The organism is Streptomyces sp. NPDC001787, assembly GCF_040297465.1.
Taxonomy (GTDB): Bacteria; Actinomycetota; Actinomycetes; order Streptomycetales; family Streptomycetaceae; genus Streptomyces.
Genome location: NZ_JBEOZE010000004.1, coordinates 1 through 57,239, shown reverse-complemented (window position 1 = coordinate 57,239; position 57,239 = coordinate 1). Strand labels below are relative to the sequence as shown.

The following is a 57,239-nucleotide window of genomic DNA, read 5'->3' as shown; positions in this document are numbered from 1 at the left end:
AGCTGCGTACGAAGCGGCCGATGAGCCAGTTCACCGCGGCGATGATGAGCAGGAGGGCGAGCATCGCCCAGGCCACTGCGGCGGCCGGGCCCAGATGCCCGAGATTCCAGCCGTAGTTGTAGAGGTAGACGCTGAGCGTCTCGTACTGATTCTCGTTGCCTCCGGTGGCTCCGAGCGCGCCGCCCTCCAGGAGCAGGGGCTCCCCGAACAACTGCATCGAACCGATGGTGGAGATGACGATCGTGAAGAGGATCGTCGGCCGCAGCGAGGGGATGGTCACCTTGCGGAACTGCTGCCAGCGCGACGCGCCGTCGAGCGAGGCCGCCTCGTACAGTTCGTTCGGCACCGCCTGCATCGCGGCCAGGTAGATCAGGGCGTTGTACCCCGTCCAGCGCCAGATCACGATGACGGAGATGGCGATCTTCGACGTCCAGTGCCCGTTCGCCCAGTTGGTGTCGCCGAATCCGACGAACTGGAGGGCCCAGTTCAGCAGGCCGCCGTCCGCACGGAAGACCAGCGCGAAGACCAGGGCCGCCGAGGCCACCGACGTGGCGTACGGCGTCAGGATGACGGTGCGCCAGAACGTGCTGGCCCGCAGCTTGTAGTTCAGCAGATGTGCCAGGCCCAGCGCGACCAGCAGTTGCGGAACGGTCGAGATGACCCCGATCAGGAAGGTGTTGCTGACCGCCGTCCAGAACTCGGAGTCGTGCAGGATCCGGTCGAAGTTCCCCCAGCCGACCCACTCCATCCGGTCCAGGCCGGTCATCTCCACCCGGTGCAGGGCGATCCAGCCCGTGTAGATGAGCGGGTAGAGCCCGAAGGCGGCGAAGACGAGGAAGAACGGCGCTATGTACGCGTACGGGGACGCCTTGTCGTCGAATCGCCACAGCCGGCTCCGCCACAACTGGCGTCGGGCGTCGCGGTGTTCGCGCCCGGGATCACCGGGTGGCGGGGCGTGCGTGTCCCGGGTGGGGGTCGAGGTTGCCACGGGCGGGAGTCCTTCCCAGGGGTGCGCCGGCAGGACGACGCGAGGAACGGTCGGACCGGAGAGAGGGAGACGGGGACAGGGTCGGGGTCGGGGTCGGGGTCGGGGTCGGGGTCGACAACGCGGATGCGGATGCGGATGGAGGTGGATGGAGGTGGAGGTGAAGATAGAGGTGGAGGCCGCGCGTGGAAGCCATGCGGGCGGCTGCGCAAGCCCGCCGGTGCGGGCAGCCCTCCGTGGGCCGCCCGCACCGGCGGCGGTTCAGCCGATCGCCTTGTCGATCGCCTTCGTCGCCGCGTCCCAGGCGTCGTCCGGGTCCGTGCCGCGCTGCTCCATGTTGTTGATCTGCGTGGAGATGGAGTCCTTGATCACGCCGTCCTTCGGGCCGAGGACCGCCTCGGGGATGGACGTCGCCTCATCCGCGTAGATCTGGCCGATCGGGGCGTTGTTGAAGTACGGGAGGGTGGCGTTCTTCACGTCCGGCAGCTCGTACGCGCCCTTGTTGGACGGGAACACACCGATCGCCTTGAAGACGGCCGCCTGCTGCTCGGGGGCGGTCAGCCACTTGACGAGCTTCATCGCCTCGTCCACGTTCTTCCCCGACTTCGGCACGGAGAGGAAGGAGCCGCCCCAGTTGGCGGCGGTCGCACCGGGAGCGCTGGTGATGTCCCACTTGCCCTTGTTGGCCTCACCGGCGTACGTCGAGATCTGACCGGCCATCCACGCCGGGCACACCACGGTCGCGATCGTGCCCTTGCGCAGGGCCGCCTGCCACGGGTCCTCGAACTGGGCGAGGCCCTGGGTCAGCTTCTTCGACGCCGCCTCGGCGGCCAGGTCCCAGCCCTGCTGGACGCTGGGGCTGTCCTGGTAGATGGGCTTGCCGCCCTCGTCGTAGTACTGCTTCGCGTTCGAGCTGACCACGGCGTTGAACATCGCGCTCGCGGAGTCCATGAAGTACGTGCCCTTGGGTGCCTTCTTCTTGAACTCCTCGCCGAGCGCGAGGAAGTCCTCCCAGCCCCCGGCGGTCCGCTTCGCGATCTCGGTGCGGTCGGTCGGCAGCCCGGCCTTCGCGAACAGCTCGGTGTTGTAGCAGAGCGACATCGGGCCGATGTCGGTCCCCGCGCCGATCACCGCGCCGCCGGGGGCCGTCGCCTGCTTCTCCTTCCACGACACCCACTCGTCGACGTCGATCACCTTGCCGAGATCGGCGAACGCGTCCGCCTTGGTGTCGACGATCTCCTTGATCCGGCCGACCTCGATGCCTTGGACGTCCGCGAGCCCACTGCCCGAGTTCAGCTGCTGAAGCAGCTTGGGGTAGTAGTTCTTCTCCTCGGCGGTGGTGTCCTCCTTGACCGTGATCTTCGGGTTGAGCTCGTGGTACTTCTCGAAGAGCCCGGCCTCCTTGTACCCGAACTGCCCGAAGTCGGCGACGGTCAGCGTGATGTTCCCGTCGGCGTCGGCACTGTCGCCGGAATCCGACGAGTCGCTGCACGCGGTGAGCAGCAGGGCGGTGACCGTCAGGCCCGTGGTGGCCACGATCGCGGTTCTGCGGCGTCCGCCGGCAACGCTGCGGGTGATGCGCATTCCACTACTCCTTGTTCCAGGGTGGGACTGGCGGTGCTCCGCGAGGCCGGTGCGGCGGCGCGGACGACGCCAGGTGGTACTGGGGGAGGCACGGGCAGTGCCATGCGCACGGGATCCCCGTGCGTTGTGGGAGCGCTCCCATGCGCCGATGCCGGAAGGTTCCTTCCTCGGAGGGGTGGGTGTCAAGACTTGAAGACGTTTCCGTTGCGCGAGCATGTCCATCGCGTCACGCGGCCACGCCCGCCCGGCACCCCCGGCCGATGCCGTCGGCACCCGGCTCCGGCCCCGCCGCACCGTGAATGCCCGCAGGCCACAAGCCCGTCGGCCACGCCCGCCCCCTTCCCGGCGGGAACGGGGGCCCGCGCGCACCCGGACCGCCCGCCGTCCGGAAACAGCCCCTCGCGACAAGTCCGCGACGGCGGCACGACCACCGGAAGGTGAACGAACCACCTCGCGGGGCGCCGCACCCGGACGGTTTCCGCACTCCCCCTCACGCACCCTCCGGGAGGGAAGGGCCCACCCGCGGGGAAAGCGGGCGGACATGGGGCCGTCGCGGTGAAGTGCCCGCGCACCCAACCCCTGCTAATTTCACCCTTATGTCCCTTTTGATCACCAACTCCCTGATCGGTGAGTGAGGCGGGATGGGCGTTCTCCGCGACCATCCCGAACTGGCACTCTTCCTCTGTCTTGCCGCCGGATATCTGGTGGGCAAGCTCCGCGTCGGACCGATCACGCTCGGCGGTATCTGCGGCACGCTGATCGTCTCGCTGCTGCTCGGCACCCGGCACATCAGCGTCGACGACGACGTCAAGACCGTCTTCTTCGCGCTGTTCATCTTCTCGCTCGGCTACATGGCGGGTCCTCAGTTCTTCGCCAACCTCAACCGCAAGAGCCTGCGCTTCTTCACGCTCTGTCTGATCGAACTGGTCTGCGTACTCGGTATCGCCTACGGGCTGGCCAAGGCCTTCGACCTGGACGTGGGCACCGCCGCCGGCATCCTGGCGGGCGCGGCCACCGAGTCCGCCGTCGTGGGTACGGCCACCGAGGCCATCGGCAAGCTCAACGATCTGACCGCCGACCAGATCTCCCAGTACCAGGGACATGTCGCCACCGCGTACACGGTCTGCTACCTGTTCGGTCTGATCACCATCGTGCTCTACACCAGTCAGATCATGCCGATGCTGCTGCGCATCAACCTGGCGGACGCCTCGCGCGAACTCTGGGAGAAGATGCGCGGCGGCACGGCGGGGCTGGAGTCCGACGAGCGCGAGGCCCTGCCCGGCACGGTCGGGCGCACCTACCTGGTCACACTGGCCGACGGACGCACCATCGGTGAGCTGGAGACCGCGCTCGGCGGTCATGTGACGGTCGAGGGCGTCAAGCGCGGCAGCAAGCTGCTGCCCCCCGCGCCCGACCTGGAGCTGACGCTCAGCGATCTGATCCAGGTCGTCGGGCGGCGCTCGGCCATCATCGCGGCGGGCCGGGAGATCGGCCCCGAGACGCCCGCGATTCCGGGCCTCGACACCCCGCTGGCCACCAAGCAGGTCGCCGTCACCGAGAAGTCCACCCACGGCTCGACCATCGACCAGCTGGAGAAGACCCATCCCGAGTTCCGCGAGGACGGGGTCTACATCACCGAGGTGGTGCGCAACGACCAGCAGCTGCCCGCCTCGGGCCGCACCACGCTCTACCGCGGCGACGTCCTGACCCTGGTCGGTGCGCGCGGCGGGCTGAACAAGCTGGTCGCGAAGATCGGCGCCGTGGTCAAGAACGACACGACCGACTTCATCTACATCGGGTTCGGCATCGTGGCGGGCTCACTGCTCGGCCAGATCGTCGTCGACGCCGGAGACATCCCCATGTCGCTCGGCACCGGCGGCGGCTGTCTGATCTCCGGGCTGATCTTCGGCTGGTTCCGCTCCCGCAGGCAGACCTTCGGCGCGTTCCCGCCGCAGGCCGCGACCACCCTCAAGGACCTGGGCCTGGCGGTCTTCATCGCCTGCACGGGGCTGACCGCCGGGCCGCAGGCCTGGCCGCTGCTCAAGGAGTACGGGGCGCTGCTCCCCTTCGCGGGCATCGCCATGGTGCTGGTCCCCGCGACCGTCTCGCTGATCGTCGGACGCAAGCTGCTGAAGATCGACAAGCCGCTGCTGATCGGTGCCATCGCCGGACAGCAGTGCTCGACCCCGGCGATCACCTCCATCACCCAGGTGGCCCAGAGCTCCGTTCCCCTGCTCGGCTACACGATCACATACACGCTCTCGAACTTCCTGCTGCCGCTCACCGGGCCGATCCTCGTCGGCGTCCTAGGAGCCTGATGTGATCGATTTCCTCAACCGCAACGTCTTCCATCCCCACCCCGAACTGCTCGTCTTCCTCGTCATCGCCCTGGGCTTCCTGCTCGGGAAGATCCGCTACAAGGCGATCGCGCTCGGCGCGGTGACGGGCTGTCTGGTCGCCGGGCTCGTGCTCGGCGCCCAGTTCAAGGTCCAGATCGACGACACGGTCAAGAACCTCTTCTTCATCATGTTCCTGTTCGCCCTCGGCTACCGGGTCGGCCCGCAGTTCTTCCGCGGCCTCAGGAAGGACGGCCTGCCCCAGGTCGTCAACGCGGTCGTCGTCTGTGTCACCGGGCTGCTGGTGTCCTGGCTGTTCGCCGCCATGCTCGGATACGGCCCCGGGCTCGGCGCCGGCCTGATGAGCGGCGCGCTCACCCAGTCGGCGGCCATCGGTGTCGCCCAGGACGCCATCGGTACGCTGCCCGGCCTCTCCTCCTCCGAGGTGAAGACCCAGGAGAACCTGGTCGCGGTCGGGTACGCGGTGACGTATCCGCTCGGCACGATCCTGTGCGCGATGCTGCTGGCCAACGTCCTGCCCCGGCTGTACCGCAAGAACCTCGCCAAGGAGAGCGCCGAGCTCGCCGCGGAGCTGGACGCCCCCAACGAGAGCCCCGACGAGGGCGAGGGCTACTACGAGGTGGTGCTGCGCGCCTACACGGTCCAGCGTCCCGATCTCGTGGGCCGCACGGTCGAGGACTTCGAGAACCAGCAGAAGTCGCTCGGCCGGCGGGTCTACATCACCGGCGTCCGCCGCGGCGGGACGGTGCTGGAGCACGACCAGTCACGGGCCCTGGCGCTCGGCGACACCGTCGCCGTCAGCGCGCTGCGCCACGACCTGGTCGACTTCGACGCCCGTACGCACATCGGCGCCGAGGCCGACGATGTCGAACTGCTCGGCTACCGCACCGAGACGCTCCATGTCGTGGCCTCGGAGAAGGCCCAGCTCGGCCGGACCATCGAGGAGCTGCGCCGCGAGCCGTTCATGGTCGGTGTCTACATCGACAAGCTCTACCGGGCCGGGGCCGAGTTCCCCTACCGGCTCTCCACGGAGCTGGAGCGCGGTGACACGCTGATCCTCACCGGGCCCGAGCGGCTCGTCGGCCCGGCGGGCAAGGAGCTCGGCAAGCCCGTGCCGACGAGCTTCGCCACCGACATGGTCTGGGTCGGCCTCGGGATCTTCCTCGGCGGCTGTCTCGGTATTCCGGCGCTGACCGCGGGCGGGGTGCCGATCTCGCTGTCCACCTCCGGCGGCGGCCTGATCATGGGTCTGGTCTTCGGCTGGATCCGCGGCAAGTACCCGACGTACGGGAATGTGCCGCCCGGCGCCCAGTGGTTCATGGACACGCTGGGGCTGTGCCTGTTCGTCGCGGTCGTCGGCATCAACGCCGGGCCCAGCTTCACCAGCGGACTGTCCACGGCCGGCTGGGGGCTGCTCGTCTTCGGGGCGGTCGCCACCGTCGTACCGCTGGTCGTCGGCTTCCTGGTCGGGCACTACATCCAGAAGATCAGATTCCCGATCCTGATGGGTGTGCTGGCCGGCGGTCAGACCACGACCGCCGCGATCGGCGCCATCAACGAGACCTCGAAGTCCCAGATCCCCACGCTCGGCTACACCATCCCCTACGCGGTCGGCAACGTCCTGCTGACGGTGTGGGGCGCCGTGATCGTCATCCTCAACCACTGAATCGCCCGGGAGCGGAGACCAGCATGCCCAAGACCACCCTCAGCCGTGAAGAGATCCGGTCCTTCGCACAGCTCAGCCCGTTCGAGCTGAAGGACAAGTTCATCAAGATCGCCCAGGCCGCGCAGAGCGACAAGCCCGGCCAGAAGGGCAAGACGACCCGGGCCATGCTCAACGCGGGCCGCGGCAACCCGAACTGGGTCGCCACCGGTCCCCGCGAGGCGTACCACGCGCTGGGCTACTTCGCGATCGCCGAGTCCCGCCGGGTGTGGACCGCCGACAACCTGGGCGGGATGCCGGAGGAGGTCGGCTGCGCGGACCGCTTCGAGCACTTCACCCGTACGCACCCGGAGCTGCCCGGCATCGAACTGCTCAAGGCGAGCGTCGATCTGGCGGTCAAGCGGTTCGGCTTCGACCGCGACGCGTTCGTCCATGAGCTGACGGACTCCTCGATCGGCGACAACTACCCGGTGCCGGGCCGGATGCTGCGGCACACGGAGGAGATCGTGCGCGGCTATGTCGCGGACGAGATGTTCGACCACCGGCCGCCCGCCGGGCAGAACCTGAGCCTGTTCGCCACCGAGGGCGGCACGGCGGCCATGTGCTACATCTTCGACTCGCTGCTGAAGAACGGGATCCTGGAGAAGGGCGACCGGATCGCCCTGATGGTCCCGGTGTTCACCCCGTACCTGGAGATCCCGGAGCTGGACACGTACGGCTTCGACGTCGTCCATGTCGAGGCGAACCTGTTCACGGAGACCGGGGTGCGGCAGTGGCGCTACCCGCCGGAGGAGGTCGCCAAGCTCGCCGACCCGACGGTCAAGCTGGTCTGCTGCGTCAACCCCAGCAACCCGCCCTCGCTGGCGCTCGCGCCGCGGGTCGCCGAGCAGATCGTGTCGATCGTCGCCGAGCAGAACCCGAACCTGATCGTCGTCACCGATGACGTGTACGGCACCTTCGTGGAGGGCTTCCGCTCGCTCGCGGCCGAACTGCCGCGCAACACGCTGCTGGTGTACTCCTACTCCAAGCACTACGGCGCCACGGGCTGGCGGCTCGGGGTGATCGGGCTGCACGACGACAACGTGATCGACGAGATGCTCGCCGCGCAGAGCCCGGAGCGGAAGGCCGGGCTGAACAAGCGGTACGGGACGCTCTCGCTGGAGCCGGAGAAGATCAAGTTCATCGACCGGCTGGTCGCGGACTCCCGGCAGGTGGCGCTGAACCACACCGCCGGCCTCTCCCTCCCCCTCCAGGTGATGATGGCGCTCTTCTCGCTGTTCGACATGCTGGACGAGGGTCAGGCGTACAAGCACCGCATCCGCGCCATCGTCCAGCAGCGCCTGGACCTCCTGCTGGAGGGCGTGCACATGAAGATCTCCGAGGATTCCAAGCGGGCCGCCTACTACATCGAACTGGACCTGCTCGCGGAAGCCGAACGCGTCCACGGGAAGCCGTTCGCCGACTTCCTGGAGAAGAACTACGAGCCGGTCGACCCGCTGTTCCGGCTGGCCGAGCAGACGTCGGTGGTGCTGCTGAACGGGGGCGGGTTCGACGGTCCGGAGTGGTCGGTACGTGTGTCGCTGGCCAACCTGGACGACCTGGACTATCTGAAGATCGGCCACCATCTGCGGGCGATCTTCAATGAGTACGCGGAGGAGTGGAAGGCGCAGTAGGAGCGCGGCGACGGGGCGCGTCCGGGCGCGGGAGTACGGGACGCGCGTCCGGGCCGCGCGGGCGCGCGGGTACGGGGCAGGCCGTGTCCGGGCGCGGGAGTACGCGGCGGGCGCGTCCCGTCAGGCAGTGTCCCGCAGCATGGCGAGCGTGGTCTCCAGCTCGGTCCTGGCCGTCCGGGCCGCCTCCCGCCCGTCGCCCGCCACGACGGCCCGGACGAGGGCGGCGTGGGTGTCCTCGCCGTGGCCGGGGTGGGTGGCGCGCAGGTCGAGCAGGTCGACCAGCTCGATCAGGCCCTGCCGCAGGGCGGGCGCGAACTCCCCGAACAGATCGGTGAGTACGGGATTGTGGGCGGCGGCCACCACCGCCCGGTGCAGCGCGATGTCCGCGTCCACGAACTCCGCGTCCCCCCAGCCGCTCGCCGCCCGCCGGGCCGCCATCGCCTCGTCCAGGGCCGCGAGGTCGTCCTCGGTGCGGCGTTCGGCGGCCAGCCGGGCGGCCTCGACCTCGATGAGCATGCGCACCTCGTACACATCGGTGACCGCGGCCCGGCGCAGCCGCGTGGGCCAGTCCTCGTGCGGGCGGTCGGCGATGACGAAGACCCCGGAGCCCTGCCGGGCCTGGACCAGTCCGGTCGCGGCCAGGGCGCGCACGGCCTCACGGACCGTGGAGCGGCCGACCCCGAGGGTTTTGGCGAGGGTGGTCTCGCCGGGGATCTTCGTACCGACCGGCCACTGGCCGCCGGTGATCCGCCCGCGCAGATGGTCCGTGGCCTGTTCGACGAGAGGGCTGGGGCGCAGTGGGCCGAGGGGACTGCCGAGCGGGCCGGGCGACGACACGAGTTCCACCTGTCAGGTTGTCTGAGGACTTGTCGAGTGGCTACTGTACCGGCATGACGCACAGCGGTCTCCTTCTTCTCGGCTGCCGCGGCGGGGCCTGAAGCGACCGGCACCCCGCCGCGGGGTGCCGTGCTGTGCCGGTCGCGTCCGGCGACCCGAGAAGAGACCGTTTCCATGTCCGACGTCATGTCCGGCTCCCCGTCAACGACGCACGGCTTCCCCACCCTCCGTACACCGCGCGGCCCCGTACCCGCCGGTGCGCCCGCCTGGAATCCGCAGCGCGCCAGCGATATGCCCTCCCACCGCTACCGCTCCGCCTTCGACCGTGTCGAACTGCCGCTGACCGACCGCGGCTGGCCCGACGCCCGGATCGAAGAGGCCCCCCTCTGGGTGCCGGTCGACCTGCGGGACGGCAATCAGGCACTGGCCGAGCCGATGGACACCCCGCGCAAGCGCCGGATGTTCGACCTGCTCGTCACGATGGGGTTCAAGGAGATCGAGATCGGCTACCCGTCCGCGAGCCGGACGGACTTCGACTTCGTGCGGCACCTGGTGGAGAGCGGTGCGGTGCCCGGCGACGTCACCCCGGTCGTCTTCACCCCGGCCAGGGCGGACCTGATCGAGCGGACCTTCGCCTCCGTGGCGGGCATGGACCGCGCGGTCGTCCACCTCTACATCCCGACGGCACCGGTCTGGCGCGATGTGGTGCTCGGGCGCGACCGGGCGGAGGTGCACGCGGTGATCCGGGAGGCGGCGACCCTGATGGCACGGCTCGCGCACGCCATGCCGGGGACGGACATCCGGTTCGAGTTCTCCCCCGAGGTCTTCATCCTCACCGAGCCGGACTTCGTCCTGGAGATCTGCGACAGCCTGACGGAGCTGTGGGACGCCTCCCCCGACCGGCCGGTGATCCACAACCTGCCGGCCACCGTGGAGATCGCGACGCCGAACGTGTACGCGGACCAGATCGAGTACATGCACCGCCATCTGGCCCGCCGGGACTCGGTGATCCTCTCCGTGCATCCGCACCACGACCGCGGTACGGGGGTCGCCTGCGCCGAACTGGCCGTGCTGGCGGGCGCCCAGCGCGTGGAGGGGTGCCTGTTCGGGAACGGGGAGCGCACGGGCAATGTGGACCTGGTGAACCTGGCGCTGAACCTGCACGCCCAGGGTGTCGACCCGATGATCGACTTCTCCGACATCGACGAGATCCGCCGCACGGTCGAACACTGCAACCGGCTGCCGGTGCCGCCGCGCCACCCGTACGGCGGCGACCTCGTCTACACCGCGTTCTCCGGTACCCACCAGGACGCCATCAGCAAGGGCCTGGCCCATCACGAGGCGAGCGGGTCCGCGTTCTGGTCGGTGCCGTACCTGCCGATCGACCCGGCCGATGTGGGGCGCAGTTACGAGGCGGTCATCCGGGTCAACAGCCAGTCGGGCAAGGGCGGCATCGCCCATCTGCTGCACAGCAACTACGGGGTGGACCTGCCGCCCGCGATGCGCGCCGACTTCTCCCGTACGGTGCAGTCGGCCACGGACGACAGCGGGACGGAGGCCACGCCCAAGGACCTGTGGGAGCTGTTCGGAGCGACGTATCTGACTCCGGGCCGGGACGGCGCGGTCGCCCTCACCTCCTGGACGACGGACCGCACCCCGGCGGGCGAGCACCGCTTCGTCTGCACGCTGCGGACGGACGACGGCGGGGCCCGGGGCGAGGGCGACTACGAGGGCACGGGCAACGGCCCGGTGTCGGCGTTCACGCACGCGCTGGCCGGGGCGGGCATCGAGGTCGAGATCCTCGACTTCGTCCAGCACGCGACGCGACGGGGCCAGGGCAGCCCCGCGATGGCGTACGTGGAGTGTCTGGTCGGCGGTCAGCGGCGCTGGGGAGCGGGCCAGGACACCTCCGTGCTGACCGCCTCGGTGATGGCCGTGCTCTCGGCGGTGAACCGCGGCTGAGCCCGTCCGGCCCGGCGGTGAACCGCGGCTGAGCCGGTCCGGCCCGGCGGTGAACCGCGGCTGAGCCCGTCCGGCCCGGAGGGGGCTGCCTCCGGGCCGTCGGCCTCTCCGGCCGGGAGGGGCGGCCTCCGGGCCGGGGGTCCGTTCCGGCCCGGGGCTGTCCTCCGGGCCGGAGCGTCCTCGCGGCCCATGGGGGGCGCGCGCCCCGGCCGGTGGTGGGGGGCCTGGGGTCCGGCCGGGGTGCGCGGGCGGTGGTGGCCGGCGGAAGTGAGGACGTGGAAGCACGCTAGCGGCACCGGTTCCGGCAAACGGGGCGATTCGGGCCCGGGTCGGGGTTCTTAGGGTGGGCTTAAGGAGCCCATCGGCACGGGTTAATGGTGCGGGCCCCCGACGGGCGGGCCCCCGCCGCGCCCGCTCCCGGCCTCCCCGTCCCGGACGGCCGTCCGCCGCCGCTGCCGGGCCACGCGCCGGCCGGGGCCCCGCCCGCTGCGCTCCGGCGCACCCTCGTGCAGCCCGATCCGGATCCGGACCTCCGTACCGCCGAGGACCGAACGGCCGATCCGCAGGTCGCCGCCGGTGGACTCGGCCACCCTGCGCACGATGTCCAGGCCGAGCCCCGTCGAGCCCAGCGCGCCCGCCGCCCCGCCCCGGCCGCTGGAGCCGCGGGCCAGGGCGGCCTTCGGGTCGGCGATGCCGGGGCCCGCGTCGGAGACCAGCACGATCACCGCGTCGCCGCCGTGGTGCACATCGACCGCGAACGCGGTGCCCTCCGGGGTGTGCCGGAAGACATTGCCGAGCAGCGCGTCCAGCGCGGCGGCCAGTTCGGGCCGGGCGACCGGGATGCGTACCGTACGGCCCACTCCCGCCAGACGCACCTCTCGGCCCTCGTCCTCGGCCAGCGCCGACCAGAAGCTCATCCGCTCCCGGATCACCTCGGAGACGTCGCAGCCCGCCCCCGCCCCCGTCTGCACGCCCTGGGTCTGCGGGCGCTGCTCGCGGGCGGTACGGATGATCGTGTCCACCTCGTGCTCCAGCTGCTCGACCGCCGCCCGGGTCTGTTCGGCGGCCGGTCCCTCGCCCAGCGAGGCGGCGTTGAGCCGGAGCACGGTGAGCGGGGTCCGCAGCCGGTGGGAGAGGTCGGCGGCCAGTTCCCGTTCGTTGGCCAGGAGTTGTACGACCTGGTCGGCCATCGAGTTGAACGCGACGGCCGCGGACCGCAGTTCGGTGGGGCCCTCCTCCGGGACCCTGGTGCCGAGCCTGCCCTCGCCGAGGTTCTGGGCGGCGCCCGCGAGCCGCCGGGCGGGTTCCACCATCCGCACGCCGAGCCGGTCGGCGACCGCCACCGAGCCGACGATCAGGGCGAGGCCGACGCCCGCCAGCATCAGCCAGGCGGTGGTGACCCCTTGCGAGACCTCGCCCTCGGGTACGAACACCTCGACGACGGCGCTGTCCCCGGAGCCCAGAGCCGTGGGCTGGAGCAGCACGGAGCCGCCCCGCACCGCGATGATGGAGGCGCGCCCGGCCTTCCTGACGGTCTCGACGTCCTTGCGGGGCGCGCGCCGGGTGCCGATCTCCAGGGCCGGGTGCTCCGGCTCGTCGGCGGGGACATGGACGGCGAGGTGTCCCTCTTCACCCGGTTCGGTGGACATGACGGCCCGGGTCAGTTCCTTGCGGTCGGTGGTGATGGAGAGGGTCGGGCCGATCATGGCGGCCTGCCGTTCCGCGTCGGAGAAGGCCCGGTCGCCGGCCATCTCCTTGACGACGAGGGCGAGCGGCACGGCGAACGCGATCACCACCATGGCGGTGACCGCCAGGCAGACCTTGACCAGGGCCCATCTCACGCGGGTGGCTCCGGCGCCGGGGGCTGGAGCTTCACACCGACGCCGCGCAGGGTGTGCAGATAGCGCGGGCGGGCCGCGGTCTCCCCCAGTTTGCGGCGCAGCCACGACAGATGGACGTCGATGGTCTGGTCGTCGCCGTAGGACTGCTGCCAGACCTCGGCGAGGAGTTCCTTGCGCGGGACGACGACCCCCGGCCGTCCCGCGAGGTAGGTGAGCAGGTCGAATTCACGGCGGGTCAGATCGACGGCCACCCCGTCCAGTTCGGCCAGGCGGCGCAGCGGGTCGATGGAGAGCCCGCCCACCCTGATGATCCGCCGCGGCGGCCCGTCGCCTCCCGAGGCGCGCGAGCGGCGCAGCACGGCGGCCATCCGCGCCGAGAGGTGTTCGACCGAGAACGGCTTGGTCAGATAGTCGTCGGCGCCGTCGTTGAGCAGCCGTACGATCTCGCTCTCGTCGTCCCGCGCGGTGGCGATGATCACCGGTACGTCGGTGATGGACCGGAGCATCTTCAGCGCCTCGGCACCGTCCAGATCGGGCAGCCCGAGGTCGAGTATGACCACGTCGAAGCGGAGGTGCGCGACCTCGCGCAGCGCTTCGAGCGCGGTGCCCACGCTCCGTACCGTATGAGATGCCTCGCTGAGGTGCCGGATGAGGGCGGAACGTACGAACTGGTCGTCCTCGACCACGAGCACACTTGCCATGGGCGGCACCGTACGCCATCGGCCCCCGCCCGGTCCCGCCCGCTGCGGTACGGGGACAGGAGGGGTCCGGGTGGTGCAGGATGTCCCGGATGCGACGAGGACTCGTACACGCGGGCGCGTGGACGCTCGCCACCGGGGCGGCGGCCACGCTGTCGTGGTGGGGTGTGCACACGGTGCTGGCGGGGACGGCGTACGACCCTCCGCTCTCCCTGCCGATCGCTCCGGGCGCGCGCCCGGAGCGGACCGGGCCGGCCGACGCGGAGCGGGAGCCTGCGGCGTCCTCGACGCACCGCGCCTCGCCCTCCGCCTCGCCGCACGCATCCGGCCGGGACGGCGGGGGCGGCGGGAACAGTGCGGACGGTGCGGACGGGACCGGCCGGAACACCTCGAACCTTGGAACCACTTCGTCGTCGCCGTCCCCGCGACCGCCCCGGAAGCCGTCCCCCACCACCGCGAAGCCCTCGGCACCCACGGGCGAGGTGAAGGGGTACCGCACGGACGGGGGCCGGGTCGTTCTCGAACTGGGGAGCAGTTCGGCCAAGCTGGTCACGGCGACGCCGGAGCCGGGCTGGTCGATGCAGGTGTGGACGAACGACGCCTGGATCCGGGTGGACTTCAGTGACGGGAACGGGCGGACGGACTCGGTGTTCTGCACCTGGAACGGCCATCCGCCGACGGTGCAGGTCGTCGAGCCGTAGGCCGCGGGCCGTGGGTGACAGGCGGTGGACCGTGGGCGGGCAGGCCGTGAGCCGTGGGTGGGCAGGGGGTGTTGGGGTCCGCGCGTCCCGTGTCTACGTGAAGACCGAGGGCGGCGGGGCCGGGGAGGGTTTGGCTCCCTCGTCCGTGACGACCGCCGCGCCTCCGGTGAAGTCGGCGAGCACCCGGCCGTGTTCGACGCGGCCGGGGTGCGGATCGCTCGCGACCCGGCGGGTCAGTTCGGCGACGGCGAGCGGCAGGTCGGAGGCGAGCAGCACGGCGTTGCCGAAGCGGCGTCCGCGCCACACGGTCGGGTCGGCGGCGAGCGCCAGTTCGGGGAAGGCCGCGGCGGCGGTGGCGACCTGGCCGCGCAGATGGGTCAGTGGCGGACCGTCGGCGAGGTTGGCGGCGTACTGCCCACCGGGCTTCAGGACCCGGCGTACCTCGGCGAGGAATTCGGCGGAGGTGAGATGGGCGGGGGTACGGGCCCCGCTGAACACATCGGCGATGACGAGGTCGGCCCAGCCGTCCTGGATCTTTCCGAGTCCGGCGCGGGCGTCCGTGGAACGGACCCGGATCCGGGCCTGCGGGTCCAGCGGGAGTTCCCGGCGCACCAGTTGGACGAGGGCGGCGTCCAGCTCGACGATCTGCTGGGTGGAGCGGGGGCGGGTCGCGGCGACGTAGCGGGCGAGGGTGAAGGCACCGCCGCCCAGGTGGACGACGTGCAGCGGCTGCTGCGGAGGGGCGGCCAGGTCGATGATGTGACCGATCCTGCGCTGGTACTCGAAGGAGAGGTACGTGGGGTCGTCGAGGTCCACGTGCGACTGCGGGGCGCCGTCCAGCAGCAGGGTCCAGCCGTGCGGGCGTTCCCGGTCGGGTATCAGCTCGGCGCGTCCGCCGTCGACCGTCTCGACCGCCCCGGCCCGCTCTCCCCTGCCGGCCCGGCGCTCCTGCTTGCGCCCGGAGTCCTTCCGTGCGCCCGAGCCCCCGGCCGGCCCTCCTCGACGTGCCACGTTCGCTGATCCTCGCTCATGGGATGCCGCGGCGTACCGCCCGCGGCGGGAGGAACTCCTCCCGTCCTCCCATTATGGGCCGAGACCGGCCGGCACAGGGGGGTGGTGTCGCCCCCCTCCCTCCTTACCAGCCGGTCTCAGCTGCACTTGTCGGCCGCTTCGATCACCCGGGCCGCCTCGTCGAGCGCGGCCCGGAGCGCGGACGGATCGGTGACGGGGGCGTCCTCGGCGGGCGGCAGCAGCCAGCCGGTGCCGGAGACGGACGGCTCGGCGGGGACGGGGATGCGCAGCCCGCGGCCGTTCGAGGACGTACAGGCACTGCCGGGTACGTCCCAGGCCTCGGCGGTACCCGGAGGCACCAGGAACCCCAGAGTGTCGCAGGCTCCGTCGTGCAGCACCGGGCCGACCGCCTCCTGGTCGGCGCCGCGGCGCAGGATGTCGACGGCCTCCAGGCCGTGGCGGGCGGGGACGGTGACGAGGTCGCAGGGCTCTTCGGCGGCTCCGGCGGCCGGGGGCACCGGATCGGGCGCCCTGCCGGTCGTCGTCGTGTCCGCCGGGACCGTCGTGCCGGCCGGGACCCCCGTGCCGGGTGAGGTCGCCGTAGGGTCTGCCGGGGTCGTGGTCGTGTCTGTCGGGGTCGTCGCGGTCGTCCGTGAGCCGGTCTCCGAGCCGGGATGCAGCAAGGGAACCCCTCCTCTCATCGCCCGACGGAGCCACACTCCGTCTCCACATGTACCAACGCGCCGACCCCGTCAAGGGCTACGGCGCCACGCCGCCGCAAAGGGTGGCAGTTCATGGCGGATCAGAGGTGAGTTATCCCTTTTGCCGTGAAACGCAGCGTGTGCGCCTTGTCACAGCGGGTACGTTCTTGCCCCGCCGGGACACCGGAATCAGGAGTCCGGCCGCACCAGAAAGGGCCCCGTCATGGTGTCGACACGGGCAGTTCCCAACCTTGTCTTCCGGCAACTGCGCGGCCCGCGTTCGGCGGGAGAGTTCGCGGCGGCCGTGCGCAGGGCCGCCCGCGAGATCGGCGAACAGGTCGCGTGCGACGCCCGGTACATCGGCCGCGTGGAGTCCGGCGAGATCCGCTGTCCCAACTACGCGTACGAGCGGGTCTTCCTGCACATGTTCCCGGGGGCGTCCCTGGCCGACCTGGGATTCTCGGCCCGCGAGAGCGTGCGCGGGAGGGGGGCGCGGGAGACGGCGGGGACGGCGGAGTGCCCGGCGGTCCCGGCCGGCCGGGCACCGGGGCCGACCGTGCCCCGGCCGACCGCGCCCCTGCCCCCGGCACTGTCCCTGTCCCTGCCCCCGGCCCATTCCCCGACCCCCACGCTCCACAGCGACATCGACGAGGAGAGCGACGTGCTGCGTCGCGTGTTCATGACGAGCGGCACCACCACGGTGGCCACCGCGTCCCTGGGACTCGGCCGCGCCCACGCGGTCGCCGCCCCGATCTCCCTGCCCGCACAGCGACGGGTCGGCGAGGCCGAGGTGAGCGCCGTGGAGAAGGCGGTGCGGCAGATCCGGCTGCTGGACGACCGGCACGGCGGCGACGGGCTCTACCGGCGGGCGGCCCAGCCGCTGCGGGCCGCCTACGCGCTGCTGGACGCCGGGAGCACCGCCCGGCGGGCCACCGCGGACCGGCTGCACGCGGGCGCGGGTGAGCTGGCCATCTCCGTGGGCTGGCTCGCCCATGACTCGGGCCGCTTCGAGGACGCCCGCTCGCACTACGCGGAGGCGCTCGCCACGGCCCGGCTGGCCGGCGACTCCGCGCTGGAGGCGCACGCGTTCTGCAACGCGTCGTTCCTGGCGCGGGACACGGGCCGGCCGAGGGAGGCGGTCCGCGCCGCGGAGGCGGGGCAGCGGGCCGCCCGCGCGCTCGGCTCGCCCCGGCTGCTGGCACTGCTCGCGCTGCGGGAGGCGGGGGGCCGGGCGGGGCTCGGGGACCGTACGGGGTGCGACCGGGCGATCGGCCGGGCCCGCGCGGCCTTCGAGCGCGGACCGGCCGCCGCCGATCCGGAGTGGATGACCTTCTTCCGGGACGCGGAGCTGGAGCTGCTGGAGGCGCAGTGCTGGTCGGCGCTGGGCGACTGGTCCCGGGCCGCCCGGCACGGACGGCGCGCGGTGGCGCTCCAGGACGCCCACTTCACCCGGAACCTGGCGCTGTACCGGGCTCAGCTGACGGGCGACCTGGCGCGGGGGGGCCTGGCCGACGAGGCGGCGGCGACGGGGCACCAGGTCCTGGACCTGCTCGACCGGGTCCAGTCCTCCCGGATCCGGGGAATGCTGGCGGGGGCGGCACGGGTGCTGGAGCCCCGGGGCGGGGCGGCCGGGGTGGCGGCGTTCCTGACCCGCCACGCGGACCGGGGCACACGCGGCTGAGCCGGGGGCGGCGGCGGGCTGACACGGCTGCGGGCTGAGACGACGGCAGTCCGGAGACAGCCGCGGTCCGGAGATGGCGGCAGTCCGGTGACAGCGGCACCCCGGTGACGGCCGCAGTCCGGAGACGGCGGCACCCCGATGACGGCCGCGGTCCGGAGACGGCCGGACGGCCATGACCGGTCGGGGTCCGATGGACACCCGGGGGCCCGTGGCCGGCCGGGGTCCGATGGGCGTCCGGGCCCGGTGGCCGGCCGCAGGCCCGTGGCCGGCCGGGGTCCGACGAGCGTCCGGGCCCGGTGACCGGCCGCAGGACCGTGACCGGCCGGGCCCAGCGGCCGACCTGGCCCAGCGGCCGGCCGAAGCTCCCCGGGGCGCGGGCCCCGCTACCGCTCCAGGTGGCCCGTGTCGTTCCAGCGTTCCATCGCGGGCATCCCGTACGCCCAGCCGAGCACCGACAGCGACGTCGGATCCAGCCTGATCCGGGCGCCGAAGGACAGGTCCTCGCCCAGCCAGCGCGCCCCCAGGGCCCGCAGGATGTGCCCGTGGGCGAAGACCAGGACGTCCCGGTCCGCCGAGCGCGCCCAGTCCACGATCTCGTCGGCGCGGGCGGAGACGTCCGCGGTCGTCTCGCCCCCCGGGACACCGTCGCGCCAGATCAGCCAGTCCGGACGCTCCGCCCGGATCTGCGCCGGGGTCAGCCCTTCGTACGCCCCGTAGTCCCATTCCATGAGCGCGTCCCACGGCTCGGCCCGCTCGCCGAACCCGGCGATGTCGCACGTCTCGGCGGCCCGGACGAGCGGGCTGGTCCGCACCTCGGCCCCGGGCAGTCCCGCCCACGGCGCCCGGTGCAGCCGTTCCCCGAGCAGCTTGGCGCCCGCGCGGCCGGTGTCGAGGAGCGGAATGTCGGTCCTGCCGGTGTGATTGCCCTGGACGGACCACTGGGTCTGGCCATGCCGGGCGAGCAGGATTCGCGGTGCCATGACGGCTCTCCCTGAAACGGTGAAACGGTGAACAGGTCCCGGACTGCGGTGGCCGGGACGGCGAAGGGGGGACGGCCACGAGGTTCCGGGCCCGGTCGGCGGGCGGGGCCTGTTCGTCCCGCTCCATCATCGCTCACGTGCCCATCGGGCAACCTCCGGGGCCGTATCCGCGTCCCTCTCTCCGCAGCGCCGTTCCGCCCTCGGTCCGCGACCGGAACGGCATATGCGCGGGGCGTCCGAAAAGGACCCCCGGGGGGAGTGGCGGCTCGTGACCGCCGTACGGTTGAACGCCCGCCGTCAGCCGTATGAACATGGGGAGAGCTACCGGATGCCGCACGCCACCGCCGCGAACGTGCCCGGCCACCGGCCCCGCTGGTGGACGGAACTGCCACTGATCGCCGTGGTCTACGGACTCTATTCGGCGGGCCGGCTCGTGGTCCGCGGCGATGTGTCGACGGCGGTCGACCACGGTCTGGCCATCCTCCGTCTGGAGAAGGCACTCCATATCAACGCCGAGCATCCGCTCAACCGGCTGCTGACCGACACCCCTTCGCTCGGGATACCCGCCGACTTCGCGTACGCCTCCCTGCACTACCTCGTCACCCCGGCCATCCTCATATGGATGTTCCGGCGCCGGTCGGCCGCGTACCGGGCGGCCAGGACCTGGCTGATGACCTCGACCCTGCTCGGCATGATCGGTTTCACGCTGATGCCGACGTGTCCGCCCCGGCTGCTGGACGCCGGGCACGGTTTCGTCGACACGATGGCGCAGTACAGCGCGTACGGCTGGTGGGGCACCGGGGCCAGCGCGCCGCGCGGGCTCAGCGGAATGACCAACCAGTACGCGGCGATGCCGAGTCTGCACGTGGGGTGGTCCGTGTGGTGCGGCATCCTGCTGTGGCGCCACGGCCGCCATCCCCTCGTTCGGGCAGCGGGCATCGCCTATCCGCTGTTCACCACTCTGGTGGTGATGGGCACGGCCAACCACTACTTCCTCGACGCCGTCGCGGGTGCGGCCGTGATGGGCGTCGGAGCACTCCTGACCAGGCCGGTGATGCGGCTGGCCGACCGGATCAAGGACCGGTTCAGGGCGTCGTCGGCCCCCGTCGCCGCGGCTGTCTCCGCGACGAGGTCCCCGATTGTCAGTGCCGGATGCAAGACTTCCGCGGGTGAGCGAATCCCCGGCCAGCGGACCACCTCCGCAGATTCCACCGACGCGGCACGAAGCGACACCGAGCTCGACGGCACGGAGCGAGGCGACACGGCACGAAGCGGCACAGCCGCGAGCGACGACGCTCCGGCAGCGGCTCGCTGAACTGCGCGGCCCGTCCGTCGCACCGCACCCGCTCGACGCCCGCGCGCTGGCCGCTCTCGCCGCGAACCCCGGCTGCAGACGCCGGGCCCTGCTCGACGGCGCCGGGGTGGACAAGGCCGTGCTCGCCGCCGCGCTCGGCTCCCCCGCCCCGTTCGGCCAGTCCCAGTTCGCCTTCATGCGGGGCAACGCGTTCGAGGCGAAGGTCAAGGCCGACGGCGGTACGGAGCTGCTGCGCCTGCTGCACGAGCGGCTCGGGGGCGGCGGCGGGGCGCCGAGCGAGGTGCGGGTGCCCGATCTGACGGCGGCCGGGCCCGAGGGCCGGGCCGCACGCACCGCGCTCGCCCTGCGGGAGGCGACGGCGGCGGACGCCTGGACGCTGCTGGACCACCCGATGCTGGCCCTGGAGGTGGCGGGATCTCCCGCATATCTGGAGCCGGACGCGGTGGTGGTGCACCCCGACGGCCGGTGGACGGTCGTCGAGATCAAGTCCTTCCCCATGATCGACAGCTCCGCCGACGCGGCGAAGGTCGGCGCGGCGGCCCGCCAGTCCGCCGTCTATGTGCTGGCGCTGGAGCGGGTCGCGGCGGTGACCGAGGGCGCCGAGGTCGGGCACCGGGTGCTGCTGGTCTGCCCGAAGGACTTCTCCAACCTGCCGACCGCCTCGGTCGTGGACGTACGCAAGCAGCGCGCCGTCACCCGCCGCCAGCTGACCCGGCTGACCCGTATCGAGGACATCGCGGCGGCCCTGCCCGAGGGGACGACGTTCGACCCGGAGTGCTCACCGCGGGAGCTGGAGGCGGCGGTCGAATCGGTCGGCGCCGCGTACGCCCCGGAGTGCCTGGCGGCGTGCGAGCTGGCCTTCCACTGCCGGTCCAGGTCCCGGGCCGAGGGCGCGGTGGAGTCGCTGGGCCGCGGCGTGCGGGGCGAGCTCGGCGGGCTGACGACGGTGGCCGAGGTACTGGCCGCCGCGGCGGGCAGGAAGGGCGACCCGGCCGATCCGACGGTCGCCGCGCTGCGCAGGGCGGCGGCGCTGCGCGCGGAAGCCCTGGAGACGGCGGCGGCACGGACCGGAACACCGGGGAGCACCGCTCCGTACGCCGAGGCGCTGGAGGGCACGGCCGCATGTCGCTGATCAATACGCTGGCCCGGCTGGAGGCCGTGGAGAGCGGCCTCGCGCAGCCGATGGCCACCGTCCGCCACCGCCATCTCACCGCAGCGCCGCTGGTGCTGGTGCCGCTGACCACGGCCGGTGAGGCGGGCGCCCCGCTCGGGGCTCTCGTCGGGACGGACCGCGAGGCGCCCCGGCTGCTCGCGGTGGCCCAGCCGCGCGACCGCGATCTGCGGTTCGCGTTCCTCGCGGAGCTGGCGGAGGCCGTCCTGCCGCACATCGAGGGGTACGAGGACGTCGTCGAGCCCGCCGAGCGCAGCGAGGCCGATCCCGGGACCGGCAAGAAGGTCAAGGTCGAGGTCGAACTGTGCGCGGACGCGGCCCAGTTGATCGTTCCGAGCCGGGCGGGCATCGAGTTCGTCCGGCTGCTGGGGCGTTCGATGCGGTTCCGGCGGACCGCCGAGGACGACCCCGACACCCCCTACCCGGCGCCCGCACGGGTGCCCCTGCTCGGCCGCTGGCTGACGCACTACGGGGAGCGGGCCCGGGTGCCGGGCTCCTCGCTGCTGCTCGCCACCACGGATCTGCTGAACCGGCACTGGGCGACCGGGCAGAGCAGTCTGGAGGACCAGCACCTGGGCGCGCTGCTCGCCTGGATCGACCCGCCCGCGGGCGGGTCGGGCGCGGAGGCGGCGCTCCGTGCGGAGCTGGCGCGGGACCCGGGCGGCCAGTTGCTCTGCCCGCCCGCCGGGCCGGCCACCGACCCGGCGTTCGACAACCGGCTGCTGGCTCCCGCGATCGAGCGGTACGACCGGGCGCGCACCTCGCTGGCGGCGGCCGAGGACGGGCTCGCGGCGGATGCCCGGCTGGCCGGTCTGAGCGACGCCGAGCGGGAGATCCGTTCCCTGCTGGCCGGGGTGCTGCTGCCCACCTGGGACGCCGTGTGGCGAGGGCTCGATCTGCTGCGCGGGCTGCCGGAGGGGGCCAGGGCGCAGGAGCGGTGGACCCGGGACCGCTGGTCGTTCACCGGCCACCGGGACCGGGTGCGCTCCGGTGAGCCGCCGCAGCCGCGCCGGGACGACGCGGTGACGGCGGCGCGGAAGCTGGCCTCGCGGGAGACGGCCCAGGCGCAGCTGGACGCGCAGGAGGCGCTGGACGATCCGCTGGTGCTCGCCGGACGGCGGCTCTCCGGTGAGGCGTTCCTCGCGGAGGTGACGGAGGTGGAGATGACGTACACCGAGTCGAAGCGCCCCTCGCCGCGCCCCCTGGTCACGGTCCGTACGACCGAGCGCCCGCATCTGGGCGAGCGCACCAAGGTCTACCGCTCGTTGGACGGGAAGCCGCAGACCGCGGAGTTCGCGTGGTACGCCGCCGGGGACACGGCGGCGGACGGCACGGCCGGCACCGGCACCGGCACCGGCACCGGCACCACGGACAGCGGCGCCACGGACAGCGGCGCGGGCGTCGGAGCGGACGGGGCGGCGGACGGGACGGGCGAGATCCTGCTGGTGCTGCGCGTCCTGGACCGGATGGGGCGGGGCAGGGAACCGGCCCCCGGTTCGGTGCCGGAACCCGGCGACCGGATCGCCTGGACCCTGTTCGAGCACGATCAGCGCGGCGGCCCCGCGCTGCCGGACCCGGAGGAGACGCCGTGGACCCACGGCGGCCCACCGGGCGCGCCGGCCGGACACCCGGAGAATCCCGACCCCGTGACCTCGGAGGACCTGCTGTGAAGGCCGTGTTCGACCCGGGTGCCGAGGCGGCACGGGCGACCGACGCGATCCTCGGCGACACCCTGCGCGGAACCTCGCGCGGGATCGTCGTGGACTCACCGCCGGGCGCCGGGAAGTCGACCCTCGTGGTCCGCGCCGCGCTCGAACTGGCCGCCGCGGGACACCCGTTGATGGTGATCGCGCAGACCAACGCGCAGGTCGACGACCTGGTGGTGCGCCTCGCGGAGAAGGACCCGGAGCTGCCGGTGGGCCGCTTGCACAGCAGCGACTCCGATCCGTACGACAAGGTGCTCGACGGCCTGGCCAACGTCCGGAAGTCGGCGAAGGCGGCGGATCTGGCCGGGCTCGACATCGTCATCTCGACGGCCGCCAAGTGGGCGCATGTGAAGAACGTGGAGCCGTGGGGCCACGCGATCGTCGACGAGGCGTACCAGATGCGTTCGGACGCGCTGCTGGCCGTCGCCGGGCTCTTCGAGCGGGCGCTGTTCGTCGGCGACCCCGGCCAGCTGGACCCGTTCTCGATCGTCGGCGCTGACCAGTGGGCGGGGCTGAGCTACGACCCGTCGGCGAGCGCGGTCTCCACACTGCTGGCGCACAATCCGCAGCTGCCGCAGCACCGGCTGCCGGTGTCGTGGCGGCTCCCGGCGTCGGCCGCGCCGCTGGTCTCCGAAGCGTTCTACCCGTACACCCCGTTCCGCAGCGGTACGGGCCACGGGGACCGGCGGCTCTCCTTCGGTGTCGCGTCGGACGGATCGGGTCCGGACCGGGTTCTGGACGAGGCGGCGGAGTCGGGCTGGGCACTGCTGGAGCTTCCGGCCCGGCACACCCCGCGCACCGACCCGGAGGCGGTACGGGCGGTGGCCATGGTGGTGCGCCGGATGCTGGACCGGGGCGGCGTCGCGACGAGCGAGCGGTCCGCGGACCCCGTGCCGGTGACGGCCGACCGGGTAGCGGTCGGCACGGCGCACCGCGATCAGGCGGCGGCGGTCCGGGCGGCGCTCGCGGAGCTGGGTGTCACGGGCGTTGCGGTGGACACGGCGAACCGGCTCCAGGGCCGCGAGTTCGATGTGACCGTGGTCCTGCATCCGCTGTCGGGTCGCCCGGACGCGACCGCCTTCCATCTGGAGACGGGCCGCCTCTGCGTCCTGGCCTCGCGCCACCGGCACGCCTGTGTCGTGGTGTGCCGCGAGGGCGTGGCGGACCTGCTGGACGAGCACCCCTCGACGGAGCCGGTGCAGCTGGGGGTCACGGTGAAGTTCCCGGACGGCTGGGAGGCGAATCACGCGGTGCTGGCGCATCTGGCGGAGCACCGGGTCCGGTGGCGGCCCTGAGATCCGCCGACGACACCGGCGGTCGGTGGCGGCCCTGAAGGAGGTCCGTCCTTCCCGCCCCGGAGCGCGGAGCGGGAAGCACCCTTGCGCGGGGTTGGACAATGGAGGGTGGCCGTCCGGCCGCCCGAAGGAGGAACACCACATGGCACAGCCCGAGCGGAACGAGCCCCGGAGGCTGCGTCCCGCACCGCTGCTCTTCGAGCCGTCGGAGGCGGTCGCCGATCCCGAGCACTTCTTCGACCTGGAGTCGATGGAGGACCCGAAGGACCTGCTGGCCCGCGCGACGGAGCTGACGCACGCGTTCCGGGCGGCGACCGACCGGGCGGTCGAGTTCCAGGCGATAGCGGCGGCGCAGCTGGCGGACCCGCGCCGGTTCGACCGGCTGACGACGGCGGATGTCGCGGAACGCGCGCAGTGGACCGAGGACTACGCCAAGAAGATGATCGAGTTCGGCCGGTCCCTGCTCAACAACCCCCGACCCTGACCGCCCGCCGGCCCCTCCTCGGCGACACGGGTCCCGACCGCCCGCCGGCCCCTGCTCGGCGACCGGGGCCCCGACCACCCCGGCCCCTCCTCGGCGCCCCGCGGTCCCGGCCACGCCGCCGGTTCCGGGCCCGGCCACGCACGGACCCCGGGGCCCGACCGCCCGCGCGTCCCCGGGCCCGACCGCCCGACCGCCCGCGCGTCCGGCGGCGATACCGCCCGTGAGCCCCGGGCCCAGGCCTTCCTCGGTCACTCCAGGTATGACCTCTGGCATATGCCGTCGGGCAAGATACCCCTTCGCCTTCCGCCCTGTCCCGGTTTTCGCAACTCTCGGAATCGATCCGGTCACTCCCGGTAGACCTGTCTCCATGAGCGCATGGCTGCAAGACGAAACGACCCGGCAGGCCGGTGCCGCCGCGCACCACGGCGTCGACATCTTCGCCCTGCTGCGGGACCACGCCGCCCATCAGACCGCTCAGATCACCGCGGCCGGTGCCGCGTGGCTGGCCGGGGCCACGTCCTATCCGCGCAGCACGCTGTCGCAGTGGGAGGCTCGTCCCGGTGCGCCGGGCGTGCTGCCGTGCGGCTCCGCGTTCGACGTGGTGAATGTGCCGGCCCTCTTCGGCCGCCGGATGCTGGAGCGGCTCTGGGCCGAGGGTCCGGGCTCGGGCCCGGTCGCCACGCACCGCGGCCGGATGCTGCTGTTCGCGGCCCCCGGCACCGCCCAGCGGCTGCCCTCGCTGCTGGCCTGGGAGGGGTGGGGCGGCGCCGCCTCCGAGGGCCCGGAACGGCACCCGGAGGGGCGCCCGGGACAGGAGCACGCGACGGAGCGGGCCGTGCCTCCGCTGCTCTGCCACGGCACCGGCGACGCGGTGACGGTCCCGCCCCTGACCTGCGCTCCCCATAGTTCCGGACCCCGCTGGGTGGTCGCCCCGGACACCCGTAACCCGTGGCTCCCCGGGCCCGACGTCATGCTCTGGGCATGCGTACGGGTGGGGAGGTCGGCACCGCTCGCGGCCACCGGTAATCCGATTTTTCCTCCGGCCGATCCGGATGCTAATGTCTACGACGTCAGCAGGCGCCGTTAGCTCAGTTGGTTAGAGCAGCTGACTCTTAATCAGCGGGTCCGGGGTTCGAGTCCCTGACGGCGCACAGACAGAAGAAGCCCCTCGCGCGAGCGGGGGGCTTCTTCGTGTCAGGTGCCGGTGGTGACCCGGACCGTCCAGGAACCCGACGGGGTACGGTCGGCGACCTCGACCCTGGTCCGCTCGCCGGGCACGGTGAAGGTCTCGCCGACCCCGAGCGGGGCGTCGGCGAGCGGCGGGTAGACCGACCGGTCCCAGCAGGACTGGGTGTCCGGGTGGGTGTCGATCACCTCGACGGGACCGCCGCCGGACGGCGTGCCGTTGCGGATCCGGTAGATCAGGACGCCCTCCGAGCAGGTCGTCCGGTCGTTGCCGGTGGCGCTGCGGGCCTCGATGGCCAGAGCGCTGTCCTCGCCCGTCCTGACGACGGCGAGCCGGGTCCCGATGGACCCGCCAGGGACGGGGGCGGTGGAGACGGGCTCCAGGGTGAGATCGGCCTCGCCCTGGACGCAGACCACCTGGCGGCCGTCGAGCCAGCCGAGCTTCCACTTGTGCCAGCCGAACAGGTCCGGTGCCAGTCCGAACTGGCTGCCCATGACATCCCAGTCACCGACGTACGTGTCCCAGTCGCCCTTGCCGTCCGTGGGCCGGTGGTAGAGGTCGGCCAGGTCGAAGACATGCCCGGTCTCGTGCGCGAGAACGTTGCGGTCCGGCGGATGCTGCTCGAAGACGGTGACGACGCGCCTGATGTCCGTGCCGTCGGCGCGCAGCGGACGATCGAAGTTGACGACCTTGGTGGCGTCGGAGTCGACACCGGGGGCGTCCGGGTCGGCGACGAGATAGACGATGTCGTACAGGGAGAAGTCGACCTCGCCGTCGGCCGCTTCGATCGCGTCGCGCAGATAGGCGGTGCGCCGCCCCGAGTCCCAGTCGCGCTCTATGCCGTACCAGCCGGCCGGGTGCGGCATCCGTGTCCAGCGCTGCCGGGGGTGCGGGCGCAGGGTGAACTTTCCGTAGCTGGCGCGCTGGAAGAAGCGGGTGGTCGCGGGGAAGTAGTCGGCGCTCAGCACGTCCGGGGCGAGGGCCGGCTCGGAACCCGGGAACGAGAGGAAGACCATGACCGCGTCGAGCGTGCGGTCGGGTCGGGGGTAGGAGCCGTTCCAGTTGTCCAGCCCCAGCGAGTGGTGCGCGGCGGTACGGGGCAGGGCGCACGGGCCCGCGTCACCCGTGGCGGCCACGGCGGGGCCCGCGACGAGGGACATGGCGGCGAGCGCCGCGAGGGAGGTCAGAGCAGCCGCCACACCGCGCAGACTCGGCCTTTCCACTCCCCCGGCTCCGTGCTGACGCGGCACATCTACCTCCGGGTGGTGAAAAGCGGAACACCTCAACCACCCTGTGACGGTTCGGGACGATACGCCCTGTTGAGCTGCCCCACACGGGTCAGAGGACACCCCCTCCGGCGATCCCGCCGCCAAACCCTCCGCCGACCTTCACGGAAAGTCACGACCGCTCCTCGCAGCCCCCCGTGAATCGACAGACCCGCACAGAAACAATCAGCAGCGGGCAAACCGGGGCGACGCCGGACGGCGCAGTGCGGTACATCCACCGGGTTCGCCACGCTGGCCGGGCTGGAACGGCCGCCACGCCACCCTCTATGCTTCACCACGCTTTCCCGCGTGGTTCCCGCCCCCACCCAGGCGCTCCACCCGGCGGCCTGTCCGACCCCACCTGTTCACGACAATCTTCACAGCGGGAGCGAGCGGTGAGCGGTACCTCCGAAGGGCCGAGGCCCCCGGCAGGCGGAAGCTCCGGCTCCGCCCCCTCTCCGGTCACGGAACGTCACGCGACGGGACCCACGGCCTCCGAGCTGCGCGACTACCGAGCCGCCTTCCGGGTCACCACCCTCCCCATGGCCGTCGTCGACGCGCAGGGCCTGATCGTCCGCGCCAACGACTCGCTCGGCGGGCTGCTGGGCACCGACCCCGCGGCCCTCGCCGCACAGCCCGCGTCCGACCTGGTCGACTTCGCGTCGGACGGCCGCGCCTGGCACGCGTACCGCGAGGTGCTGCACGGACGGCGCTCCCGGTTCCACTGCACCCGCCGGCTCAAGCATCCCGACGGGCACTCCCTGTGGGCCGAGATCACCGTCGTACCGATGACCGGCCCCACCGACGCCTGCCCCGCCCCGGACACCACCGACGCCTGTCCCGCCCCGGACACCGCGGGCGGCGGTTCCGCGCCCGGCCGGGTGCTGCTCTCGGTCGCGGACATCAGCGACCGGCACGAGCTCCAGATGCGACTGCGCCACCTCCAGATGCACGACCCGGTGACCCGGCTGCCGAACCGGACGCTGTTCTTCGAGCGGCTGTCCACGGCGCTGGAGACCCCGCCGTACCAGGACGACACGATGGTGCCCCGGCACGGCCGTATCGGACTCTGCTATCTGGACCTGGACGGGTTCAAGGCGGTCAACGACACCCTGGGGCACCGCATAGGCGACCGGCTGCTGGCGGCCGTCGCCGGGCGGCTGACCGACTGTGCCGGAAGCGGGTCCCCGCACCGCGGCGGCAGCCACCTGGTGGCTCGCCTGGGCGGCGACGAGTTCGCGATCCTGGTCGAGGACTCCGCGGGCACGGAGCAGCTCACCGAGCTGGCCCGTACGCTCCTCACCGCGATCCAGCGGCCCTTCGACCTGGCCGGGCAGCGGCTCTCGGTCTCCGCGTCGATCGGGGTGGTGGAACGTGCCGTGGCGGGCACCTCGCCCACCGGTCTGATGCAGGCCGCCGACACCACGCTGTACTGGGCGAAGGCGGACGGCAAGGCGCGCTGGACCCTCTTCGACCCCGAACGCAACGCCCACCGCATGACCCGCCAGGCGCTCGCCTCGACGCTCCGGCCCGCCGTGGAGCGCGGTGAGTTCACGCTGGAGTACCAGCCGCTGGTCGGCATGACCGACGGCGTCGTGCACGGGGTGGAGGCCCTGGTGCGGTGGCATCACCCGCAGTTCGGGGTACTGGCGCCGAACCGGTTCATCGCCATCGCCGAGGAGGACGGCTCGATCGTCCAGCTGGGCCGGTGGGTGCTGCGCACCGCGTGCCGGCAGGCGCGGCGCTGGCAGCTGGACCACCCGGACCAGCCGCCGCTGTTCATCAGCGTCAATGTCGCCGTGCGGCAGGTCTGGGACTCCGACCTGGTCGCCGACGTGGCGGAGATCCTGGCCGAGACCGGGCTGGAGCCGGGGCTGCTGCAGCTGGAGCTGACCGAGTCCGCGGTGATGGGTTCGGCCGGCCAACCGCTGCGGGCGCTCCAGGAGCTGAGCGACATGGGCGTACGGATCGCCATCGACGACTTCGGCACCGGCTACTCGAACCTGGCCTATCTGAGCCGGCTGCCCGTCTCCGTACTGAAGCTGGACGGCTCCTTCGTCCGGGGCTTCCGTTACGACGACGGCTCCCACCCCAGCCCCGCCGACGAGACGATCGTCGAGGCGATGGTGCAGCTGGCGCACCGGCTGGGGCTGACGGTCACCGCGGAGTGCGTGGAGACGGCGGGACAGGCGGAACGGCTGCGGAGGATCGGCTGCGACACGGGGCAGGGGTGGCTGTACTCACGGGCGGTGTCGCCGGAGCTGATCGCCGGGCTGATCCGCACGCGGCCCGTGCCGTGAGCCCGTGAGCCCCGTGAGCCCCGTGAGCCCCGGGAAGGCCGGACGGGCGCTCACCGGGGCCCACTCGGGCGGCCGGGTCAGGAAGGCAGTCCGTACGCGTCCGCGATCAGGTCGTAGCTGCGCAGCCGCGCCTCGCCGCCATGGGCGTTGGCGGTGATCATCAGCTCGTCGGCGCCGGTGCGCTCGGCCAGGGCGTCGAGGCCCGCGCGGACCTCGTCCGCGGTGCCGTGGATGACATTGGCGAGCCAGCTGTCGACGAACTCCCGCTCCATGGGGCTGAAGGCGTACGCCTCCGCCTCCTCGGGGCTCGGGACCAGCCCCGGGCGGCCGGTGCGCAGGCGGACCATCGACAGGGCGCCGGTGAGCACCTGGCGGCGGGCCTCGCGCTCCTCGTCGGCGGCCAGGGCCGAGACACCGATCAGGGCGTACGGGGCGTCGAGCACGGCGGAGGGCTTGAAGGACTCCCGGTAGAGGTCCAGGGCCGGAACGGTGTTCTGGGCCGAGAAGTGGTGGGCGAAGGCGAACGGCAGGCCGAGGACACCGGCCAGCCGGGCGCTGAAGCCGGAGGAGCCCAGCAGCCAGACGGGCGGCCGGGCCGGGGACTGCACCCCGCCGGGCGCGGTCGCCTGGACCGGGCCGGGTACGGCGTGGATCCGGGCGTAGGGGTGGCCGTCGGGGAAGTCGTCGTCCAGGAACCGGATCAGCTCGGCGAGCTGCTGCGGGAAGTCGTCGGCACCCTCGCCCGGCCGGTCGGTGCGGCGCAGCGCGGCGGCGGTCGCGCCGTCCGTGCCGGGGGCGCGGCCCAGGCCCAGGTCGATGCGGCCGGGAGCCATGGCCTCCAGCGTGCCGAACTGCTCGGCGATGACCAGCGGGGCGTGGTTGGGCAGCATCACTCCGCCGGAGCCGAGCCGGATGCGCTCGGTGCGGGCGGCGAGGTGCGCCAGGATCACGGCCGGGGAGGACGAGGCGACCCCGGGCATGGAGTGGTGCTCGGCGACCCAGAAGCGGTGGAAGCCGCGGCGTTCGGTCAGCTGGGCGATGTCCACGCTGGTGCGCAGTGCCTGGGTCGCGGTGCGGCCCTGCCCCACGGTCACCAGGTCGAGCACGGACAGGGGCACGGAAGCCGTTCCGCCTGCGGTGCCGCGAATCTCGTCGCCTCGGATCTCGTCCACGTGTCGGCCTCTCCCGGTGGTGCTGTCGCGTATCGGAAGAAACAAACAGGAGGATGACTCCGTTTATTCCCGGGGCGTGCCCGCTACTCCCTGACCTCGATCCCCCTGGTGTCCCAGGTCCCCGGCGGCGGCACGCGGGTGGCGAAGAGCGTGCCGAGCTTCGGTGACCAGGCCCGGCGGTCCGCCAGCCGCAGCCCCTCCCAGACCGTCACCTGGTTCGCCGTGAGGACCGGCTTGCCGAGAAGTTCCTCCAGTTCGGGGATGTACGCGGCGGTGTGCAGGGCCGTGTCCGGGAGCAGCACCGCCTCCGCGTCGGGGTGGTCCCCGCCGACGGCCAGTTCCCTCAGCAGCTCCACATCCCAGGTGCCGGCCTCCCGCGCCGTGATGATGCCGCTGCCCCGGGTGGCGACCACCTCGATGTCCCCGGCCTTCAGGAAACCGGCGAAGAGCCCGGCGATCTCCTCCGGGTAGGTCGCGGCCACCGCGACCCGCCGGGCGCCCAGCTCCCGTACCGCGTGGACGAAGGCGAAGGAGGTGCTGGACGCCGGCATGCCCGCGGCACGGGCGAGGGTGGCGATCTGTTCATGGGCGCCGTCCCAGCCGTACACGAAGCTTCCGCCGGTACAGGTCCAGACGAGCGCTTCGGCGCCCGCCAGCCGCAGCTCCTCCACCCCGGCGGCGAGCAGGTCGGGGGCGCCCATCGCGCGCAGCTCGTCGACGCGCCGGGCGTCCTCGCCGGTCTCGGTGTGGAACAGCGGGAGTCTGATGTCGCTGTCGAGCATGATCTCGATCCGCGGGAAGTCGTCCTCGGCGGAGTGGCCCGGGTAGAGAAGTCCAACGGTCGTCATGTCCACCCTTCCTTTTCGTCCGGTCCTGCGTGTCCGGCGCCGGAGGCGGGGCGAGCGGTCGCCCGAGCGGCGTGTCCCACTGCTGCCCCGGCCCCTTCCCAGTATTCCCCCAGCGGGCGCATCCCTCTCGGCGCCTGCCGGGCGCCGCGGACGGCGGTAGGTTGGGTGGCGAGCGTGGTCGATCCGTGCGTCCCCGACGTTGCGAAGTGGTGACTCACCGATGCCAGGACCCGTCCTTCTCGTCCTCGACTCCGATCCGTCGCCGCGCCTGGGCAGGCTGACCGGCCGGGTCGTGGTGCGGTACGCGAACGAGGAGAACCTGACCGAACGGCTTCCCCTCGCGGACGTCCTGCTGGTCTGGGACGCCGCCTCCGACGCGGTCCGTGCGGCCTGGCCCGGCGCGGGGCCGCGGCCGGGGTGGGTGCATACGGCGAGCGCGGGCGTGGACCGGCTGCTCTGCCCGGAACTGACCGCCTCCGGCACTGTGGTCACCAACGCGCGGGGCGTCTTCGAGCGGCCGGTGGCCGAGTACGCGGCGGCCCTGGTGCTCGCCTTCGCCAAGGACCTCCCCGGCACGCTGGAGCACCAGCGCCGGCGGCTGCGGCACCGGCGGGAGGGGCGGCAGGCCGCCGGGTCGCGGGCGGTGGTCGTCGGCGCCGGGCCGATCGGGCGGGAGATCACCAGGCTGCTGCACGGTCTCGGCGTCCAGGTCGCGCTGGTGGCCCGTACCGCGCGGCGCACCATCCACGGCGTCGGGGATCTGGACCGGCTGGCCGCCCGTGCCGACTGGGTGATCTGCGCGGCGCCCCTGACCGGGGCGACGCGCGGAATGTTCGACGCGCGCTTCTTCGGGCTGATGCAGCCCTCGGCGCACTTCATCAACGTGGGGCGCGGCCCGATGGTCGTGGAGAGCGAACTGGTGGACGCGTTGCGCAGACGGTGGATCGCGGGAGCGGCGCTGAATGTGTTCCAGGACGAGGAGCCGGGGCCGGACAGTGGGCTGTGGGACGTGCCGGGGCTGCTCCTGTCACCGCATCTGAGCGGGGACACGGCGGGCTGGCAGGACCGGCTGGGTGAGCAGTTCGTGCGGATGTACGAACTATGGGCGGCCGGGGAGCCGTTGCCGAACGTGGTGGACAAGCGGCTCGGTTACGTCCCCTCCACGGACCTGCCGACCGGCCCGACGGCGGACCCCTCCACCGGCCTTTCCACCGGCCTTTCCACGGAGCCGCCCCCGGACCCGCCGACCGATCCGGCCACCGACCCGCCGACCGATCCGCCCCAGGATTCGTCCGCCTCGCGGAATGACGGGCAGTCATGACCCCCCTCCTCCAGGGGGATACGCACCGCACACCTCCCGTAGCACTCCGCCCGCATTGAGGCACGGGAAGGTCACCCTCCGGCCACTTTTCGGTTACATGCCGCCGCTTCCTGCATAGACGTACGGGATCGGGCAGGCGTTCACCCTGTCCGGACTGTTCGACCCCTCCAGGAGATTGCGAACCATGGCCGACTTCCCGAATCTTTCCCGTCGCGGTTTCCTCAACAGAACGGCGGCCGTGGGCGGAGCGCTCGTCGTTCCCGGTCTGCTCGCCGCGTGCAGCAAGACCGACGCCGGTGCCGCGAGCGGCGAAGGCGCACTCGACAAGCTCCGCAAGCAGGGCTTCGTACGGGTCGCGTACGCCAACGAGGCCCCGTACGGCTATCTGGAGGGCAAGGAGCTCAAGGGCGAGGCGCCCACCCTGCACCGGGAGATCTTCAAGGCGCTCGGCGTCGACGAGCTGAAGCCCACCCTCTCCGAGTGGGACGGCCTGATACCCGGACTCCAGGCCGGGAAGTACGACGTGGTCAGCGCGGGCATGGCGATCACCCCCGAGCGGTGCGCCAACGCCATCTTCTCCGAACCGGAGTTCATCTCGCCGACCGCGCTGATGATCAGGAAGGGCAACCCGAAGAAGATCACCGACCTGGCCTCGGTGAAGGCCGCCGGAATCACCGTCGGAGTGATGTCGGGCGCGGTCGAGGGCTCGTACGCCAAGGGAGCGGGCATCCCCGAGGGCAGGATCAAGACGTTCCAGAAGCCGCAGGACGGCGCGGACGCGGTCAAGGGCGGCCGGATCGACGCCTTCCTGCTGACCGGCATCTCCCTGCGCCGGCTGGCGAAGACCAACCCCACCACCGAGGTCACCGAGGCCTTCGTCCCGGAGCTGAACGGCAAGCAGCAGTTCTCGCCGGGCGGCGCGGTGTTCCGGCAGGGCAACGAGGACCTGCGGGACGCCTTCAACCGCGAGCTGAAGAAGATCGTCTCGGACCGGTCCCGCTATGTGAGCCTGCTGACGGAGTACGGGTTCGGGGCGGCCGAGATCCCGCCGGCCACGCTGAAGACCGCCGATCTGTGCAAGGGCTGACGGGGCGGTCCCATACGCATGAGTGACTTCTTCTCCACTCTCGTCGATGAGTTCCCCCAGGTCCGCGCCGGTCTGTGGGTGACCCTCCAGGCCACCGTCCTGGGCGCCCTGCTGGCGCTCGCCCTGTCGTTCCTGCTGGGCCTGATGGCGGGCAGCCGGCTCCTCCTGGTACGCGGGGCCTCCCGGGTCGTCGTGGAGTTCTTCCGCGGCACCTCGCTCTACATCCAGCTGTTCTGGCTCTACTACGCGATGCCGCCGCTGACCGGCTACGAACTGACGCCGCTGCTCTGCGGGGTCGTCGCCTTCGGCCTCAACTACGGGGCGTACGGCGCCGAGATCGTGCGCGGCGCCGTCAACTCCGTACCGCGCGGGCAGTACGAGGCGGCGCTCGCGCTCAACCTCAGCCCCGCCCGGCGGATGCGGAAGGTGATCCTGCCGCAGGCCTGGGTGCAGATGATCCCGTCCTTCACCAATCTGCTGATCCAGCTGCTGAAGTGCACCCCCCTGCTGTGGCTGATCTCCGCGGCCGACCTGATGACCGTCATCCAGCAGCTGCGCGACCGCACCGGTGAGACCCTCACCGCGTATCTGACGCTGCTGGCCGTCTACTTCGTACTGGCCTACGCCCTGACGCTGCTGATGAACCTGCTGGAGCGGACCGCCAAGCGGCGGCTCGGCCTGGCCACCGGCGCGGGCAGCCTGTTCAGGAGCCGCAGCGCGGCCACCACCACCGTCGGAGGTATCCGGTGAACGGCTTCGACTGGAATGCCGCCGGGGAGGTCCTGCCCCTGCTCCTCGAAGGGTTCGAGGTCACCCTGCTCGCGACCGTGCTGGGCACCCTCGTCGCGGCGGTCCTGGGGCTGGCCGTCGCGGTGGCCGGACGGGCGCCGAGCAGGCTCGTGACGGTCCCGGTGCGGGTCGCCATGGAGTTCGTCCGCTCCACCCCGCTGCTCGTCCAGCTGGTGGGCGCGGCGGCCCTGTTCACCTCGGTGGAACCGCTGACCATCGGCATCGTGGTGCTGGGCGTCCACTACGCCGCGTACACCTCCGAGGTGTACCGGGCCGGGATCGACGGCGTACCGAAGGGCCAGTGGGAGGCCTGCCGCGCGCTGTCGCTGCCGCCCCGCCGGACCTGGCAGGCCGTGATCCTGCCGCAGGCGGTGCGCAATGTGCTGCCCGCCCTCGGGAACTACGCGATCTCGATGTTCAAGGAGACCCCGTTCCTCGCCGTGATCACCGTGCACGAGATGGTCTTCGAGGCCCGGCAGTACGGGGCCGAGAACTTCGGGTACTACACCGAGGCGTTCACGCTCGCCGGCCTGATCTTCCTGGTCGCGAGCTACCCCACGTCGCTGTTGATGAGAAAGCTGGAGAAGCGCCTTGGCCACTGAACCCCTCCCCCTGCAGAAGACCGCGGCCACGGCCCCCGACAACGCGGTCACGGTCGCGGACAACGCGGCCACCGTGCCCGGCGACGCGGCCCCGGTGGTCCCGGACGCCACCCATCCGCTGGTCCGCTTCGACGGTGTCGTGAAGCGGTACGGCGACCATGTGGTCCTGGACCACCTGGACTTCACCGTGCGGCGCGGCGAGCACGTCACGTTGATCGGTCCCAGCGGCTCCGGCAAGACGACGATCCTGCGGCTGCTGATGACGCTGGAGAAGGTCAGCGACGGGGTGATCTGGGTGAACGGCTCCCCGCTGTCGCACGTCCGCGCCCCGGACGGATCGCTGAAGCCGGCCGGTGAGAAGCAGCTGCGCGAGTCCCGGAAGAAGATCGGGATGGTCTTCCAGCAGTTCAACCTCTTCCCGAACATGAAGGTGCTCCAGAACATCACCGAGGCGCCCATCAGCGTGCTCGGCAAGGACCGCGACGAGGCGGAGGCCCGCGCCCGTGAGCTGCTCGACCTGGTCGGGCTCTCCGGCAAGGTCGACGCGCACCCCTCCCAGCTCTCCGGCGGCCAGCAGCAGCGGGTGGCCATCGCGCGGGCGCTGGCGATGGAGCCGGAGATCCTGCTGCTCGACGAGGTGACCTCGGCGCTCGACCCGGAACTGGTGGCGGGGGTGCTGGACCTGCTGGGCGACATCGCCAGGAACACCGACATCACGATGCTCTGTGTGACCCACGAGATGAACTTCGCCCGTGATGTCTCGGAGAAGGTGCTGATGTTCGACGCGGGCCGGGTGGTGGAGGCCGGCACGCCGGAAAAAATCTTTACCGATCCGGAGCACGAACGTACGCGCGAGTTCCTCAACGCGGTGCTGTGACCTCGCGCTTGAGGCCACGCCCATGACCGGGGCATATGCCGCACGGATGCGCCCCAGCTGACGGTGCCGGGGCGCGTCCGCGAACTCTTCGACAGCCGCCCGGCGGGCTCGCCCCGGCCGCTATCGTGGGGCAAATGCTTGCGGTCACAACCTGGTAGGGGGAAACCGTGGTGCTGAAGCCCGAGCCGACCGCGCCGTTCCACGCGGTGGTGCACGCCCTTCGCGTGCTCGAAACGGTCTCCAAACACGGCGACGGTGTGACCGATGCCCAGATCTCCCGCGAGACAGGGCTGCCGCCCGGCCACCTCGCCTCGCTGCTCCTGACGCTGCGCCGCGAGGGGTATGTCGAGCAGATCACCGACGGCGCCTATGTCGTCGGCGCCGCGCTGCTGCTGCTCGGCTCCGGGGCGGCCCGCCGCGAGGCACTGGAAGCCAGGCTCCAGCAGAGCCTGACGCAGCTGCGCGACTCGGTCGGCGCGGCGGTCTATCTGAGCAGATACGTCGACGGGGAGATCCGGGTCACGCAGGTGGCCGACGGCCCCCTGACGCCCGCCGTCAACGAATGGGTGGACTTCCGCTCCTCGGCGCACGCCAGCGCGGTCGGCAAGTGCCTGCTGGCCCAGCTCGACCAGAACGGCCGCCGCGACCACATCTCCCGGCACAGGACGGCCCGGCTCACCTCGCGGACGATCACCAACGAGAAGATCCTCTTCTCCAAGCTGGACGCCCAGCCGGCGACGGTCCCGGTGCTGGACCTCCAGGAGTACGCGGTGGGCACGGTCTGTGCGGCGGTGCCGCTGACGGCCGGTTCCTCGGCGGGCTGTCTGGCGCTGTCCCTCCCGGTGGAGGATGTGCACCGACTGCGGTCCGCGGCGGAGACGCTGAACCGGCGGGCCGCTCCGGTGCTGCTGTCGATGGCGCTGTAACCCGGGCCGGGCGGCGGCTGCGGGCGGGCCGGGCGGTGGCCGCGGGCAGGGCCCGGCCGGCGGCTGCGGGCGGGTGTCATCAGCACCCCCGGAGACCAGGTATTATTTTCGAGTCAGCAGGCGCCGTTAGCTCAGTTGGTTAGAGCAGCTGACTCTTAATCAGCGGGTCCGGGGTTCGAGTCCCTGACGGCGCACAGACACCACCTTGGGTGCTCTCCGTATCACGGGGAGCACCCAAGGTGTTTTTCATGGTCCGGGCCGGTCCCGGGCGGGAAGTGCGCGGCGGTGTCCGCCGCCGTGTCCAGCAGGGTGTACTCGCCGCCGCGGGCCGCGTCCCACCACACCGGGTCCGCGCAGCTCACCCCTTCGCGGCGTAACTCCACGCGGTGGACCTTGTTCGTCGCGGTGACCGGCATCCGCCCCACGATCCGTAGGTACCGGGGCGCCATCTTCGTCCCCAGGTCCGGCTGGGCGCGCAGAAAGGCGGCGAAGGCGTCCGGGTCGAACGCGGCCCCGGGGCGCAGGGCCAGGGCGGCCATCACCTGGTCACCGGTCACCGGGTCCGGCACCGCGTAGACCGCCACCGCCGCCGCGTCGTCCCAGCGGGCCAGGATGTTCTCGATCATCGCGGCGGCGAGGTTCTCGCTGTCGACCCGGAGCCGGTCGTCGGTGCGGCCCGCGAAGTAGAGGAAGCCCTCGGCGTCCCGGTAGAAGAGGTCCCCGGTCCAGTACCAGCCGCCGCGCGCCCGCTCGGCGTCCGCCTCCGGGTTGCGCCAGTAGCCCTCGAAGGGGGTGGTGCCCCGGTTGACCAGCTCCCCGATGGCGGCGGACCCGTTCAGCAGCCGCCCGTGCCCGTCGAACACCGCGGCCTCCCGCTCCTCGCCGGTGGCGGGGTCGACGACGGCGAGATCGTCACCGGGCGCCGCCCGGCCGACCGCGCCCGCCGGGGTGCCGGGACCGCGCTGGACGGCCGCGCCGCCCTCGGAGGAGCCGTACCCCTCGACGAGCGGCACCCCGAACCGCTCCCGGAAGCGGGCGGCGTCCGCGGCTCCCGCCTCGGTGCCGAAGCCGAGCCGCAGCGCGTGGTCCCGGTCCTCGGGGCGCTCCGGGGTGGCCAGCAGATACTGCACGGCACGTCCGACATAGGTGAAGTAGGTGGCCCCGTACGCGCGCACGTCGTCGAGGAAGCCGGAGGCGGAGAAGCGGCGGCGCAGGGCGACCGCGGCGCCGCCCGCCAGCGCGGGAGCCCAGTCGGCCAGCACCGCGTTGCCGTGGAACATCGGCATGCAGATGTAGTGGACGTCGTCGGGCCGCACGTCGAAGTGGGCCGCCAGCGACCGTCCGGCCCCGGCCAGCCGCCCCTGGGTGCAGATCGCGGCCTTGGGCGCCCCGGTCGACCCGGAGGTGAAGTACAGGAGCATCCGGCTGCCGGAGTGCACGGACGCGAGGACCGCCTCGCCCGGACGCGCCCCGGCGTAGGGGGCGAGCAGCTCCGCGTAGGCGTCGGTGTCGGTGACCAGCACCCGTACGCCCGGCAGTACGAGACCGTCGAGCAGCGGCAGGTGCGCGGTCTCGGTGATCAGTACGCGGGCGTCGGTGTGCAGTATGTCGCGGGCCAGTTCGGGCCCGCGCCGGGTGGGGTTGATCCCGGCGACGGCGGCCCCGGCCAGGGCCGCCGCGCTCAACCACAGCGGGAATTCAGGAGTGTTGTCGAGCAGCACCCCGAGATGCGGTTCGCTGCCCGCCGGCAGCAGATCCACCAGGAGTGCGGCCCGCGCGGCGGCGCCCGAGGCGACCTGGTGATGGCTGAGCACGGCGGCTTCGTGCTTCAACCCTGGCCGGTGGTCGCCCCATTGGCGCTGTACGAGCTCCGCGACGGTGCCGGTACTCCTCATGGCCCCGCACAGTAACTGACAATCCGTCAGAACTTAACGTCCGAGCAGGCGTAGAACGCGTTCGGGGTGTCCGCGACGTTCCAGACGGCCAGGATGATGTGCTTGCCGGTCTTCTGGGTGGGGATCGTGCCCTGATGGGTCAGCGTCGCCGGAGGCTGCTTGTTCCCGTACGGCACGGTCATGAACGGCTGTGACTCCAGGGCGGCCCGGGTGAGGGGCTTCGTCGAGTCCCAGCCGTCCTTGGTGATGTAGTACCGGAAGTCGCTCGTCGAGTGACGGGCGGTGAACTGCCAGCGGAAGTTGTAACCCTGCCCGCCGGTGACCTGGGTGGCGGGCCAGTTGCCGCCGCGCGGGTCGTCCAGCTGGGCGAATCCGCCGTTGCCGCCGGCACAGATCTTGCCGTCGGCCGGACCCGCGGCCGGGAAGCCCTTGGGCCCCTCGACGCTCTGCGGCTCCCACTGGATGCTGCCGCAGCCGGTCACCGTGCCGTTGGCACAGAGCTTCTGACGGCTGATGGGGGAATCCGTGTAGCCATGGCTGCTGGCGCTGCTCGTCGCGAGCACCGAAGCACCCGCAATCGCCAGGCCGACCACGGCCGCGCTTGCCCTTTTCCGCATTGCTGTCGCTCCTCAAGAACGTGGGGGATGTTCCATGAGCACTGCTCGACCGGTGCGCGCGTGTCGTGCGGTCTAGACCAAGGCCTAGATTATTGACGCGACGTGAACATGTCCAGACCAATGGGAGTGGCATTCCGAATCACCCCTCCGACGGCACCCCACCTTCCTCAGGGCCCGTCCCCACCTCCGCGCCCCGTGTAGAAAGCCACCGTCAGATCCTTGACCAGCGCCTTCCGTTCGTAGTCGTCGAGCTCCACGATGCCCCGCGAGGTCAGCCGGTTGACCGTGTCGTCGACCGCGTCCACGACCGAAGTCAGCACACTGTCGCGGTGCTTGGCGTCGATCGCGGCGACCCGGCGGCGCTGCATCGCCGCCGCGACATCGGGGGCGTACTCGATCCCGGTCGGCTGCGCCGAGTACACCTCGACGCCCACGGGCTCGCAGTCCGCCTTGAGCATCAGGGTCAGCGCGTCCCCCACGGCCTCCGCGTCGCGCAGGGTCGGGGCGTCCTCGTGGAAGGCGTCGGCGGGCAGCTGCGAGAGCACCCGGGCCATGGCGGCCTCGACCTGCTCGCGCAGATACTCCTCGTGGTTCGCGACCCCCAGGGTGGCCCGCGCGGTGTCCTTGATCCGCCAGACGACCAGGACGACCACGCGCAGCGCCGTCCCGTCCGCGTCCACGGCGGGCAGCGGCTCGCTGCGCCAGTGCCGCAGCCGTACGTCGACACGGCGGCGCAGCAGCAACGGGGAGACCCAGAGCAGTCCGGTGCGCCGGACGCTCCCCCGGTAGTCGCCGAAGAGAGTCAGCACCCAGGCGTGGCCGACCCGGCCCCGGCCGAGGCCGCCGAGCGCGAAGAGCACCACGGTCACCAGGAGGGCGAACACAGCCCAGACGCCGATGCCGATGCCGTCGTACGGACGGGAGCCGATGCCGAGCCGGGCGAGCGCGGCGGCGGGCAGCGCCCCCACCCACCACAGGGCCACGAGACCCGCGCCGAGCCCGAGGGCGCCGGTCAGCAGCGCGGCCCAGCCCGGCAGCACCGGACCGGGGCGCTCCGCGAGCCGGGGGTCACCGACCGGGGCGGGCCGGGTGGGCGCCCGCACCACCCCGGCCCGCGCGGGCGCCTGCCGAGGGGCCGGGTGGTGCGGCGGGGGCTGGGAACGGGACGACCGGGGTACGGGGGGCCGCCGCACCCCGGACGCCCGGCCTGTGGAGGGCTGTTCCCCGGGCACCGTCGCGGGGAGCGCGGTGGTGGCGGACTGCTCCCGCTCGTCACGGAAGAGCAGGTGGACGGGGATGGAGGCGGTGGTCTCGTTGGCGATGACGGAGTGGCGCCGGCCGGTCTCCCGGCGGGTCTCGGCCGCGGCCCCCTGCGCGGACCCGGCCGTGACGGGCAGGGCCACGGAGGTGATCACGGCCTCCGGCGCCCCGTCGCCGAACCCGGACGGGCCGTCAGCGCCCCGCACCGGTACGGAGACCGTGGCCGACGCGGCGCCGAGCGAGGGAGCGACGGCCTGCCCGGGGGCGAGGTCCAGGACGAGGTCCACGCTCCCGTCCCCGGTTCCGGCCCTGCTGCCGTCGCCTGCCCCGTCCCCCCTCCCGGCTCCGGCCCTCTCCCCGACGCCGTTCCCGTTCCCGACGCCGTTCGCGTTCCCGACGCCGTTCGCGGCTCCGGCCCTCTCCCCGGCTCCGTTCCCGTTACCTGCCCCGTCCCGGGACTTGTCGCCGTTCCCGGCATCGCCCCGGGACGTCTCGCCCGGGAACTCCACGGCCGTGGACTCCTCGCCCCGGACGGACCCGGCCTCGGGGCGGGCCCGGTCCGCCCGGTCCGGCTGCCCGGAGTGTCGGTTCTCTTCCGCGTTCACCGGTTCCCGTTCCTTTCCGTCCTCCGGGGGTCCGGAGCTGTCCGCCGCCGTGGGTCGCATTCCCGCCTCCGTCATGTCCGTTCCCTCACGCGAAGAGCCGGCGCCAGGTCTCCGGGCCGGGGTATCCGTCCGCCGCGGTGCCGCGCCAGCCCTGGGCCCGCTGGAACGCCTCGATGTTGCGGCGGTCCGCCTCGCCCCACCGCGGCCCCGGGCCCGATACGTACTGCTTTCCGTAGCCCTTCTTCACCAACTGCTCACCGAGCCGCTCGACATGGCTGTTGGACTGACCCGGCTTGAAATAGCCGCGCCCGGGGAACGCGACGGCGGTATTCGCGCTGCCGCCCGCGCCGGAGGCGGGGATGCCGCGCCCGGTGCCGTTGACCAGGAGACGCCAGGTGTGCGGGCCGGGGCGGCCGTCCGCCTCCTTGCCCTTCCAGCCCTGGGCCTTCTGGAACGCCTGGGTCGCGCGCCTGTCCGCGTCGCCCCAGCGGGGCCCCGGGCCCACCGTGTAGAAGCGCTTCCCGCCCCGCTCGACCAGCATCTTCCCGAGCTGGGTGACGTACTTGTTGTCGGCGCCGGGGCCCAACTTCCCGGCGCCGGGGAAGCCCGCGGACGATCCGCTGCCGCCCGACCCGCCGGCCAGGCCCTTGTAGCGGTACGCCACGTAGCGGTCGGAGTTGTTCCAGTACGCCATGGGTGTCGCCTGCTTGCGCGTCCTCGGGCGTGCCTGCTCGTAGGCGATGTACTGCTGGTGCGTGTGGTCGGTCCAGCCGCCGAAGATCGTGACGTGGGAGCCTCTGGACGGGTCGGCCGGGTTGTGGAAGAGCAGCATGTCGCCGGGCTGGAGCTCCGAGCGGGAGATCCGTGTCCCGTACGCGGCGAGGCTCCCGGTCCATTCGTTGCCGCCGAGGTCCCAGGCCATCGACACGAAGCCGGAGCAGTCCTGGCGGTATCCGTCCGACCAGTACTTCTCCATGCTGTACGGGACCTTCGCGGACACCCACTTCTTGGCCCGGTTGATGATGTCGGCCCGGGTGGTCCTGCGCAGGCCCGAGGTGGAGGACGGTGGCCCGGACGCCCCGGCACCCATCAGCGGTCCCGTCTCGCCCTGCGGGGTGGCCGGTTCGGGATCGGCGCTCTCGTCCGTCCGTGCGGATCCGGCGGCGTGGCCGGCCGCGACCGCCGCCTCGACGGCCCCGCTGGACAGGCACACCCCGGCGGCGGTGACCAGGACCAGCGCACGGCGTGCGCCGTGCGCCGCCGGGTGGCCACCGTGCCGTACCGGCAGGGCCCTGGCAGCGGTGCGCCGCTGCACGGCACACCCCGCACAGGTGCAGTCGATGGTGGGTTCGTACTCCTCGAAGACCGGCACAGTCATGCGATTCCCCTCCGCACTCGTCAAGATCTTTGGGCGCATCTGCAACGGGCGTCAGTGTCTCAACCCTCCTGACATATCGCATTTTGACGGACCAATGAGAAAAAACGACCATCTGACGGGGCGTGGCGGCTGGGAAATGGTTCTGAGCACGCCCGGAGGTCGGGTAGAGTTCTCCAGGTCAGCAGGCGCCGTTAGCTCAGTTGGTTAGAGCAGCTGACTCTTAATCAGCGGGTCCGGGGTTCGAGTCCCTGACGGCGCACGCACAGTCAAGACCCCCTCGCTCAACGTGAGGGGGTCTTGTTCGTTTGCCACCACCTCCAACCACCCCCCTCGCGGAGCGCGGGCGCACCCGAGGTGCGAACACGTCCCACTCACAGGATTCACAGCATCACCGGGCTGTAACCGTACGGTCGCAGGGCGTTCATGGGCGGGTTCGCGCAGCCCCTGCACAGACGCCTCTCATGTCACGCCGCACACACGCCAAGGCGGCTTTCCCTCCGGCCAGTTGAGGCGGCAGCGCATGACACTCCGGTGGTTCGGCGCTGGTGCCGACGGCCTGGTCATGGTCACCGGCTCCGGCCCGCCGCCCCCGGGCCGGGGCCAACACCCGCGCCGGCACGCCTCGTCGATCACCTCGGCGAAGCCGATGCGGCCCTGCGGGTCGCACCGGCGCTCGGCGGGGCCACCTTCCGGGTACCGGCGGGGTCACCCTCACGTACCGGCGGGGTCACCCTCCGGGTGGTACCGGTCCGGGTGACTGTCTTGCGTCCGCTTCCCCTCGGGTGCGCCGCCCGCGCCGTCCACCACCGCTCGCACCGAGGTACCGCCGGCCGGATCCGTCCGGGCTCAGCGGTACCTCGGTGCGAGGGGCCACACAGCACTGTCCGGCGGGCCGCTGTGGCTCGCCGGACAGCGTGGGGACCGCGGTGACGCGGCTCAGGCGCGGCTCCCGGTTCCGGCCCCCGCCTGCGCCTGCCTCCCGGCCTGCGCCCCTGCCTGCGCCCCCGCCTGTTTCCCGGCCTCCTTCTCGCCGGTCAGATATGCCGAGACCACCACGTTCGCGGTGTACGAACGGGTGCTGTGGTCGTATGTGCCGCCGCAGGTGATCAGCCGGAGCTCCGCCCGGCCGTCCTCGCGCGGCCCGTACGCCTTCCGGGCGTCGAAGCGCTCCCGGGTGAAGACCTGGACGTCGTCGATGGTGAACTCGGCGATCTTGCCGTCGGCCCTGGTCACCCGGACCTTCTCCCCCGGGCGGGCGGCGCTGAGGCCGTAGAAGACGGCCGGTTTGGTCTCGGTGTCCACATGGCCGACGAAGAGGGCCGCGCCCTCGGTGCCGGGCTCGGTGCCGCTGCCGTACCAGCCGACGGTCTGCGGTGTCGCGTACGGGGGCGGGTCGATCGCCCCCGCCCGGTCCAGGCCGCGCGGGACGACGGGTGCGTCGATCCCCACGGAGGGGACCTCGACGCTCTGCGGCGGCGCCCCGTCGAGCGGGTCGTGCGCCGGGGGCAGCGGGACGCCCAGGGGGCGCCCGACCGCGGCGACGTCGCCGGTGGTGGGGGCGGAGCTGCCGCCGGGGCCGTCGCCGGCCTCGCGGCCCCAGATCCAGAGGCCGAGCAGCAGGACCGCCCAGGCCACTCCGGTGAGCAACCGCCCGGTGCCTGCCGGGCGGTCCGTGGCGGACACGTCAGTCCGAGGCCGGGCGGCGGCGGCGCACGGTGCGGAAGGCAACGGCGACGGCCGCGACGGCGGCGAGCACGAGTCCGGTCACCGCGTGCCGGGTGCCGGGTCCGTCCGACTCGGCGGCCTGGTCCGCGAGGGTCGCGGTGCCGCCGCCTCCGGCCCGGACGGGCGCGACGGGCGAGGGGCGGCCGTGGTGCATGACGGTGAGGGTGCCGGTGGCCCTGCCCTTGCCGTCCTTGCAGGTCACCCGGACCTCGTAGGAGCGGGGGGCGGCGTCGGAGCGGATCGTGGCCTCGGCGAAGAGGCCCTTCCCGTCGGCGGGCGAGAAGTGGGCCTCGGAGACGAAGGCGTCGGACTCGCCCTTGGCCCGTTTGCCCTTGCCGCAGACGTCGACCCACAGTTGCACCTCCCCGCCCGGGGCGACGGTGGACGGGGTCACGGAGACCGAACCGTGGTCTTCGTTGCCTGCCGGGACGGCCAGGGCGGCGGACGTCGGCAGGGCTATCGCCGCGACCGCCGCCGCGGCACAGAACGTGAGGGGTATGGAACGCATCGTGAACCTCCTGTTCGAAGGTTCACGCGTGCGGCCTCTTTCCGCATCCGCAGTCGCCCGGTCGGGCGACCGCGGCCCGGTGTCAGCTCGGGTCGACGAGGTCCACCAGATCGGCGATGGAGTCGACGACGGTGGACGGCCGGAACGGGTACCGGTCGACGTCGGCCAGCGTCGTGAGGCCGGTGAGCACCAGGAAGGTCTGCATGCCCGCCTCCAGGCCAGCCAGGACGTCGGTGTCCATCCGGTCGCCGATCATGGCGCTGGTCTCGGAGTGCGCGCCGATGGCGTTCAGTCCGGTCCGCATCATCAGCGGGTTGGGCTTGCCCGCGAAGTACGGGTCCTTGCCGGTCGCCTTGGTGATGAGCGCGGCGACGGACCCGGTGGCGGGCAGCGGGCCCTCGGCGGAGGGGCCGGTCTCGTCCGGGTTGGTGCAGATGAAGCGGGCGCCCCCGTTGATCAGCCGGATCGCCTTGGTCAGCGCCTCGAAGCTGTACGTACGGGTCTCGCCGAGCACCACGTAGTCCGGGTCGTGGTCGGTGAGGACGTACCCGATGTCGTGCAGGGCGGTGGTGAGCCCGGCCTCGCCGATGACGTACGCGGTGCCGCCGGGGCGCTGGTCGTCCAGGAACTGCGCGGTGGCCAGGGCGGAGGTCCAGATGTTCTGCACGGGAACGTCCAGGCCCATGCGGTTCAGCCGGGCGTGCAGGTCACGCGCGGTGTAGATGGAGTTGTTGGTCAGGACCAGGAAGGGCAGTCCGGACTCCCTGAGCCGCTTGATGAAGGCATCCGCGCCGGGGATCGGGGTGCCCTCGTGGATGAGGACACCGTCCATGTCGGTGAGCCAGGATTCGATCGGCTTGCGCTCTGCCATGTGACGGGACTCCTGCCGTACGTACGCTGTGCACGCGAGGTGCCGGGACGCCGGCGGCACCGCGTTGTGCAGCGCCGACATCCCCGATTTTAGAGGGGTGCCGCGCGAGGGGCGCCGGTCGGTCCGCGCCGGGTGCGCGCTGGGGGCGTACGGCTCCCCGCCCGGGAGCGGGAGGCCGTACGCGGGTCCAGACCCGTTACCCTTTCGCGACAGTCCGGCGGAGACGCGAACCGTGCGGTGGGGCATCGGGCGCGGTCAGCTGCCGGTGGCCGACTTCCACGCGTCGACGTAGCCGTCCAGGTTGGTGCCGATGTCCGACCAGTCCGGCTCGAAGATCTCCACGCCCTCCATCAGCTTGGTCAGCTCGACGGCGTTGGCGTCGGTGGCCTCGATGTCCTTGCGTGCCGCGAAGCCGCCGCCGACCGCGCTGACGTCCTTCTGGGCCTGCTCGGAGAGCATGAAGTCCAGCAGCTTCTTGCCGTTGGCGCTGTGCGGCGCCTTGTCGACCAGCCCCGCCGCGTACGGGAGGGCGAAGCTGGTGGGCTTGCCGCTCCCCTTCGCCGGGAACCAGATGCCGAGGTTGGGCATGTCCTTGGACTGGGCGAAGTTCATCTGGACGTCGCCGTTGGCGGCGAGGAGTTCGCCCTTGTCCACCTTGGGGGCGAGCTTGCCGGTGGAGGCGGACGGGCCGACGTTGTTGGTCTGGAGCTTCTTCAGGTAGGCCATCGCCGGCTCCTTGCCGCCGAAGTCGTGCATCGCCTTGATGAGGACGGCCGTGCCGTCGCCCGCGACACCCGGGGTGGAGTACTGGACCTTCTCCTTGAACTTCCCGTCCAGCAGCTCCTCCCAGCTCTTCGGCGGGGTCTTCAGCTCCTTCTTGTTGTAGATGAACCCGAAGTAGTTGTTGACGACGGATGTCCAGGTGGCGTCGGCCGCCTTGTCGGCACCGTCGACCTGGTCGGAGCCGGCCGGCTCGTACGCCTTCAGCAGCCCCTTGGCCTCGGCCTGCTGGATGAACGGCGGCAGCGTGACGAGCACATCGGCCTGGGTGTTGGACTTCTCGCGGACGGCGCGCTGCACCATCTCGCCGGAGCCGCCCTCCACGTACTCGACCTTGATGCCGGTCTTCTTCTCGAAGTCCTTGAAGACCTTGTCGTACCAGCCGTCGCCGTTCTCGCCCTTGAGGCCGTCGGCGCTGTAGACGGTGACGACCTTCTCGTCGGAGGCGGCCGAGGAGCCTCCGCAGGCGGAGAGGGTGACGGCGAGGGCGAGCGCGCCGGACACGGCGGCTATCGGCTTGAGGTGGCTCTTGCGCATGGGTCGTTCTCCTGGGAACAGTCGGTACGTACGGAGGGGGCCGCGGATCAGCGGTACGAGGCCCTGGTGCGGATGCGGGAGACGCCGAGCAGGACGAGCAGCGTCGTCCCCATGAGGACCACGGCGACCGCCGCGCCGGTGAAGAGCGAGCCGCGGTCGGTGGCCGCGAAGATCTGCACCGGCAGCGGTGTCCAGTCGGGCGGGTAGAGCATCATCGTGGCGCTCAGCTCGCCCATGGACAGGGCGAAGCAGAGCCCCGCCGCCGCCGTGAGCGACGGCAGCAGGAGCGGCAGCCTGATCCGCCACAGGACGTACGAGGGGCGGGCGCCGAGACTGGCCGCCGCCTGTTCGTACATCGGGTCGAGACGCACTATCGCGGCCGAAACCGACTGATAGGCAAACGCCGTGACAAGAACGGTGTGCGCCAGGATCACGATCCAGCGCGTTCCGTTGAGCAGGACCGGCGGCCGGCTGAACGCGACGAGCACGGCGAGGCCGACGACGACGGACGGCACGGCGACGGGCAGCATGAACAGCGCGTCCAGGAGCCGCTTCCCGCGCCGGCGCAGCGAGGCGGCGGCCAGCGCGGCCCAGCTGCCGATGAGCAGTGCGAGGAGGCTGGCGCTGACGGCGGTGACCAGGCTGGTGGTGAGCGCCTGGAGGGAGTCGCCGCTGGTGGCGGCGGCGTAGTGCTCGGTGGTGGGCCCGGAGGGGAAGGCCCCGGACCAGTTCGTGGCGAACGACGCGGCGACGATCACCAGCATCGGCACCGCGAAGAGCGGGACGAAGAGCAGGAGGAAGACGGCCCAGGTGGCCCACTTCCCGGTTCGGCTATGCACCAACACGGCGGCTCACCATCCGATACAGGCTGTAGAGACCGACGGAGATCGCGATGTTGACGACGGCGACGACACAGGCGGCCGGGTAGTCGGACTCCAGGATCGCCTTGCCGTAGACGAGCATCGGCAGGGTCGTGACGCCTTTCGCGCCGGTGAACAGCACGATCCCGAATTCGTTGAGGCACATCACCAGGACGAGGCTGCCGCCCGCGGCGAGCGCCGGGAGCGCCTCGGGGAGGATCACCTGCCGCACGATCCGGGCCGGTCCGGCGCCGAGCGAGGAGGCGACCTCCAGCTGTGCGGTGTCCATCTGTGAGAACGCCGCGAGCAGGGGCCGCATCACGAAGGGGGTGAAGAAGGTGATCTCGGCGAGCAGGACGCCCCAGGGCGTGGTGAGGAAGTGGAAGGGTCCTTCGGCGGCGCCCGTGGCGTCCGTCCACAGGCCGTTGGCCATGCCGACGCTGCCGTAGATGAACAGCAGGGCCAGTGTGATCAGGAACGACGGGAAGGAGAGGAAGACGTCGATGAACTTGGCGACCGCCTTGCCGCCGGGGAACGGTACGAAGGCGATGACGAGCGCGAGGACGAAGCCGAGGACCAGGCATCCCACGGTCGAGCCGACCGCGAGCCACACCGTGGTGGTGAGCGCGTCGCGGAAGGACCGGGACGCGAAGACGTCGGTGTACGGGGAGAGGGAGGTGCCGCCCTCGTCCGGGGAGAAGGACTGCTGGACGACGAGGGCCAGCGGGTAGAGGAAGACGAGCGCCAGGACGACGACGGGCGGCAGCGCCCAGACGGAGCGCGGGACACGCCGCGGCTCGCGGTGCGCCGCGGCGCCGGGGCCGGGGGGCGTGCCGGGAGCGGTGCGGGAGGCGCCCGGGTGCGGGTCGTCCCCGTTGCGCGGGCGGGGGGCGCGGGCGCCCTTGGTGCCGGAGGCGGTCGCGGTGGTCACGGCGGGAGTGGCGGGAGTGGCCGAGGCGCTAGACATCGGCCGCACCCGCCGCACCCACCGGCAGCAGCACCGCGTCCTCGGCGGCGAAGTGCAGGGTGACCCGGTCGCCGAGCGCCGGGGTCTCGCGCAGCTCGCGCAGATCGGCCTTGACGCGGTGGCCGTCGATGTCCACGTAGAGCCGGTGGGTGGAGCCGCGCCACTGGACCTCGGTGATCGCCCCGGTCAGGGCGTTGGGCCCGTCGCCGAGTCCCACCAGGTGGGGCCGGACGCAGAGGGTGGCGGTGACGCCGCCCGCCACCTGCCCGGTGGGCACGGAGAGGCGGTGCCCGGCGAAGTCGACCTGGCCGGCGGCGTCGGTGACGGTGACGGGCAGCAGGTTGGCGTTGCCGACGAACGAGGCGGTGAACTCGGTGCGCGGACGGCGGTAGAGGTCCTGCGGGGTGCCGCAGTCCTGGAGCCGGGCCCGGTCCATGACGGCGATCCGGTCGGCCAGGGTGAGCGCCTCGACCTGGTCATGGGTGACGTACAGGATGGAGACGTCCGGCAACTCCCGGTGCAGGCGTGCCAGTTCGGCGAGCATGCCGGAGCGGAGCTGGGCGTCGAGCGCGGAGAGCGGTTCGTCGAGCAGCAGGACGCCGGGGCGGATCGCGAGCGCGCGGGCGATGGCGACGCGCTGTTGCTGGCCGCCGGAGAGCTCGCGCGGGTAGCGCTTGGCGTACGCGGCCATGCCGACGAGTTCGAGTGCCTCGGCGACCCGCTCGGGGATCTCGGACTTCGCCACCTTGCGGGCCTTGAGCCCGAAGGCGACGTTGTCCTGGACCCGCATGTGCGGGAACAGCGCGTACTGCTGGACGACCATGCCGATGCCCCGCTTGTGCGGGGGCAGTGCGGTGACGTCGCGGTCGCCGAGGCAGACCCGCCCGGAGGCCGGCCGGACGAATCCGGCGACGGCCCGCAGGGCGGTGGTCTTCCCGGAGCCGGAGGGCCCCAGCAGCGCCATGACCTCGCCGGCCTCCACGGTCAGGTCGAGCTGGTCGAGGACGACGTTGCCGCCGTACGCGACGCTGACCCGGTCGAACCTGATGCCGCCGCGCACGGCGTCCGCCCCGCCCGTCATGCCTCGGCCCGCGCGATCAGGTCGGGCAGCTCGGCGACCGAACCGAGCACATGGGTGGCCCCGTGACGGGACAGCTGGTCCTGGTCGTGGGCACCGGTGAGGACGCCCGCGACGATCCCGGCGCCGGAGCGGACACCGCTGAGCATGTCGTACGAGGTGTCCCCCGCGACGACGAGGTGCGCCACGTCGTCCACCGCGCCGGTGCGCAGGAAGGCGGCGAGGACCATGTCCGGGTAGGGACGGCCGCGACCGCCGGCGTCGGCGGGGCAGAGGGTCAGCGCGGCCAGGTCCTGCCAGCCGAGGGCGGCGAGGATCGCGTCCTGGGTGGTGCGGGCGAAGCCGGTGGACAGGACCACGGTCCGGCCCTCGGCCCGGAGCCGCTCGATGGCTTCGCGGGCGCCGGGCACCGGGGCGACGCGACCGCCGTCGACGAGTCGCCCGTACGCCTCCTCGAAGGCGACGTTGGCCCGCTGGGCCCGGTCCTCGTCCCCGAAGAGGTGGCGGAAGACGGAGATCTTGGACTCGCCCATGGTGGCGCGGACGTAGTCGAGCTTCTCCGCGTGGTCGGCCGAGCCGGGTTCGACGCCGAGGGTCCCGGCGGCGGCGGAGAAGGCCTGTTCGACGAGGCCGCCGTCGGCGACGGTGGTACCGGCCATGTCGAGGACGATCAGATTCAGGTACGGGTTCGGGTTCGGCTTGTCGGTGCTGCTCATGTGGTTCACCAGCCCAGTTCGTCGGCGGTCGTTTCGGCGATGGCGGGCGAGCAGGTCATGCCCCGCCCGCCGGGCCCGGTGACCAGCCAGACGCCGTCGCGCACCTGCTGGCGGTGGACGACGCGGCTGGTGTCGGTGCACTGGGCGTAGACCCCGGCCCAGCGGTGCCGGACGCGCGGCAGCGGGCGGCCGAGGAAGGACTCCACGACCCGGGTGAGGTGCTCGTAGGGCTCCTCGACCGTGTCGAAGGCGAAGGGGTGCTCGTACTCGTGGGTGTCACCGATGGTCAGTCCGCCGTCGCGGCGCTGCACCATCAGCAGCTGCATCCGGTGTTCGGCGGCGGTCGGGTCCTGGGGCTGCCCGGCGTTCAGCGCGTCCAGGGCCCCGCTCCGGTACGCCGGGTAGTAGCGGAAGCTGTCGGCGTCGGCCACGGAGGTGGTGAGCGTCTCGCCGAGCGGGTCGGTCTGCATCATCTGGAGGCGGACACGGCGCACGGGGAGAGCGGGACCGGCCAGCTCGCGGACGAGGCCGCCGAGCCAGGCGCCGGTGGCCAGAATGACGGCGTCGCCGGTGTGGACGTCGCCGTGGTCGTCGCGCACGGAGGCGGCGCCGACCACCTCCCGGACCTCACGGCCTCCGAGGAAGGTGTACCGGCCGGAGGCCAGCAGCGCTTCCTTCAGGGCCAGTTGGGCGATGCGCGGCTCGACGGCCGCGTCCCGCCCGCACCACAGGGCTCCGGTGAAGGTGCCGCGCAGGGCGGGGTTGACCGCGCGGGCCTCGTCGGCGGTGAGCAGCTCGTAGCCGCGGGCCGCCGCGTCGGGCCGGGCGACGGCCGCCTCGGCGACCGCGGTCTCCAGCTCGTTGCGGAGGGGCGTGAGCGATCCGCAGGCCCGGAAGCCCAGGCCGGGGACCCGCTCCCCGATGCCCTCCCACAGCTCCCGGGCGCGCAGCGCGGTCTCCAGCTCCTCGCCACCGGCCCGGCCGCTGACCCATATCTGTCCGAAATTGCGGAGCGATGCCCCGCGCGCCTCACTTTCGCGCTCGATCTGTACGACCTCGTGGCCGCGGTTCACTGCGTGCCAGGCGTGCATGGTTCCCACCACGCCGGCTCCTACGACGATGACTCTCACGACGGCAACGCTCCTCGGGGCCGGTGACCCGTACGGATCCGTACGGCAACGGGACGGTGAACGACCACCCAAGGTTGGACTAGACCCGTTATGTTTTCGTTACCAAAGGTTTCGTTGCAGACGCGTGCCAGGTCGGGGCAGACCTGTGCCAGGTCGGGGCAGGGTCGGGGCAGACCCGTGCCACGGCAGGGCAGGGCAGGGCAGGGGGAAGGCTGGTCAGCCCCGGCTCCCCAGGTGCGCGGTGAAGGAGAACCGGTCACCGCGGAACAGGGTCCGCACCCGCTCCAGGGGGCGCCCCTCGGTGTCCCGCGAGAGCCGGTGGAGCAACAGCATCGGCAGCGCGGGCGGCGTACCGATCAGCAGCGCCTCGCGCGGGGTCGCCAGCACGGTCTCGATCCGCTCGTCCGCGTCCCCGAAGGAGACCCCGAGCCGGTCGTGGAGGTAGGCGTAGAAGGAGGAGTCCGGGTCGAACCGCGTGTCCAGTTCCGGCACGCGGGCGACGGCGACGTAGGTGCTCTCCAGGCCGACCCGTTCGTCGTCGGCGAGCAGCACCCGCTCCAGGTGCCAGACGGGTTCGCCGCGTGTGACCCCGATCTCGGTGGCAATCGCCTCCGGGCAGGGGAAGCGGTCGAGGCCGATGAGATGACGGCCGGGCCGCCGGCCCTGGCGGCGGACGCCCTCGGTGTAACTGGCCAGCGAGAGCGGCTGCTCCAGCTTGGGCCCGGCGACCACGGTGCCCCGCCCCTGCCTGCGCAGCCTTCCCTCCAGCAGGAGTTCGCGCAGCGCCTGACGCACCGTCTCGCGCGACACCTCGTACCGCAGGGCGAGATCCCGCTCGGTGGGCAGCGCGCCGCCTTCGCCCAACTCGTCCACCAGGAGCGAGATACGGGCCTTGACGGCGTAGTACTTGGGGATGCGTCCGTGCTCCGGGATGCCGGAGCGGATCGGTGCGCCAGGTGCCTGGTCGTTCGGGTAGTCCACGGCCCGATGGTGGCAGACGTATATGAACGGGGAGGGACGCGCGCTCAGCCTCGGGTACGGCGCGTTCGCCTGACCCGGACCACCATGGCCGTCCCGCCGACGAACAGCGCGCCCGCGGTGATCCCGGCCCGGACCGCCCCGTCGTGCCCGGTGCGGGCGAGCTCGGGCAGGGGGTTCCCGGCGGCGTCGCGGAGGGCGTCGGGGCGGGGCGCCGTACCGCCGGGGTCGGTGGCCGTGTCCGGCGTACCCGTGTCCGCGTCCGCACCGGTGTCGGTGTCGGTGCCGCCGGATTCACGGCCGCCGTCGAAGCCGCCCTCGACGATCGCGAACGGGTAGTCGTCCGACTCCCCCACCCAGTCCCCGTCCACCGTGCCGGGGGTCCTGCCGGTCGCCTTGCCGGTGGCCTTGCCGGGGTGGCGCTGGACGACGGCGGCGTTGGCGGTCACCCTGCCGGGCCGGGTGTCGGAAGTGAAGGCCATCCGGACCCGGACGGTGACGGTACGTCCGGCGGGAACCGTGAAGCCGGAGAACTCCTCGTCCGCCTCACCGCCGCCGAAGATCCCGATCTGCTCGTCCCGGTCCGTGGTCTCCCAGGTCACCCGGTGTTCCGTGCCGGGGCCGGTGCGCTCGGAGAACCTCAGCTGGATCTGGTCGGCGGTCAGCTTCCGGTCCTGGTCGGTGAGGACCAGCACCGGGTGGATGGCGGGGCACGGCTCGGAGGTGGTGTTGGTGAGGTCCAGGTACCAGGTGCCGTAGCCGCCGCCGGAGGCGTAGGTGTCCGGGCCGCCGTGGATCCGGGTGTCGATGGGGAAGTCCTTGGCCGTCCGGTCGCCGCAGGCGGGCTGCCGCCCGGCGGTGGACGAGGCGGGGGCGGAAGCGGGGGCGGAAGCGGCGACGGGGCGGACGGCCCGGTCGGTGTGGGCGGCGGCCGGAGTGCCGCCGAGGAGCGCGGCGGGCACGGCGAGTCCGGCGGCCAGTCCGAAGGTGGTGAGGGCACGGCCGTCGCGCAGTCGTGCGGGGGGATTGGGGGGCATAGGGGGACACCCTTTGCTGCTCGCGAACGGCCGGGGCGGGGGCACCGGCTGTGGACGGCGACCCTGCCACGCGCGCGCGGTGACACGGTGGCGACATGCCGGGGTGTCGCCCGTACGGCGGGCAGGAGCCGGAGCGGGCCCGGACCGGAGCAGGCCCGGACCGGAGCAGGCGAGGGCCGGAGCGGGCCCGGAGAAGATCTTCCGGCCGGAGCAGCGGCGATCAGGCCAGGGCGGGGGCCGTCAGGTCGAGCGTCAGCAGGTTTCCCCAGTCGTTGGTGAAGACGGCGGCGGACCCTTCGTACCGCACCCCCAGGAAGGGGTTGGAGCTCCACATCACGGCCACCCACCGCAAGGAGCGGTCGGCGTTCAGACGGGCGAGGTAGCCGACGTTGCCCATCCCGCTGCCGCCGCCGCACATCCAGCCCGACCCGTCCGGAAGCGGGCTGTCGAAGTACGTGTCCGCCTCGGTGGTGCCGTCCTCCTCGATGGCACCGGCCACGTCGACCGGCCCGCCGAGCCGGAAGGGGATCGGCTGCCCCGCGTCCGGGTGGTAGGCCCCGGGGCCGTCGACACACACCTCCACGGCGGTGTCGTCGGGCCGGTAGAGCGCGTCGGTGTACGGCATCTCCCCGGCGGCCCACAACCGCTCGATCACTCCCACGACCCCACCCCCGTCGGCCCGGTGTCCTGTCCGGCGGCCCGGCCGCCACGCACCGCTGTGCCACCGGGGGGCCACGGACCGGGAACCGGTCCCGGCCCCGGCACCGAACCCGGCACCGCCCCCCGCACCGGTCCCGCGAAGTCCCCCACGCCGCCCACCCGCCCGAACAGCGGCGCGAGCACCAGTTGGGCGGCGCCCTCGGCGACCGGCCGGTCGCCGCCCCCGGCGACGGTGACCGGTACGGACCGCCCGCTCCCGTCCCGCCGGGCGCGCTCCTCGATCACGGCGCGCACCCCGCGTACGTACGCGTCCTCGTCGGCGGCCACCGTGCGCCCGCCCAGCACCACCCGGTCGATGTCGAGCAGCGCGACCAGATTGGCGGCTCCGGTCCCCAGCACCCGCGCCGCCTCCGCCCGGTCGCCCCGGGCCTCGGCGGCCAGGCACAGCGCCTCGACGCAGCCGCGCCCCCCGCAGCCGCACACGGGCCCGTCGAGCCGAAGGGTCTGGTGCCCGAACTCCCCGGCCCCCGTGCGCGCCCCCCGGTGCACCTCACCGCCGAGGACGAGCCCCGCGCCCAGCCCGGTCCCCAGGTGCAGGTAGGCGAAGTCACCCGCGTCCGGCGCTCCCAGCGCGAGTCCCAGGGCGGCGGCGTTGGTGTCCTTGTCGAGGACCACGGGCAGCCCGGTGCGCCGGGCGAGGACGTCCCGCAGCGGGTACCCGTCCCACTGCGGGAAGCCCGTGACGCGGTGCAGCACTCCCTCGCGGTGGTCCAGGGGACCGGGCACGGCCACGCCCACCCCGAGCACCCGCCGCTCCGGGCCGGCGGCGCCCACCCCCCGTACCGCCTCCACCGCGCCCGTGAGCACCTCGTCGGCCGGGGCGCCGAGGTCCAGCGGCGCCGTCCGGGCCACCACGGCCGTACCGGCGAGGTCGACCAGGACGGCGGTCAGCTCGTCGCGGTCCAGGTGCAGCCCGACCGCGTACCCCGCCCCCGGAACGAGCCGCAGCAGGGTGCGGGGCTTGCCTCCCGTGGGGGCACCGCGGCCCGCCCCGGCGGCCAGGCCCTCCGCCCGGAGCCGGGCCGTGATCTTGCTGACGGCCTGCGGGGTGAGCCCGGTGCGCTCGGCGAGTTCGAGGCGGCTGATGCCCGCCGCGCCCGCCGCCCGCAGCAGGTCCAGCACGAGCGCGGCGTTGTGGTGGCGCAGCGTCGGAAGGTTGGCCCCGGCTCCGTTCCTGGTGTCGTTCCTCGTATCGCTCCTGTTCACCACACCATTGTCCCTGTCGCTTGCACTTTGGCAACAGCGTTGCTTAAGTGGATCGCATGACTGCCAACGCTCCCCTTCGCGTCGCCCTCGTCGGCTACGGTCTGGCCGGCTCCGTCTTCCACGCCCCCCTGATCGCCGCGACGGAAGGCCTGGCCCTCGACACGGTCGTCACGTCGAACGAGGAGCGGCAGGCGCAGGCCCGCGCCGAGTTCCCCGGGGTGCGGTTCGCCGCTTCGCCCGATGAGCTCTGGGGACGCGCGGACGAGCTGGACCTCGTCGTGATCGCCGCTCCGAACAAGACGCATGTGCCGCTCGCGACGGCCGCGCTCGAAGCGGGTCTGCCGGTGGTCGTGGACAAGCCGCTGGCCGGCACCGCCGCCGAGGCCCGGGAGCTGGCCGCGCTGGCGAAGGAGCGGGGGCTGCTGCTCTCGGTCTTCCAGAACCGCCGCTGGGACAACGACTTCCGTACGCTCGCCCGGCTGATCGCCGACGGTGGGCTGGGCGAGGTGCGGCGCTTCGAGTCCCGCTTCGAACGCTGGCGTCCGCACCCCAAGGGCGGCTGGCGCGAGTCCGGCGACCCGGACGAGATCGGCGGGCTGCTGTACGACCTGGGCAGCCATGTGGTGGACCAGGCGCTCTTCCTGTTCGGCCCGGCCGTGCAGGTGTACGCGGAGTCCGACGTACGCCGTCCGGGTGCCGCCGCCGACGACGACACGTTCCTGGCGATCACGCATGCCAACGGGGTCCGCTCACATCTGTACGTCAGCGCCACCGCGGCCCAGCTCGGTCCGCGTTTCCGGGTGCTCGGCTCGACGGCCGGCTATGTGAAGTACGGGCTGGACCCGCAGGAGGCCGCCCTGCGCGCGGGCCTGCGCCCGGCCGCCGGTGAGTCCTGGGGCGAGGAACCCGAGCAGCTGTGGGGCCGCCTGGGCTCGGGCGAGTCCCCGCTGACGGGCGGCGGTGACCCGGTGCGTACGCTGCCGGGCGACTACCCCGCGTACTACGCCGCCGTGGCCTCCGCCGTGCGCGGCACGGGCCCGAACCCGGTGACCGCATTGCAGGCCGCCGCGGCGCTGGACGTCCTGGAGGCGGCCCGCCGTTCGGCCCGCGAGGGCGTCTCCGTCACCCTGCTCCCGCACCACGACGAGAACGCGTTCACCGACGAGGAGCTGTCCGCATGAGCCCCGGCGCTCCGACCATTTCCGAGCTCATCGCCCAGGAGCGGAGCCTGCGGCTGCCGCACTTCGGCCACGACGACGCCTAAGGGCTGTCCCGCAATTCCTGGTGGATCAGCGCGCGGCGTCGGATGCGGTGCATCGCAAGGCGGAGAGGCGCCCGCATACTGGATGTATT

The 57,239-nt window shown here is 72.4% G+C and carries 48 protein-coding genes, 3 tRNA genes and 1 pseudogene (1 of these 52 running past the window's edge); 24 read left to right on the top strand and 28 right to left on the bottom strand.

Features of this window, described 5'->3' with window-relative positions; genetic code table 11:
* Positions 1 to 988: the 5' portion of a carbohydrate ABC transporter permease gene (locus ABT170_RS07185; protein ID WP_351864782.1), read on the bottom strand. Its footprint begins 11 nt before the window's first position; only the first 988 of its 999 coding nucleotides appear in the window; the start codon lies at positions 986 to 988; the stop codon falls past the left edge of the window.
* A 258-nt stretch (positions 989 to 1,246) separates the two neighbouring features.
* A complete protein-coding gene (locus tag ABT170_RS07180; RefSeq protein ID WP_351864779.1) occupies positions 1,247 to 2,569 on the bottom strand; it encodes an ABC transporter substrate-binding protein in 1,323 nt (440 codons plus the stop codon).
* A 641-nt stretch (positions 2,570 to 3,210) separates the two neighbouring features.
* On the opposite strand from ABT170_RS07180, the gene aspT (ABT170_RS07175) reads away from it, so the two are divergent.
* The 3 genes from aspT (ABT170_RS07175) to ABT170_RS07165 are packed head-to-tail and all read left to right on the top strand — an operon-like array spanning position 3,211 to position 8,262.
* Positions 3,211 to 4,887: an aspartate-alanine antiporter gene (aspT, locus tag ABT170_RS07175; protein WP_351864776.1), complete on the top strand. Its 1,677-nt coding sequence runs from the start codon at positions 3,211 to 3,213 to the stop codon at positions 4,885 to 4,887.
* 1 nt (position 4,888) lies between these two features.
* A complete protein-coding gene (aspT, locus tag ABT170_RS07170; RefSeq protein WP_329944343.1) occupies positions 4,889 to 6,592 on the top strand; it encodes an aspartate-alanine antiporter in 1,704 nt (567 codons plus the stop codon).
* 23 nt (positions 6,593 to 6,615) lie between these two features.
* Positions 6,616 to 8,262: a bifunctional aspartate transaminase/aspartate 4-decarboxylase gene (locus tag ABT170_RS07165; RefSeq protein ID WP_329944342.1), complete on the top strand. Its 1,647-nt coding sequence runs from the start codon at positions 6,616 to 6,618 to the stop codon at positions 8,260 to 8,262.
* 120 nt (positions 8,263 to 8,382) lie between these two features.
* Here the strand turns inward: ABT170_RS07165 and ABT170_RS07160 are convergent, their stop codons facing one another.
* On the bottom strand, positions 8,383 to 9,108 hold the full coding sequence (locus ABT170_RS07160) for a FadR/GntR family transcriptional regulator (protein WP_329944341.1): 726 nt from the start codon (positions 9,106 to 9,108) through the stop codon (positions 8,383 to 8,385).
* A gap of 165 nt (positions 9,109 to 9,273) precedes the next feature.
* Between ABT170_RS07160 and ABT170_RS07155 the strand changes: the two genes are divergently transcribed.
* Positions 9,274 to 11,061, top strand: a complete 1,788-nt coding sequence (locus ABT170_RS07155) for a 2-isopropylmalate synthase (protein WP_351864771.1) — start codon at positions 9,274 to 9,276, stop codon at positions 11,059 to 11,061.
* Positions 11,062 to 11,432: 371 nt separating this feature from the next.
* Here ABT170_RS07155 and ABT170_RS07150 read toward each other — a convergent pair whose 3' ends face one another.
* Both ABT170_RS07150 and ABT170_RS07145 read right to left on the bottom strand, forming a co-directional pair.
* The gene (locus ABT170_RS07150) at positions 11,433 to 12,902 is read right to left on the bottom strand and encodes a sensor histidine kinase (RefSeq protein WP_351864768.1); all 1,470 of its coding nucleotides are present in this window, start codon (positions 12,900 to 12,902) and stop codon (positions 11,433 to 11,435) included.
* Positions 12,899 to 13,603, bottom strand: a complete 705-nt coding sequence (locus ABT170_RS07145) for a response regulator transcription factor (protein WP_329944338.1) — start codon at positions 13,601 to 13,603, stop codon at positions 12,899 to 12,901. Before ABT170_RS07145 ends, ABT170_RS07150 begins: the two co-directional genes overlap by 4 nt.
* Before the next feature lie 89 nt (positions 13,604 to 13,692).
* Here ABT170_RS07145 and ABT170_RS07140 point away from each other — a divergent pair, with 89 nt between their 5' ends.
* Positions 13,693 to 14,301: a hypothetical protein gene (locus ABT170_RS07140; RefSeq protein WP_351864765.1), complete on the top strand. Its 609-nt coding sequence runs from the start codon at positions 13,693 to 13,695 to the stop codon at positions 14,299 to 14,301.
* Between the two features lie 93 nt (positions 14,302 to 14,394).
* On the opposite strand, the gene ABT170_RS07135 is transcribed toward ABT170_RS07140, so the two are convergent.
* Both ABT170_RS07135 and ABT170_RS07130 read right to left on the bottom strand, forming a co-directional pair.
* Positions 14,395 to 15,312, bottom strand: a complete 918-nt coding sequence (locus ABT170_RS07135; RefSeq protein WP_351864762.1) for a spermidine synthase — start codon at positions 15,310 to 15,312, stop codon at positions 14,395 to 14,397.
* Between the two features lie 137 nt (positions 15,313 to 15,449).
* Positions 15,450 to 15,995 carry a hypothetical protein gene (locus ABT170_RS07130; protein ID WP_329944335.1) on the bottom strand — a complete coding sequence of 182 codons (546 nt, stop codon included), beginning with the start codon at positions 15,993 to 15,995 and terminating at the stop codon, positions 15,450 to 15,452.
* 241 nt (positions 15,996 to 16,236) lie between these two features.
* Here ABT170_RS07130 and ABT170_RS07125 point away from each other — a divergent pair, with 241 nt between their 5' ends.
* Positions 16,237 to 17,694, top strand: a complete 1,458-nt coding sequence (locus ABT170_RS07125; RefSeq protein ID WP_329944334.1) for an NsdA family TPR-like regulatory protein — start codon at positions 16,237 to 16,239, stop codon at positions 17,692 to 17,694.
* 383 nt (positions 17,695 to 18,077) lie between these two features.
* Here the strand turns inward: ABT170_RS07125 and ABT170_RS07120 are convergent, their stop codons facing one another.
* Entirely contained in the window at positions 18,078 to 18,674 is a 597-nt protein-coding gene (locus ABT170_RS07120; protein ID WP_351864758.1) for a histidine phosphatase family protein, read from the bottom strand.
* 328 nt (positions 18,675 to 19,002) lie between these two features.
* Between ABT170_RS07120 and ABT170_RS07115 the strand changes: the two genes are divergently transcribed.
* The 7 genes from ABT170_RS07115 to ABT170_RS07085 all read left to right on the top strand — a co-directional run bounded on the left by ABT170_RS07115 (position 19,003) and on the right by ABT170_RS07085 (position 25,796).
* Complete coding sequence (locus ABT170_RS07115; RefSeq protein WP_329944415.1) at positions 19,003 to 19,989, top strand: phosphatase PAP2 family protein; 987 nt, start codon at positions 19,003 to 19,005, stop codon at positions 19,987 to 19,989.
* Positions 19,990 to 20,095: 106 nt separating this feature from the next.
* Positions 20,096 to 21,121, top strand: a complete 1,026-nt coding sequence (locus tag ABT170_RS07110; RefSeq protein ID WP_443034323.1) for a hypothetical protein — start codon at positions 20,096 to 20,098, stop codon at positions 21,119 to 21,121.
* Entirely contained in the window at positions 21,112 to 22,830 is a 1,719-nt protein-coding gene (locus ABT170_RS07105; protein ID WP_351864754.1) for a hypothetical protein, read from the top strand. Before ABT170_RS07110 ends, ABT170_RS07105 begins: the two co-directional genes overlap by 10 nt.
* Positions 22,827 to 24,161: an AAA domain-containing protein gene (locus ABT170_RS07100; RefSeq protein WP_329944331.1), complete on the top strand. Its 1,335-nt coding sequence runs from the start codon at positions 22,827 to 22,829 to the stop codon at positions 24,159 to 24,161. The genes ABT170_RS07105 and ABT170_RS07100 overlap by 4 nt, the downstream gene beginning before the upstream one ends.
* Positions 24,162 to 24,303: 142 nt before the next feature.
* On the top strand, positions 24,304 to 24,645 hold the full coding sequence (locus tag ABT170_RS07095; protein ID WP_329944330.1) for a DUF8844 domain-containing protein: 342 nt from the start codon (positions 24,304 to 24,306) through the stop codon (positions 24,643 to 24,645).
* Between the two features lie 367 nt (positions 24,646 to 25,012).
* The gene (locus ABT170_RS07090; protein ID WP_351864750.1) at positions 25,013 to 25,732 is read left to right on the top strand and encodes a bifunctional DNA primase/polymerase; all 720 of its coding nucleotides are present in this window, start codon (positions 25,013 to 25,015) and stop codon (positions 25,730 to 25,732) included.
* Positions 25,723 to 25,796 (top strand) — tRNA-Lys (locus ABT170_RS07085). Before ABT170_RS07090 ends, ABT170_RS07085 begins: the two co-directional genes overlap by 10 nt.
* Positions 25,797 to 25,839: 43 nt before the next feature.
* On the opposite strand, the gene ABT170_RS07080 is transcribed toward ABT170_RS07085, so the two are convergent.
* Positions 25,840 to 27,081, bottom strand: a complete 1,242-nt coding sequence (locus tag ABT170_RS07080; protein ID WP_351864747.1) for a M6 family metalloprotease domain-containing protein — start codon at positions 27,079 to 27,081, stop codon at positions 25,840 to 25,842.
* 410 nt (positions 27,082 to 27,491) lie between these two features.
* Here ABT170_RS07080 and ABT170_RS07075 point away from each other — a divergent pair, with 410 nt between their 5' ends.
* Positions 27,492 to 29,396: a putative bifunctional diguanylate cyclase/phosphodiesterase gene (locus ABT170_RS07075; RefSeq protein ID WP_351864744.1), complete on the top strand. Its 1,905-nt coding sequence runs from the start codon at positions 27,492 to 27,494 to the stop codon at positions 29,394 to 29,396.
* 77 nt (positions 29,397 to 29,473) lie between these two features.
* On the opposite strand, the gene ABT170_RS07070 is transcribed toward ABT170_RS07075, so the two are convergent.
* Entirely contained in the window at positions 29,474 to 30,568 is a 1,095-nt protein-coding gene (locus ABT170_RS07070; protein ID WP_329944326.1) for an LLM class flavin-dependent oxidoreductase, read from the bottom strand.
* Between the two features lie 83 nt (positions 30,569 to 30,651).
* Positions 30,652 to 31,416 (bottom strand): maleate cis-trans isomerase family protein, encoded by a 765-nt coding sequence (locus ABT170_RS07065; protein ID WP_351864741.1) that lies wholly within the window; start codon positions 31,414 to 31,416, stop codon positions 30,652 to 30,654.
* A gap of 220 nt (positions 31,417 to 31,636) precedes the next feature.
* Here ABT170_RS07065 and ABT170_RS07060 point away from each other — a divergent pair, with 220 nt between their 5' ends.
* From ABT170_RS07060 to ABT170_RS07030, 7 genes are all read left to right on the top strand, one after another.
* Complete coding sequence (locus ABT170_RS07060; protein ID WP_351864739.1) at positions 31,637 to 32,737, top strand: D-2-hydroxyacid dehydrogenase; 1,101 nt, start codon at positions 31,637 to 31,639, stop codon at positions 32,735 to 32,737.
* Positions 32,738 to 32,921: 184 nt separating this feature from the next.
* Positions 32,922 to 33,824 (top strand): ectoine/hydroxyectoine ABC transporter substrate-binding protein EhuB, encoded by a 903-nt coding sequence (gene ehuB, locus ABT170_RS07055; protein WP_351864736.1) that lies wholly within the window; start codon positions 32,922 to 32,924, stop codon positions 33,822 to 33,824.
* An 18-nt stretch (positions 33,825 to 33,842) separates the two neighbouring features.
* Positions 33,843 to 34,574, top strand: coding sequence for an ectoine/hydroxyectoine ABC transporter permease subunit EhuC (gene ehuC / locus ABT170_RS07050; RefSeq protein WP_329944322.1), 732 nt, complete (start codon positions 33,843 to 33,845; stop codon positions 34,572 to 34,574).
* A complete protein-coding gene (ehuD, locus tag ABT170_RS07045) occupies positions 34,571 to 35,215 on the top strand; it encodes an ectoine/hydroxyectoine ABC transporter permease subunit EhuD (protein ID WP_351864733.1) in 645 nt (214 codons plus the stop codon). Before ehuC ends, ehuD begins: the two co-directional genes overlap by 4 nt.
* Positions 35,205 to 36,092, top strand: a complete 888-nt coding sequence (gene ehuA / locus ABT170_RS07040; RefSeq protein ID WP_329944320.1) for an ectoine/hydroxyectoine ABC transporter ATP-binding protein EhuA — start codon at positions 35,205 to 35,207, stop codon at positions 36,090 to 36,092. The genes ehuD and ehuA overlap by 11 nt, the downstream gene beginning before the upstream one ends.
* A gap of 167 nt (positions 36,093 to 36,259) precedes the next feature.
* Positions 36,260 to 37,018: an IclR family transcriptional regulator gene (locus tag ABT170_RS07035; protein ID WP_329944319.1), complete on the top strand. Its 759-nt coding sequence runs from the start codon at positions 36,260 to 36,262 to the stop codon at positions 37,016 to 37,018.
* A 120-nt stretch (positions 37,019 to 37,138) separates the two neighbouring features.
* Positions 37,139 to 37,212 (top strand) — tRNA-Lys (locus ABT170_RS07030).
* Between the two features lie 27 nt (positions 37,213 to 37,239).
* Here the strand turns inward: ABT170_RS07030 and ABT170_RS07025 are convergent.
* The 4 genes from ABT170_RS07025 to ABT170_RS07010 all read right to left on the bottom strand — a co-directional run bounded on the left by ABT170_RS07025 (position 37,240) and on the right by ABT170_RS07010 (position 42,773).
* Positions 37,240 to 38,913 carry an AMP-binding protein gene (locus ABT170_RS07025; protein ID WP_329944318.1) on the bottom strand — a complete coding sequence of 558 codons (1,674 nt, stop codon included), beginning with the start codon at positions 38,911 to 38,913 and terminating at the stop codon, positions 37,240 to 37,242.
* Positions 38,914 to 38,939: 26 nt separating this feature from the next.
* Complete coding sequence (locus tag ABT170_RS07020) at positions 38,940 to 39,530, bottom strand: lytic polysaccharide monooxygenase auxiliary activity family 9 protein (RefSeq protein ID WP_329944317.1); 591 nt, start codon at positions 39,528 to 39,530, stop codon at positions 38,940 to 38,942.
* A 167-nt stretch (positions 39,531 to 39,697) separates the two neighbouring features.
* Complete coding sequence (locus tag ABT170_RS07015) at positions 39,698 to 41,395, bottom strand: SPFH domain-containing protein (protein WP_351864727.1); 1,698 nt, start codon at positions 41,393 to 41,395, stop codon at positions 39,698 to 39,700.
* 85 nt (positions 41,396 to 41,480) lie between these two features.
* Positions 41,481 to 42,773 (bottom strand): peptidoglycan-binding protein, encoded by a 1,293-nt coding sequence (locus tag ABT170_RS07010; protein WP_351864724.1) that lies wholly within the window; start codon positions 42,771 to 42,773, stop codon positions 41,481 to 41,483.
* Positions 42,774 to 42,958: 185 nt separating this feature from the next.
* Between ABT170_RS07010 and ABT170_RS07005 the strand changes: the two genes are divergently transcribed.
* Positions 42,959 to 43,032 (top strand) — tRNA-Lys (locus ABT170_RS07005).
* Positions 43,033 to 43,709: 677 nt separating this feature from the next.
* On the opposite strand, the gene ABT170_RS07000 is transcribed toward ABT170_RS07005, so the two are convergent.
* From ABT170_RS07000 to ABT170_RS06940, 13 genes are all read right to left on the bottom strand, one after another.
* A complete protein-coding gene (locus ABT170_RS07000) occupies positions 43,710 to 44,456 on the bottom strand; it encodes a class F sortase (RefSeq protein ID WP_329944314.1) in 747 nt (248 codons plus the stop codon).
* Position 44,457: 1 nt separating this feature from the next.
* Entirely contained in the window at positions 44,458 to 45,006 is a 549-nt protein-coding gene (locus ABT170_RS06995; RefSeq protein ID WP_329944313.1) for a hypothetical protein, read from the bottom strand.
* 82 nt (positions 45,007 to 45,088) lie between these two features.
* Positions 45,089 to 45,877 (bottom strand): HAD-IIA family hydrolase, encoded by a 789-nt coding sequence (locus ABT170_RS06990; RefSeq protein ID WP_329944312.1) that lies wholly within the window; start codon positions 45,875 to 45,877, stop codon positions 45,089 to 45,091.
* A 255-nt stretch (positions 45,878 to 46,132) separates the two neighbouring features.
* Positions 46,133 to 47,194: a 2-aminoethylphosphonate ABC transporter substrate-binding protein gene (locus ABT170_RS06985; protein ID WP_329944311.1), complete on the bottom strand. Its 1,062-nt coding sequence runs from the start codon at positions 47,192 to 47,194 to the stop codon at positions 46,133 to 46,135.
* 47 nt (positions 47,195 to 47,241) lie between these two features.
* Complete coding sequence (locus tag ABT170_RS06980; RefSeq protein WP_266931322.1) at positions 47,242 to 48,039, bottom strand: ABC transporter permease; 798 nt, start codon at positions 48,037 to 48,039, stop codon at positions 47,242 to 47,244.
* Complete coding sequence (locus tag ABT170_RS06975) at positions 48,026 to 49,021, bottom strand: 2-aminoethylphosphonate ABC transporter permease subunit (protein ID WP_329944310.1); 996 nt, start codon at positions 49,019 to 49,021, stop codon at positions 48,026 to 48,028. The genes ABT170_RS06980 and ABT170_RS06975 overlap by 14 nt, the downstream gene beginning before the upstream one ends.
* Positions 49,014 to 50,102: an ABC transporter ATP-binding protein gene (locus ABT170_RS06970; protein WP_329944309.1), complete on the bottom strand. Its 1,089-nt coding sequence runs from the start codon at positions 50,100 to 50,102 to the stop codon at positions 49,014 to 49,016. The genes ABT170_RS06975 and ABT170_RS06970 overlap by 8 nt, the downstream gene beginning before the upstream one ends.
* Entirely contained in the window at positions 50,099 to 50,815 is a 717-nt protein-coding gene (locus ABT170_RS06965) for a phosphonatase-like hydrolase (protein ID WP_329944308.1), read from the bottom strand. Before ABT170_RS06965 ends, ABT170_RS06970 begins: the two co-directional genes overlap by 4 nt.
* A 5-nt stretch (positions 50,816 to 50,820) precedes the next feature.
* Positions 50,821 to 51,945: a TIGR03364 family FAD-dependent oxidoreductase gene (locus ABT170_RS06960; RefSeq protein ID WP_351864716.1), complete on the bottom strand. Its 1,125-nt coding sequence runs from the start codon at positions 51,943 to 51,945 to the stop codon at positions 50,821 to 50,823.
* A gap of 216 nt (positions 51,946 to 52,161) precedes the next feature.
* Positions 52,162 to 52,926, bottom strand: a complete 765-nt coding sequence (locus tag ABT170_RS06955) for a GntR family transcriptional regulator (RefSeq protein WP_329944306.1) — start codon at positions 52,924 to 52,926, stop codon at positions 52,162 to 52,164.
* A 44-nt stretch (positions 52,927 to 52,970) separates the two neighbouring features.
* On the bottom strand, positions 52,971 to 53,960 hold the full coding sequence (locus ABT170_RS06950) for a hypothetical protein (protein ID WP_351864713.1): 990 nt from the start codon (positions 53,958 to 53,960) through the stop codon (positions 52,971 to 52,973).
* 220 nt (positions 53,961 to 54,180) lie between these two features.
* Positions 54,181 to 54,621: a hypothetical protein gene (locus ABT170_RS06945; RefSeq protein ID WP_351864710.1), complete on the bottom strand. Its 441-nt coding sequence runs from the start codon at positions 54,619 to 54,621 to the stop codon at positions 54,181 to 54,183.
* Positions 54,612 to 55,889: an ROK family transcriptional regulator gene (locus tag ABT170_RS06940; protein ID WP_351864707.1), complete on the bottom strand. Its 1,278-nt coding sequence runs from the start codon at positions 55,887 to 55,889 to the stop codon at positions 54,612 to 54,614. Before ABT170_RS06940 ends, ABT170_RS06945 begins: the two co-directional genes overlap by 10 nt.
* A 53-nt stretch (positions 55,890 to 55,942) precedes the next feature.
* On the opposite strand from ABT170_RS06940, the gene ABT170_RS06935 reads away from it, so the two are divergent.
* On the top strand, positions 55,943 to 57,067 hold the full coding sequence (locus ABT170_RS06935; protein ID WP_351864705.1) for a Gfo/Idh/MocA family oxidoreductase: 1,125 nt from the start codon (positions 55,943 to 55,945) through the stop codon (positions 57,065 to 57,067).
* A pseudogene (locus ABT170_RS40600) lies at positions 57,064 to 57,147 on the top strand (heme-degrading domain-containing protein); the annotation flags it as partial. The gene ABT170_RS06935 and the pseudogene ABT170_RS40600, both read left to right, overlap by 4 nt.
* Positions 57,148 to 57,239 lie beyond the last annotated feature (92 nt).

Excerpts from the sequence above, each read along its gene's own strand:
- ABT170_RS06970 (WP_329944309.1), bottom strand. The coding sequence starts at position 50,102 with ATGACGGGCGGGGCGGACGCCGTGCGCGGCGGCATCAGGTTCGACCGG.
- ABT170_RS06990 (WP_329944312.1), bottom strand. The coding sequence starts at position 45,877 with ATGGCAGAGCGCAAGCCGATCGAATCCTGGCTCACCGACATGGACGGT.
- ABT170_RS06985 (WP_329944311.1), bottom strand. The coding sequence starts at position 47,194 with ATGCGCAAGAGCCACCTCAAGCCGATAGCCGCCGTGTCCGGCGCGCTC.
- ehuC (WP_329944322.1), top strand. The coding sequence starts at position 33,843 with ATGAGTGACTTCTTCTCCACTCTCGTCGATGAGTTCCCCCAGGTCCGC.
- ABT170_RS06950 (WP_351864713.1), bottom strand. The coding sequence starts at position 53,960 with ATGCCCCCCAATCCCCCCGCACGACTGCGCGACGGCCGTGCCCTCACC.
- ABT170_RS07165 (WP_329944342.1), top strand. The coding sequence starts at position 6,616 with ATGCCCAAGACCACCCTCAGCCGTGAAGAGATCCGGTCCTTCGCACAG.
- ABT170_RS07065 (WP_351864741.1), bottom strand. The coding sequence starts at position 31,416 with ATGACGACCGTTGGACTTCTCTACCCGGGCCACTCCGCCGAGGACGAC.
- ehuB (WP_351864736.1), top strand. The coding sequence starts at position 32,922 with ATGGCCGACTTCCCGAATCTTTCCCGTCGCGGTTTCCTCAACAGAACG.
- ABT170_RS07155 (WP_351864771.1), top strand. The coding sequence starts at position 9,274 with ATGTCCGACGTCATGTCCGGCTCCCCGTCAACGACGCACGGCTTCCCC.
- ABT170_RS07010 (WP_351864724.1), bottom strand. The coding sequence starts at position 42,773 with ATGACTGTGCCGGTCTTCGAGGAGTACGAACCCACCATCGACTGCACC.
- aspT (WP_351864776.1), top strand. The coding sequence starts at position 3,211 with ATGGGCGTTCTCCGCGACCATCCCGAACTGGCACTCTTCCTCTGTCTT.
- ABT170_RS07140 (WP_351864765.1), top strand. The coding sequence starts at position 13,693 with ATGCGACGAGGACTCGTACACGCGGGCGCGTGGACGCTCGCCACCGGG.
- ABT170_RS07060 (WP_351864739.1), top strand. The coding sequence starts at position 31,637 with ATGCCAGGACCCGTCCTTCTCGTCCTCGACTCCGATCCGTCGCCGCGC.
- ABT170_RS07105 (WP_351864754.1), top strand. The coding sequence starts at position 21,112 with ATGTCGCTGATCAATACGCTGGCCCGGCTGGAGGCCGTGGAGAGCGGC.
- ABT170_RS07095 (WP_329944330.1), top strand. The coding sequence starts at position 24,304 with ATGGCACAGCCCGAGCGGAACGAGCCCCGGAGGCTGCGTCCCGCACCG.
- ABT170_RS07115 (WP_329944415.1), top strand. The coding sequence starts at position 19,003 with ATGCCGCACGCCACCGCCGCGAACGTGCCCGGCCACCGGCCCCGCTGG.
- ABT170_RS06965 (WP_329944308.1), bottom strand. The coding sequence starts at position 50,815 with ATGAGCAGCACCGACAAGCCGAACCCGAACCCGTACCTGAATCTGATC.
- ABT170_RS06975 (WP_329944310.1), bottom strand. The coding sequence starts at position 49,021 with ATGTCTAGCGCCTCGGCCACTCCCGCCACTCCCGCCGTGACCACCGCG.
- ABT170_RS07090 (WP_351864750.1), top strand. The coding sequence starts at position 25,013 with ATGAGCGCATGGCTGCAAGACGAAACGACCCGGCAGGCCGGTGCCGCC.
- ABT170_RS06995 (WP_329944313.1), bottom strand. The coding sequence starts at position 45,006 with ATGCGTTCCATACCCCTCACGTTCTGTGCCGCGGCGGCGGTCGCGGCG.
- ABT170_RS07180 (WP_351864779.1), bottom strand. The coding sequence starts at position 2,569 with ATGCGCATCACCCGCAGCGTTGCCGGCGGACGCCGCAGAACCGCGATC.
- ABT170_RS07145 (WP_329944338.1), bottom strand. The coding sequence starts at position 13,603 with ATGGCAAGTGTGCTCGTGGTCGAGGACGACCAGTTCGTACGTTCCGCC.
- ABT170_RS07125 (WP_329944334.1), top strand. The coding sequence starts at position 16,237 with ATGGTGTCGACACGGGCAGTTCCCAACCTTGTCTTCCGGCAACTGCGC.
- ABT170_RS07020 (WP_329944317.1), bottom strand. The coding sequence starts at position 39,530 with ATGCGGAAAAGGGCAAGCGCGGCCGTGGTCGGCCTGGCGATTGCGGGT.
- ABT170_RS07025 (WP_329944318.1), bottom strand. The coding sequence starts at position 38,913 with ATGAGGAGTACCGGCACCGTCGCGGAGCTCGTACAGCGCCAATGGGGC.
- ABT170_RS07120 (WP_351864758.1), bottom strand. The coding sequence starts at position 18,674 with ATGGCACCGCGAATCCTGCTCGCCCGGCATGGCCAGACCCAGTGGTCC.
- ABT170_RS06935 (WP_351864705.1), top strand. The coding sequence starts at position 55,943 with ATGACTGCCAACGCTCCCCTTCGCGTCGCCCTCGTCGGCTACGGTCTG.